Source organism: Bacillus sp. FJAT-27445 (genome assembly GCF_001510665.1).
Classification (GTDB): domain Bacteria; phylum Bacillota; class Bacilli; order Bacillales; family Cytobacillaceae; genus Bacillus_D.
Map to the genome: position 1 here is coordinate 331,859 of NZ_LMTI01000006.1, position 56,237 is coordinate 388,095.

Genomic DNA, 56,237 nt, shown 5'->3' on the forward strand with positions numbered 1-56,237 from the left:
GGATGTCATCATTAAGGATATCAAAATCGTTAAATAAGCCGCTGATGGAAAAGGAAATTGTTTTCCGGGACCCTCGCAAAGACGATATGTTATACTAACTGGTGATATCAGGGGTGAGAGGAAGTTTTAAAATGGATTCCTTCTTAATGGCACTTTTCCTCTATTTTCCGGAGGATAAAAGCGAATATATTCCCGCTGCTATTTCGTTTTTCTTTTTCCTCCTTGGCGCGATCGGCGCAATGTGGCTGATTATCCGCGTATCAAGAAAGGAAGCGAGAAAAGCAAAGGAGCTTGAGGACAGGCTTTTGAATAGGGACGGGCACGAGGGAAACAGCTGACATGCTGTTTCCTTTTTTGGCTTGCTTAGGAAGCTATAAAATAGAACATTGTCGCTAAAAAAGTTATAGATGAACACTAATGGAAAGATATCAAAGTCTGGGGGTTGGCCATGCGGCTGAAAGCGATTATTTTTGATATGGACGGAGTACTCGTAGATACTGTCGGCTTGCATTTTTTCGCAAATAAATGGATGGCCGATTTTTTGGATATACCCTTTACCGTAGAGGATAACAAAGGGTATAAAGGAATTTCGAGAATGGATATTATAGAAGATCTGGTAAAGCGTTCCGGAAAAAAGCTGAACCTTAACGAGAAGAAAGAACTTTCTGAGGCAAAAAACAGGCAATATCAGCGATTGATTAATAACCTCGATAAAGCTGCGGTTTTACCAGGGATTGAGGCATTGCTTTCCGAGTTAAAACGATACGGGATTAAGATGGCAGTTGCCTCTGCTAGCACAAGTGGGCCGATTGTTTTAAAAAAAGCAGGCCTTCTTCAGTATATGGATTTTATTGTCGATCCAGCTTCTCTTGCCAATGGAAAGCCTGACCCAGAAATCTTTTTGAGGGCTGCCGACGGTCTTGGAGTTGCCCCGGAATATTGCGCAGCAATCGAAGACGGCAAAGCAGGGCTTAAGGCGATTAGGCTTGCGGGGATGTTTTCTGTCGCGGTAGGGGAAGAACTGGCTATGGAAGAAGCTGATTGGCATGTAGCATATACCTCGGCGATTACATATAAGGAATTGGCAAAACGGTTTGGGGAGCGTGGGTGATTTGGCGGAAAAAGAAATGGACAAAACGGACTTCCAGTTAAAATGGGTTGATGTCGTAATCACCGAATACAATTCACTCCGGGCCGAAGTGAGCGATTCACTAAAAAACCAGCAGTCGGTCATTAATTACGGTCTGACGGCTATTGGTGTACTGATTGCATTTAGCGCAAACCTTTGGGGTAAAGAAAAAATAATTGAAGGCATTTATGTGTTTTTTATTCCGTTTATCTGTAATTTGATCCTCCTAATCTGGAACGGCGAGGTACGGAGGATGTCCAGGGCGGGCCAATATATAAAACTGCTAGAAGACAAGCTTCAGGAAAAGCTCCGGCCACTGTCGGGATTTTCAGAAAGGGCCCTTAATTGGGAGACGTACCTCAGGTTGCCCAGAAACGGTTCAGCAGGGGTTGGAAAAGCAGCAAATTCGTTGCCAAGTTGGCTACCGCTTTTTGGCGGGGTAAAAACAAACAAAATTAAAAGTAATTATATTGCCATCATCGTCATGTTCGGCATTTTAAGCATTCTTTCGATTCTTCTTGCCTTTGGCCACAGCTTCAGTATGTTCTCTCATTCCGGGCAGTACGCAGGTACGGCTTCAATTGGCGCATGGCTCCGCGACGAGGGTTGGTGGCTTGCCTTTTACTCTATACTGCTTTTAGCAGATATCTTCTTGTGCTTATACCATTACCGATATTTTCAAAGCGTCAAAAAATAACTGTCGGGGAGAAATCAAATTGAACCAACAAGTTGTTGTAAGCATTGATGGCGGGGGAACCTATACGCGGGCTGTAGTTGCAGGAATGGATGGAAAAATTATCGGGTTTTCCAAAAAAACTGGCTCCCATCCAGGAAAGAACCGGCAGCCGGGGAAAAACGTTAGTGATGCCATCACAGAAGCTATTGCTGTTGCCGGATGTAAAATGGATGACGTAGCGTATATGGCTGGCGGCTTTGCGGGAGTGAATGCTCCCGAAGACCAAAGCTGGGCAAATGAATTTTTAGGCCTGCCGGGAATCAATTGCCCGAAGGCAGTCATGAATGATGCGGAGCTTGCCCAATTTGGTGCCTTTTCCGGTGGGAGCGGGATTATTGCCGTGGCGGGGACAGGTTCAATTATTATAGGTAAAACCGAAAATGGGCGAATCGTTAGAAATTATGATTTCAACCATAAATCGGATGCGGGGGCAAGATACTTGTCGTATTCGGTCATATACGGGCTATTGTCAGAAAAAAACGATGGAAGTGATTCCGAATTAACAGAAAGGGTCCTTGCCTACTGGAATGCAGCAAGCATTGCCAAGCTAAGGCTTCTTGCTGCACGCGGATTTGGAACAGACAAGATTGAGGCAATCAAGAGGTTATCGGAGATGGCGAGAATTGTAACCGATGCTGCCGAAAAGGGAAGCAGTCTCGCAATCGAAGCCTGCCGCCATGCTTCCCAATCGCTCGTTACCGGTATCGAACTGGTTTCAGGTATGTTTTCAGCCCGCCAAGTCCCGCTAGCTGTTTTTGGCGGGGTAGCCACCAATCCGTATATAAGAGGTCTCTTAATGGAAATGCTTAATAATCATAGGGGAGTGAAAAACTATGTCTTCCGGGAGCCAGTTCTTTCCCCGCTGTCCGGCGGAATCCTTTATGCATATAACGAACTGGGGATTCCAAATGCAACAGAACTTAAGGAAGTACTGGCTCGAGAAGAGAAAAGGCTTCTTCCCTATTAGGAGATCCATCCTGACCTATTCACCTTCGAGCTTTTGTTCTTTCGACTTTGTTTTGTCTTCGCGGCCGATTTCATTGCCGGATGTGTATTCGTATGATGCTTCAACACCCGAATACTTCGCTTTTTTCCCTTTTGGGATACGATATTGAGACAGATTTCTATATACCATCCATAAGCACCCTTTCATTTTTCTGCAGCTTTCGGTATTTTTTCTGATTCTTAATGTTTACCGAAAATCTGACGCTGATTCAAAAAAGGCAGATATCAAATCATTTTGGCGGGGCCAAAAAAAATATTCGCATGCATGTTAGAAAAGATGAAACAGAACTGGTAAAATAGACGAGGCGAATTATTTTATTTACAATCAAGGAGAGAATTTGAATGAATAAGGTTCTTGTTTTTGGACATAAAAATCCTGATACAGATTCAATTTGTTCTGCAATAGCATATGCGGAGCTGAAGAAAAAGCTTGGATTGGATGCCGAGGCTGTCCGTCTTGGAGAGATTAACGGTGAAACTGCCCACGCATTGCAAACCTTCGGAGTGGAAGCGCCACGCTATGTCGAGAAGGTTGCGAGTGAAGCAGCCGGCGTCATCCTTGTCGATCATAACGAAAGGCAGCAGAGCGCCGATGACATTGGCGAGGTCGGCATTTTGGAGGTTATCGACCACCACCGGATCGCCAATTTCGAAACGAGCGACCCGCTTTACTACCGTGCTGAGCCTGTTGGTTGTACGGCTACAATCCTGAACAAAATCTACAAGGAAAAAGGAATTGAAATTGAAAAAGCCACAGCCGGGCTGATGCTTTCAGCGATTATATCCGATTCACTTCTTTTCAAGTCCCCGACATGCACCCAGGAAGATATCGATGCTGCGGCAGAGCTGGCTGAAATTGCAGGGGTCGATGCGGAGAGCTATGGCCTTGCTATGCTGAAGGCCGGTGCGGACCTAAGTGACAAGTCGATTGCCCAATTGATTTCGCTTGATGCGAAAGAATTCCAAATGGGATCGGCAAAGGTTGAAATCGCTCAGGTTAATGCAGTTGATATAAACGATGTTATGGACAGAAAGGCTGAACTTGAAGATGCCATCACTGCAGTTGTTCATTCCAAAGAACTCGATTTGTTCCTTTTCGTCGTGACCGACATCTTGAAGAATGATTCGGTTGGCCTTGCGATTGGCCGCCATGCCGCCGCTGTGGAACAGGCTTACAATGTTAGCCTGGAGGACAACACCGCCATTTTAAATGGTGTTGTATCTAGGAAAAAGCAAATCGTCCCTGTCCTGACTGAAACATTCCAGAAACTGAATTAATATATGATTGAAGGCCGTTCCGATACCGGAACGGCCTTTGTTTATCCTTTCAGGCGAACGGTTAGCTAAAGGCTTTTTTCAGACGGGAAAGACCGTCTTCCAGTACCTCCCTTGGACAGGCAATATTCATCCGGACAAAACCCTCACCGCCACTCCCATATTTTGAGCCAGGCTCGAGGGCAAGCTTGCCTTTTTCAATAAGCATCCTCTGAATTTCCTCGTCGGAGGAGGATACTTCCCTGCAGTCTAGCCATAAAAGGAAGGTCCCATCTGGTTCCATCAACTTTATTGCAGGAAGGTTTTTCGCCAAATAATCCTTTGTAAATGCAATGTTTTCTTCTATGTACTCCAATAAGGCATTAAGCCATTCGGCCCCATGCCGGTATGCAGCTTCCGTTGTGATTGCGGCAAACGTGTTCAGCGTTTTGAACCCTTGCTTTTTCTGTGCGCCGTTAAATTTTTCGCGGAGCCCCTCATTCGGTATAATTGCCGCAGCTGCCTGAATGCCGCCAAGGTTAAAGGTTTTGCTTGGGGCAATAAAGGTAACCGAACGATTAGCTATATCTCCACTTAGGGTCGCGATTGGCACATGAATACGGCCTTTGAAGATGATATCTGAATGGATTTCATCCGAGATGATTAGACAATCATGCTTGAGGCAAAGCTCTCCAATCCGTTCAAGTTCTGCCTTTGTCCAAACACGGCCGCCCGGATTATGAGGGTTGCAAAGCAGGAACAGTTTGCAGCCTTTTTTTAAAGCGTCCTCAAGGTTGGCAAAATCGATTTCATAGCGTCCTTCTTTTAAAACGAGCGGTGATTCTTCAACCAACCTGCCGTTCGCTTCTATCATTTCAAAAAAAGGATTATAGACAGGAGGCTGGATAAGAACTTTATCCCCGGGTTCCGTGAATGCCTGAATCGAAGCGGCGATTGCGGGAACAACCCCGCTTGCAAAGGCCAGCCAGGAATGGTCGATTGCCCATCCGTGCCGTGAAGAAAGCCAGCTGCTGATCGCTTCGTGGACGGAGGGCTGAACAAAGGTATAGCCGAAAATTCCGTGCTCTACCCGTGCTTGGACGGCATCAATTAATCCTTGAGGAGGACGGAAATCCATATCCGCGATCCACATTGGCAAGACATCATCTGTCCCGTAAATCTCTTTGGTCATCTCCCATTTTATTGACGCGGTGTTTAGCCTGTTGATTTTTTCATTGAAATTCATGATAGACCCCCGACAGCATAATTTTTTTCGTATTAAATATATGGTAAAATAAAGCGGCAGAACGGTCACGATTGGTTCAACTATGCCCCTGACGAACACAGCGGCTAGTTTTATTATTTTTCACCAATCGGCTTTTAAGGCTTACTGGATAAAACGAGTTAATCGAATTGCAGGTGATAGCATGGAAACAGCGGTGATAAACCTTCTTTTGGCGGATGAGCTAAATGAATGGGATCCATTCGGTATCGGCGGCGGATCCTATGACCCAGAAATAGCTGATGCCATCCAGGCCGTATACTTATCCGATGTTGAAGAAGAACTTGCGGTACGGCTGCAGTCCATATATGAATTCTCCTTCGAGCAGATTATTCCTCTCGAAAATTGTCTGAAAGTGGCGAAAAAGCTACTTTTCATAAAAAATGAAAGCTCCTGTTCATTTTAAGTGAATTTTCCCCTCTTTTTATAGGGGTTATGGCATTGCAGAAATCGGAAACTAAGCTACCAAAACAGCGGCAAATCATTCAAATGATTTCCGCTGTTTTTATTTTAACACTGTGTTCGATTAGTGATCATTGCTTCTCTCAATAAACTCCCGCATATGCCGGTATACCTCCTCGGGACGTTCCTCCGGGACGAGGTGGCCGGTGTTCTTTAGTACGATGAGCTCGGAATTTTTCAAATCCCCTTGCAGCCTTTTGCCAACTGCAAGAGGAACGACTTGGTCATGCTCTCCCCAGACGAGCAGGCTCGGGGTGAAAATCTTCCGGAGTGCTTCCGGGGATAGCTCGCCTTCACGGTCGTGGATTAGACGCCCAAGCCCATGAAACATTTGCTTGTCCAAAAATGGCTGCATATACCCCCGCAGCATATCCTCATCGATCAGAGACTGATCATGGACGACAAGCTTTAAATTCTTTTTGACACCGCCCGAACGGACAAGCCACCGCTTGACTGCCAGATGGAAAAACGGCATTCGGCTGCCAATGGATAGCAGCCTTCCAGGAGGCTCCAAGTAGCTCGAACTGCACATCAAAACCGCCTTACTGGCCAATTGGGGTTCCAGTGCAATCATATTGAGGGCATATTGCCCGCCCATTGAGTGCCCCGCCAAAATTGGCTTTTTAATATTCAATTCATTCAAAAGGGCAATTATCGTTGAAGCGATATTTTTATAGGAATACAGAAACTTCGTTGATTTACCGCTTTTGCCAAAAGGGGGAACATCCACGTTTAACACATTGTATTCATTTGCCAGAAGCGGAACGAGCTTCCGGAAACTGAAAGAGGATGACAGGAATCCATGCAAGAGGACGACTGTTTGAGCTGTCTCGTTGCGGGAATGCCATTCATAGTACAGGTCAATTCCATTTATCTCTTTAATCGTAGCTTCTGCTGTATGGTTCATATGACCCTCCCTAGGTGAAATTTGATCTGTATAGAGTATATATCAAATACCATACCCAGTTCCTCGTTCGAATCCTCCATAACATTGAAAAAAGAAGAAAAAACAGCCTCTTGCTCTTTATTAAAAAATAATTCCATGGCCCTTGTGGTATTTTTCAACCCCAGCCACCTCCAATCCTGACATAGGAAATTGTGTTTATTCAAGCGTGTTCTGTGGAATATGGGTATTGGGATATGTATAGAGCCTTTTGATTTAATCCTTTGTTTGTGTTATAATTTTATATTGCGTATAAAAGGGATAAAATTCTACAAAACTTAGGAGTGTTTATATGTCAGAGAAAATTGAAACAGGCAGCGTCCTGACTGGAAAGGTGACGGGAATCCAGCCTTATGGAGCCTTTGTTGCCCTTGACGGGAATACACAGGGACTTGTCCATATTTCGGAAGTTACGCACGGTTACGTTAAGGATATTAATGAATTTTTAAAGGTTGGGGACGAGGTTAATGTGAAAGTCCTGTCCGTTGACGAGGAAGCGGGAAAGGTTAGCCTTTCCATCCGCGCAACCGAAGAAGCACCAGTCCAGCCTGCGAAGCCAAAGAAGCCGCGCCAAAAGCGCCAGGCTGCAGCAATCATGCCTGAAGCTGAACAGCAGCAGGGCTTCAACACCTTAAAGGAAAAACTGCAGGAATGGATTGACCAATCCCAGCAGGAAGAAATAAATAAATAAATGTATGTAAAGGCCTGTTCCCGTATCGGAATAGGCCTTTTTTTCGGATATTGAAGTATTCTTTTACAGACGTGAACAATCCTGTCTTAAGTTATGAGTAGTTCAAAAAAAAGCTTTTCTTATGTACAATATAGATAGCAGTATATAGTAGTCATTATACGGGGGCTCTGCCCTTAAAAAATGGAGGGAATTTAATGGTACATACGACAAAATCCCAGAATGTAATTGAACAAACAGAAAGATATGGCGCACATAACTACCACCCGCTGCCAATTGTCATCTCAAAGGCAGAAGGTGTTTGGGTTGAAGACCCTGAAGGCAATAAATATATGGATATGCTAAGTGCCTATTCGGCTGTCAACCAGGGGCACCGACATCCGAAAATCATCCAGGCGCTGAAGGACCAGGCCGACCGGGTAACACTTACATCCCGAGCTTTCCACAATGACCAGCTTGGCCCGTGGTATGAAAAAATTTGCCAGTTGGCAAATAAGGAAATGGCGCTTCCAATGAATACTGGTGCCGAGGCGGTTGAAACGGCAATCAAGGCTGCAAGGCGCTGGGCTTATTTTAAAAAAGGCGTTGAAAATAATAAGGCTGAAATTATTGGCTGCATAGGCAACTTCCATGGCCGGACGATGACAGCCGTTTCACTGTCATCGGAAGAGGAGTACAAAAAAGGCTTCGGCCCGATGCTTCCTGGGATTAATCTGATTCCGTACGGTGATATTGATGCGTTGAAGGAAGCGATAACACCAAACACCGCGGCCTTCCTGATCGAACCGATCCAGGGAGAAGCAGGGATCATCATTCCGCCTGTAGGATTTTTGAAAAAGGCGTATGAACTCTGTAAGGAAAACAATGTCCTATTCATCGCCGACGAAATCCAGGCAGGGCTGGCACGCTCAGGAAAAATGTTCGCTTGCGAATGGGAAGGCTTTGAGCCGGATATGTATATATTAGGGAAAGCGCTTGGAGGAGGAGTATTCCCGATTTCGTGTGTAGTCGCGAATAAAGATATCCTTGGAGTGTTCAACCCAGGCTCACACGGCTCTACATTCGGGGGCAATCCGATGGCATGTGCTGTTTCCATTGCAGCCCTTGATGTACTCGTTGATGAAAAGCTAGCCGAGCGTTCCCTGGAACTTGGTGAATACTTCATGGGCAAATTGAAGGAAATTTCCAACCCAAGGATTAAAGAAGTTCGCGGTCGGGGTCTGTTTATCGGCATTGAACTGAACGAGCCTGCGCGCAAGTATTGTGAAGAACTGAAGGAAGAAGGACTTCTTTGCAAGGAAACCCATGAAACCGTTATTCGTTTCGCTCCGCCGCTTGTCATTTCAAAGGAAGAGCTTGATTGGGCAATTGAACGAATTAAAAAGGTTATTGATAAAGAATAATTTGATTTACCTAAGGCAGAGTAATGGATTAACATCCTTCCAGTATTTTTTAACAATATAATTCTTTGAAAATAAATCTGCTGTTTAAATTGGCACTAGCCGGTAAGGAGATCCCCCATGCTAGAATCAACGCAAATTGTGATGAAGGAAGCGCTTGGGAAACTGGGCTATAAGGAAGAAGTCTATGAGCTATTAAAAGAACCGTCCAGGCTGCTTGAGGTCCGCATTCCCGTCATGATGGATGACAGGTCTTTTAAAGTGTTCACAGGCTACCGGGCGCAGCACAATGATGCGGCCGGCCCAATCAAGGGGGGCGTCCGTTTCCATCCGGACGTAAATGCAGATATCATCAAAGCACTTTCACTCTGGACAGGGCTTAAATGCGGGATTGCCGACCTGCCTTTTGGTGGCGGCAAAGGCGGGGTTGCCTGTGATCCAAGACGCCTTAGCCTCGGAGAGCTGGAGCGGCTTAGCCGGGGGTATGTCCGTGCGGTCTCGCAAATTGTAGGTCCCGCAAAGGATATTCTAGGGCCGGATGTGTTCACAAACTCGCAAATAATGGCCTGGATGGTGGATGAATACAGTAGGTTGAGCAACTTTGATTCTCCAGGATTTATCTCTGGAAAGCCACTCTCCCTCGGCGGGTCGGAGGGAAGGGAAAAAGCTAGCGCGCTAGGAGTTGCGATTTGCGTTGAAGAGGCGGCTAAAAGGAAACGGCTTCGTTTAAAGGGCTCCCGTGTCATTATCCAAGGGTTTGGAAATGCCGGCAGCTATCTTGCGAAATACCTTCACGATACAGGAGCAATCATTGTGGGCATATCGGACGCTTATGGTGCTCTCTATGACCCGGATGGGCTTCCTGTCGAGTATTTGCTTAACCGGCGTGATAGCTTTGGAACGGTTACATCGCTCTTTGAAGGAACGATTTCGAATGCGGAGTTGCTGGAGCAGGATTGCGACATTCTGGTTCCAGCCGCTGTTTCCGGGCAAATTACCTCGGAAAATGCCCATAATATTCAAGCTTCCATCATCGTCGAGGCTGCCGGTGGGCCAACAACTCTTGGAGCAGAAAAAATACTCGATGGCAGGGATATCCTTGTAGTTCCATACGTCCTTGCCGGCGCGGGCGGAATCATTGTTTCTTATTTTGAATGGGTACAGAATAAACAAGGGCTATATTGGATGCTTGAGGAAATTGAGCATGGCCTGCGTGTAAAAATGACTGGGGCTTTCAATGCCATCTATGAATCAGCAAAAGCCCGGAGAATTAACATGCGCCTTGCCGCTTATATGGCGGGAGCAAAAAAAATGGCTGAAGCCTCTATATGGAGAGGCTGGGTATAGGAAATAGAAAAGTCCCCGCGGATTGCCACGGGGACTTTTCGTATAAGTTTTTTGTAAATAAGAGTCCTACAGGTTTTTGGCTTTCGCCTAAGTTCGTACCTATCTTGTCGGGTTGGTTTGGGCTGCTTCTTCTCTTTCATGGCTTGGGGCAAACAACAGGCCAAGGTTAACCAAGCCCGCAATGCCGACTAGTCCGTAAATGATTCTGGAAACTGCCGAATCCTGCCCTCCAAAGATGGAAGCAACTAAATCAAATTGGAAGAACCCAACAAGGCCCCAGTTTATTGCTCCAATAATCGTAAGGACAAGTGCAATCCTTTGAATTGTGCTCATCATGAACCTCCTTTTATTTGTTATCACTACTAATGTGGACATGATGAGGAATTTTATACATACACGAACCGCTGCCGTTCATACTTTTTGCAATTTATTGAAGGATACTAAATAATAATAATGTGTATAAAGGAGGAAATCACATGGATAATTTTACTTTCTACAATCCGGTTCGCTTGATCTTTGGGAAAGGGCAGCTGGCTGAATTGAAAACCGAAATACCGAAATACGGAAAAAAGGTACTTCTCGTCTATGGCGGAGGAAGCATTAAACGGAATGGCCTTTACGACCAGGTCATTTCGCTGCTAAATGAAATAGACGCTGAAGTGTTCGAGCTTGCGGGAGTCGAGCCTAACCCGCGTGTGTCCACAGCCAGGAAAGGGATCGACATCTGCAAGTCCGAGGGAATCGACCTGCTGCTTGCTGTTGGCGGCGGCTCGGTAATCGACTGCACCAAGCTAATCGCTGCAGGCGCAAAGTATGAAGGCGATGCATGGGACATTGTTCTGAAAAAAGCCGAGGTGAATGATGCCCTCCCATTTGGCACGGTATTGACACTGGCAGCGACTGGTTCGGAAATGAACGCCGGCTCTGTTATCACCAACTGGGAAACAAATGAGAAATACGGCTGGGGCGCTGCGCCTTATTCGATGCCAAAGTTCTCGATTTTGGACCCGGTCAATACTTTCACTGTTCCTAAGGACCAGACAATCTACGGGATTGTGGACATGATGTCCCACACATTCGAACATTATTATCACAAGGCGGGAAATACGCCTTACCAGGACCGCATGTGCGAATCCCTCCTGCAAACCGTAATGGAAACAGCTCCAAAGGCTTTGGCGGACCTTGAAAATTATGAGCACCGTGAAACATTGCTATTTTGCGGTACCATGGCTTTGAATGGCATGCTCAATATGGGCTTCCGCGGCGACTGGGCGACCCACAATATCGAACACGCCGTTTCGGCTGTCTACGATATTCCACACGGAGGGGGCCTTGCTATCCTGTTCCCGAACTGGATGAAGCATAATTTGAAAAAGGACCCTGCCAGGTTCAAGCAAATGGCGGTCCGTGTCTTTGGCGTCGATCCATCCGGCAAAAGCGATGAGGAAGCAGCACTTGAAGGAATTGAGAAGCTTCGTGAATTCTGGACAAGCATCGACGCTCCGGCTCGCCTTGCCGATTACGGCATCGATGACAGCAAAATCGAACTGATGGCCGACAAAGCAATGGCCAACGGCGAATTCGGTGGGTTCGTTACCTTGAACAGGGACGATGTAGTGGCGATCCTCCGCGCATCATTATAAAAAAAACGGCTGTACCCACGGGTGCGGCCGTTTCTGCGAAAATCGACTGAATTGGTCGCGCTTACAAGGCGGCCTGTTCCTTGCTTATCCGATTTCCTTTGGGTAAAGTGGGTATGATACCACTAAAATACGGAGGTTCCCAAATGACACATATCCGTTTTGACTACACAAAAGCACTCGGCTTTTTCGCCGAACATGAACTAACTTACTTAAGGGATGCGGTAAAAGTTGCCCACCACTCCCTCCACGAAAAAACTGGCGCAGGCAGCGACTATCTCGGCTGGATCGACCTGCCTGAAAACTACGACAAAGAAGAATTTTCACGGATTCAAAAAGCAGCGGAAAAAATCAAATCCGATTCCGATGTTCTTATCGTCATTGGAATTGGCGGCTCCTATCTTGGCGCTCGCGCCGCACTCGAATTTCTTGGCAACAGCTTTTACAACGTGATTCCAGCAGAAAAACGCGGTACACCGCAAATCATTTTTGCCGGAAACAATATTTCCTCGACATACATGCATGATGTCATTGGCCTGCTAGATGGCAAGAACTTCTCCATCAACGTCATCTCGAAGTCCGGAACGACAACCGAACCAGCCCTCGCTTTCCGCCTGTTCAGGAAGCTTCTTGTGGAAAAATACGGGGAAGCTGAGGCGCGGAAGCGGATTTACGCCACCACTGACAAGTCACGCGGAGCCCTTAAGACGCTCGCGGACGAGGAAGGCTACGAAACATTCGTTATTCCGGACGATGTCGGCGGCCGCTATTCCGTTTTAACAGCAGTCGGCTTGCTTCCAATCGCTGTGAGCGGGGCCAATATTGATGAAATGATGAAGGGTGCGGCTCAGGCGATGAAGGATTACAGCCATTCCGAGCTTGAGGACAACCCGGCTTATCAATATGCCGCTGTCCGGAACGCGCTTTACAACAAAGGGAAAACGATTGAAATGCTCATTAACTATGAGCCTGGCCTGCAATATTTCTCCGAATGGTGGAAGCAGCTTTTCGGGGAAAGTGAAGGAAAGGACCAGAAAGGAATTTTCCCTGCATCGGCCAATTTCTCGACTGATTTACACTCGCTTGGGCAATATATCCAAGAAGGCCGCCGGGATATGTTTGAAACCATCATCAAAGTGGAAAAATCACGGTATGAGCTCACAATCGAGGAGGAAGCGAATGACCTTGACGGCCTGAACTATTTGGCCGGAAAGACAGTCGATTTCGTTAACAATAAAGCATTTGAAGGAACAATGCTCGCGCACACCGACGGCGGAGTGCCGAACCTGATTGTTTCCATTCCTAAAATGGACGAGTATTCGTTTGGGTATATGGTTTATTTCTTTGAAAAGGCATGTGCGATGAGCGGCTACTTGCTCGGCGTCAACCCGTTCGACCAGCCGGGCGTTGAAGCCTATAAAGTGAATATGTTCGCGCTTCTCGGCAAGCCGGGCTATGAAGAAAAGAAGGCTGAGCTGGAAAAACGGCTAAAATAGTCAACCTGTAGCCGGGAGCTCTTTTAAAAAAATATTAAAGGAAAAGAGGGGCTGCTATGATTCCGATTAAAAGCAATGTTGAAGGGAAGGACTATTCCTTCAAGGTTCTTGAGGATACCTTAAAGCCGCTTGGCTACAGCGTAGGAGGCAACTGGGATTACGACAAGGGCTTCTTTGACTATAAAATCAATGATGACGGCGCATACCACTTTTTCAGGGTGCCATTCCAGGCGGTGGATGGCGAGCTCGACGGTGGGAATCCAAGAGTCAGGATCGGCACGCCCTTCCTTCTTGCCCATGAGTACCAGGATGGAGTCGATAAGGGAGGGAATATCGGCAATGTGTCCGCTTCGGTCAACCAATTCCAGTCACCAGAGGACAAGGACGCCCCAATCGATTCTGAATACCTGAAAATTACGGACGACCTCATCGCAAAGCTTGAGGAGGCCCTTCTTTAAAACCTAATACATTTCAAAAGCGCGGGAGTTTTTAGCTCCCGCGCTTTGTTTGACTTTTATGAACAAATATTATCGTCGTGCCCCTAAGATTCCTTGTGTTCGGACAGTAACCCGACATTTCCGCGGTTATGAGTCCGAAGGTGCCCCATGTTTGTACAGTAACCAGGCATTTCCGCGGTTATGAGTCCGAAGCATCCCCTGGGTTCCTTTTAAGTAATACGGTTCCCAAAATTAACGGATGGCAATAAATTCATCGCCATGTTCGATTTTAAAAGTAAGGGGAGGGTTGATGACCAGTTCCTCTCCTCTCTTAATGCCAATCAAAAGCTTTTCCCTATCCGCCCAGGCCACTTTTACCTCAGCGAATGTCCGTCCCTCCAGATGCTCAGCTACCTGCTCGGATGCAAGCCTGTTTTCCTGGAGTTCTCCAATAATATCAAACAGCAGCCCCGTCCCCCGCGAGTGGATACTGCTAAGCATAAAGATGCTTGTCAATTTGTTTGATTGAAGAACCTGGTCCGCACCAGCCCGTTTCGCATTCACAACCTGCTCGGGGGTGAGGATTTCGATAATGCATTTCACTTCCGGGCAAAGCCCCTTAATAGTCAGCAATGTAAGGATCGAGTTCATGTCCGCCAATAGCTCCTCGTGGCTATGGTCGGAGGTGATCAGCACCATTTCTGCCTTTGGGACATTTCCTTTTAAAATGGTTTCGTCAACGTGGGGCTTGCCTTGAACGAAGTGGACATAGCGAGACTGGGTTGGGTTTTCCTCAAGCGTTTCATCAATGAGGACAATCTCTATCGGGCTGCCGGAATCGTTCAGCTTGCTGATAATTTCTCTAGAGCGTTCATTCCAGCCCACAATGACCATATGCCTGGTGCCCTTATACGCAAGCTTGCCTTCTGACAAAGCGTTCTGCTTTGTTACCGCCGCGGTAGCCAGAGAAACGAAGTAATACGAAACAAGACCGGCCCCAAATAATATCAGGAGAACCGCAGCAAGCCTGCCTAAAAGAGAATGCGGGACGAAATCTCCATAACCTACGGTCGTAGCGGTAATAAACGCCCACCAAATCCCGTCGTAAACAGTTAGGAATGTATCGGGTTCAAGAAAACGGATTCCCACCCCAAATGTAACGAAAAAGAATAGCGTAATAAACAAAACCCGAATTTGGACGGGCAGTCGCAAAAAATGAATATACCAGCGGTTAGGCATGGCAACCTCCTTATCGGCAGGGCTATCGGAATGGCAGCCCGGCTAAAACCCGCCAAATGGGGTCCTAAACGATCCAGGCGATATTTTACAAGTATGGACAAAAACCGCCGTTCCCATAAGGGGTTAGGCGGGCTTTGTAAAAATTCCACAGCAAAAACAATTCACCAACGATATTTTTCGATACCAATTGAGATAAACAGAATGAAATATTAGGAATAATATCCTAAAGCTGGTCAAATACTAGAATGGTCCATTGGGTAAAAAAGCGACCATATCGAGATAAAAGTGAGGGGAAGGGATGGGTGCACAAAAAGAATGGCGTCAGCTTTGCTTTGCATTGGCAGCGCTCGCCGTTTATTTGGCTCCGCTGTTCCTGCTTGGGGAGGATGCCCATATCCGGGTCCATGATAACCTCGATTCCAATATTGCCTGGTACAAGGTTTTGGCAAACAGCGGAGAAATTTTCGGACCTGTGGACACGGCAATACCGCAAATAATGAACGGCACGCTTTCAAGGAATGCGTTTGGTCCTGAGCTTAGCGGGATTGTCTGGCTCCATGCTTTGTTCAAGCCTATGACAGCCTATGCGCTCAGCCAGGCTATCACAAGGATTCTTGCATTCATCGGCATGTATCTTTTGTTAAAAAAATATATCGTCAGCCTGCCGCGTTACCAGTGGATTGCCACAGCCGCCGCCCTGGCATTCGCGCTGACCCCGTTCTGGCCGTCGGGGATGCTCAGTACACTAGGCATGCCTCTTGTGCTCTGGGCTCTTCTTAACATCCACGCCGGCGAAACCCGTACTGTAAATTGGCTTGTCCTGCTGCTAATTCCTTTCTACTCAAGTTTCGTGCTCGGGTTCTTTTTCTTCATCGTAGCTGCAGGCGTCTATTGGCTTGCAGAGGCTATCCGATTGAGAAGATGGAATCTTCGCTTTTTGCTGGCGATTTTTGCGATGGCGGCCATGTTCCTGCTCGTCGAATACAGGCTGGTCTATTCGTTTTTATTTGACGATGACCCGAACAGCCGGGATGAGTATTTCCATGCGCGCCTTTCCTTTTGGGATGCTGTTAGGCTTTCTTTGAAAAACTTTTTCCTTGGGCATACGCACGTGATGACTGTCCATGGACTGTTCATCATCGCCGCCACCGTTATTGCACTGGCGATTATTTTTACAAAAAAAAGCTGGCGGCAGGAGAAGCTATTCCTGCAGCTGACAGTGCTGAACATGGTCCTGTCCATCTGGTATGCCTTCTGGTTCTATAAAGGATGGCTGCCATTGACGGAGAGGTTCCATTTCCTTGATACGTTCAATTTCGCCCGCTTCCATTTTCTGCGGCCGCTGGTCATCTATACCGGATTCGCCATCGCCTTGAAAATCATAGTTGATGCAGGAATTGCTTGGAGGAAGGCGGCAGCGGCATTGGCGGTGGGGCAAATTCTGCTTCTTTTCTTCTTTAATGACGAATTCATTTACCGGAACAAACCGACATTCAGGCAATTTTACGCTGAAAAACAATTCGCGGGAATTGGCCGACACATTGGCCTGCCGAAGGAAAATTACCGGGTCGCAAGCATAGGCATCCACCCAGCTATTGCCCAATACAATGGTTTTTACACGCTGGATTCATACAACAACTTTTACCCGCTTTCCTATAAGCACGAGTTTCGGAAAATCATCGCAAAAGAGCTCGAGAAGAATAGCGTCATCCGTGAGTATTTCGACGAGTGGGGAGGGCGCTGCTACATTTTCACCTCTGAGCTGGGCAAACGTTATATGTTCAAGAAAAGCTCAAAAGCGTCCCTTCATAACCTTGAGCTTGATACAGTCCAATTCAAAAAAATGGGCGGCACGCATATATTCTCCGCAGTGCCGATTATCAATGCCGCCGAAAATGGCTTGCTTCTGGAACGGACATTTGACTCAAAGGAATCGGCATGGACGATTTACCTTTACAAAGCCCTATAACGGGCGCTTGCGCTAAAAGCTCTACCACATCAGGAGGATCAAACTATGAGTGAACCAGTCCTAACAATTGTCGTCCCTTGCTATAACGAAGAGGAAGTACTGCCAATGACTCTTCCCGAGCTGTCAGGCTTGCTGTCGGGGATGATTGATAACAGGCTTGTATCGCCAAAAAGCAGGGTCCTGTTCGTTGATGATGGCAGTAAGGACAGGACATGGGACCTAATTTATAAAGCAAGCCTTGCGAATAGCCTCGTAAAAGGATTGAAACTCGCCAGGAATGCCGGGCACCAAAACGCGCTCCTTGCAGGAATTTTTACAGCAAAGCATGCGTCCGATTGCATCATTTCAATCGATGCCGACCTTCAGGATGACATAACGGCAATCCCGGAATTTGTGGAGAAATACAATGAGGGGCACGAAGTCGTGTACGGTGTTAGGAAAAGCCGCAGCAAAGATACATGGTTCAAAAGATGGACCGCTCAGGGATTTTATACGATGATGGCAAAAATGGGTGTCAGCCTCGTTTACAACCACGCTGATTTCAGGCTTCTTGGCAAGCGCGCCGTCATGGAATTGGAACGGTTCCGTGAAGTGAATATGTTCCTGAGGGGTGTTGTCCCGCTTATCGGCTTTAAATCGGCTGAAGTCTATTACGACAGGAAGGAACGCCAGGCGGGGGAATCTAAATATCCGCTCCGGAAAATGCTCGCTTTTGCATTTGATGGGATTACGTCATTCTCAGTAACGCCAATCCGGCTCGTCCTCACACTTGGAGCTGCGGCCTGCGTCATCAGCCTCATCTCCTGCCTTTATTTCATTTTCTTGAATTTGTTCAGTGAAACGGAAACAGGCTTGCCTTCGCTGATCATTTCAATCTGGCTCATTGGCGGGCTGCAGCTGGTTGCAATTGGCTTAATTGGGGAATATATTGGCAAAATGTATAAAGAAACGAAGCAACGGCCAAAATTCATCATCGACATTGATATGTTCAACCTGCCATTTGCGCTTGGGAACTCTGCCGAACCCGGAATGGAGCGATATCGTCTTGATAGCGGCAAACTCCCAGAAACAAACTAACTCGTTCATACGCTTTGCGCTCGTCGGGGCCGTCAATACGTTTGCCGGCCTGTTAATCATGCTCATTCTCCTAAATGCTTTCGAGGCCTCATACTGGCTTTCAACTTTCGTTGGCAACGTGGTCGGAGCAATTATCAGCTTTTTTCTGAACCGGGCGTTCACCTTCAGGAGTACAGTCCGTTTCTCCGAAGGGGCACCCCGATTTGCAGCAGTCATTCTGATATGTTATTTTGCATCCTACTGGGCCAGTGGACAGCTGATTGATGCTGGAGCAGCGGATTTTTTGCCGGCAATTTACCGGGATGATGCGGCGGTACTGATTGGCAGCGGCTTTTACACAATCAGCAACTATTTCGGGCAAAAAAGATTCGTATTCCGGAATCAGGCAGCCCCGGGACCGGTCGGGGACTGAATTTGCGGGAATATGGCGGTATCACTAGTAAATTATAACCATTTAATTTCATGCAAAATAGCCGGGGCCAGGCCCGCACTAGATTCTTTATTGTTTTTAGTGAAAAATCACTAGTTATTCAGCCCGAAATCCCCTTTAATTACCGACGCCGGGAGAATATTAAATGATCCGCTCCGCCTTCAGCTTATACCTGGCTAAGCCAAAAAACAGTCGTACAAGCCCTTCATCCTGAATACACTTTGTAGACAGGCTTTTTCCAGGCAGGGAGGGTATCGAATGACTGTTTATTTAAGTTATATATTACTCGGATTATCCCTTGCGGCGCCAATTGGCCCAATCAATGCCGCGCAGCTCGACCGGGGAATCCGTTATGGCTTCTGGCACTCATGGCTCACTGGGGTCGGAGCGGCCGCAGCCGATGGGATTTATATGATTATCGTATACATCGGAGTCGTAAAATTCATTGATGCTCCTATAGTTCAAACGTTCCTCTGGCTGTTCGGGGCATTCGTCCTCCTATACAGCGGGATCGAGAGCCTGCTAAATGCGAAAGACCTTACCATCGGTGGCGGCAGAAAAAAGGAGCCGCTCATCAAATCATTCATGTCCGGCTTTTTTATGTCGCTATCAAATCCGCTCACGATTCTGTTCTGGCTAGGAATTTACGGATCCGTCCTCGCCAAAACCGCCGCAACCTCCAGCAGCAGCCAGCTCATCCTGTACAGCCTGGCGATTTTCACCGGCCTGCTAACCTGGGACATATCAATGGCCATGCTCGCAAGCGGCGCAAAACGCCTCCTCACATCGGCGCTTCTGACCGCCATATCCGTCATCTCCGGCCTGTCGCTCATCGGGTTCGGACTCTATTTTGGATGGAAAGGCATTGACGCACTTATTGCTTTATAAATCCCTTTTTTGAAAAAGCCCGGCTTCTGCCGGGCTGGCCCACGCCAGAAACCCCTATCTCCAGGCGTGATTCCTATTACACTTTCCGTCCGGTAGCCCCCACCGATTTATCCGTATTTCCCTGGCCATTATAATCCGATTTGCCGACGCCGCGAATTTGGTCGCGGTCAGTGCCTACATACTCAGCCTGGTGTTTTTCCTGTAGTTTGTGAAACTGTTTCTTATCCGTGTTTACCATTGGTTTATCCCTCCTCTAATTAGCATGCGGTGGGGAATCTACGCTTATCCTGGTTAATTTCCTCCAATGATAATTGCGGTTTGTATAATAAATGGCCCATTACAGACTTTACGAACGGGAAAGCCCACTCCTTCAGGGGTGGGATGGAGTGAGGCCGGCTACGGGGTGCCGTGAACTACAGCTTTTCGGCACCTCAAGTATCCGGAAGCCAGAAATTGCATCATGATTTTTTTCTATCATACAGCGGCTATTTCTTGTATCCCCGCTTCAGCTAAAGTATAATTAATATATAGGAACATACGTTTGTTTTTGGGGGTTTTTCATATGGCCATTTCCCGCTCACCCAGCTTTGTCCTCACCCTGGAGCTTGACAGCCATCCCGGGCTTTTTTCCGTTGCCGACAATGAATTAGAAATCCTCCGTGTCATCTACAACACTGTCCTTGGGAACTATCTGAAGATGGAAAACCAGATGAAAAGGCTGAAGGAATACAAAAGATGGATCCGGCAGTTGCATGGGATCAAAAGAAAATTGGCACTTGATGAAGAGAACCACTTCCTGCAAAATGAGCTGGAAAGTGTCCGGAAAAAGCTCAAGGGCTTAAGGGAACAATACAAGCTGACCGAGTATGCCTCACACGCTTGGGTAAAAGGCATCCGTAAGCATTTTGGGGACAGGGTGAACGCAGCCGTCGTCCAAAAAACCGCTTCCCGCGCCTGGCTTGCCTTCAGGAAGAAACTGTTCGGGAAGGCAAAGAAGGTCGTGTTCCTCCGAAAAGGGGAAATGGCGAGCTTCGAAGGAAAAACCAACACGACAGGATGGCGGTATTTCAATAAGCATATCGTCTATAAGGACATGTCCACCCCTCTGAAGTGGACGGGGCATGACAGCTATGTGTCCGCAATCCTCTCCCATCTCGAAAAGAAAACCCCATTCACCTATACCATCCAGAAAAACGGGGAAACCCAAACCATCACCGATTTTTATCATGTCAAATATGTCCGGATTGTAAGGAAAATCATCCGCGGGAAGGTACGCTTTTTCGCCGACCTGATCATTGCTGGCTACCCAACGTCAAAAGGCAGGAAACTCGGGAAAGGGAGAATAGGGCTTGATATCGGCACTGCGACCCTCGCTGTTTCCTCCTTAAAAAAAGTAGCCCTCTTCAACCTGGCGGAAGAGGTGAAGGGCCTGGCAAGGGAAATCAAATTGGCACAAAGAAGGCTGGATCGTTCAAGGCGCGCGATGAACCCGGGGAACTATCACGAAAACGGCACAGTGAAAAAAGGAAGAAAAGTGTGGCAGTTATCAAACCGCTACAGAAAACAGCGGGCAAGGGTACGGGAACTGAACCGCAGGCAGGCGGCCATCCGGAAACTCTCGCACCGGAGGCTCGCGAACTCCCTGCTTCCGCTCGGGGACGCCTTCTTCATTGAAACCATGAATTTCAAAGCCCTACAAAAAAGGGCGAAGGAAACAAAGGTTTCCGAAAAAACCGGGAAATATGCCAGGAAGAAACGGTTCGGCAAGACGATCGGCCACAGGGCACCCTCCATGTTTGTATGCATGCTGGAACAAAAGGTGAAAAGCCTTGGTGGGAGTTTCAAAAGGGTGAACACCCAGACCTTCAAAGCAAGCCAGTACTGCCATGTCCGGAACGATTTTATTAAAAAGCCACTCGCACAACGATGGCATGTGATCGATGACCGAACAAAGATCCAGAGGGACCTGTATTCCGCCTTTTTGTTGATGAACGCGGACTCTTCCGGCTCAAAAGCAAAACGGAAGGCATGCATGGAGACTTTTCCACGATTCAAAAGCCTTCACGACCAGGAAATCAATACTATCAAAAAAGAGAAAAGGAGGATTCTCAATTCCGGAATCCTCCTGTGATGAAAACCCAATCATAGGCGGTGTGATGCCACCGGGCTTGTGAAAGCCAAAAGATGCGGCCGTAAATGGCGGCGGAGGCTGCTTTGGCCGCGAAAGTCCTGAAAGAAATTGTCCCAGTGTCCTGGCCCTAGATGCCGAGCGTATCAAGATGCGTACTGTGGCTGCCGGCCAGGAAGAAGGCAGTGGATTCAGAACCCCACGGGTATAGCCGTGGGAGTATCAGTTGAAACTATAGAGAGGATTTTACCCGTGCCACGGTGCGGGGATTTTTTAGGAAAGGGGCTTGCATATGTTATCTTCAGCGCAATTGGAGGAGCTGCGGTCGCGGCTGCTTGATGAAAAGGCACACCTAAAGAGCCAGTTGGATCAAAATGATGAATACGGGCTGCAGCGCGGACACGGGCATGAATCAATGGGCGAGCTGTCGAGCTATGACAATCACCCGGCCGATGATGCCACCGAACTGTACGAACGGGAAAAAGATATTGCCCTTAACGAACATTCCAATAACCAGCTCGACAATATAAACAGAGCACTCGAAGCGATGGAACATGGAACATACGGCAAATGCCAGGTGTGCGGAAGGGAGATTCCGTACGAAAGGCTCGAGGCGCTTCCCGATACGACTTATTGCAAGGAGCATAGCCCCGACCAGGTGACGTCCCATACCCGCCCGGTCGAAGAGGGTGTCCTGATGCCGCCATTCGGAAAATTCGATAAGGATGAAGAGGATGAAAGTGTTTCCTACGATGCGGAGGACACGTGGCAGGAGGTAGCTTCCTTCGGGACATCGGAAACGCCCTCCGACTTTGCGTTTACCGATGAAAAGGACCACTACAATGATGATTACATTGAAAGTGAAGATCCGGTTGGCTACGTTGAGGATTACGAAAACTTCGTCGGTGTAGATATGTATGGAAACAATGTAACAATTTATCCGAACGGCCAGCACCGCAAGTATGAGAAGGAGCTGGACGAGGAGGGAATCATGACCCCATTCGGCGACCTGCCGGCATTTGAGCATGACCCGTATGTGGATGATGACCCGAAGGACGGCCTTCAGGACCGCCACAAGTATGAAAAATAAGAACGGGCGATTTTAAGCCCGTTCTTATTGGTGGGGAGCAGAGTTAATTTTAAAAATAAAGACATTTTCAATGAAACAACCCACTCGAAACTGTCTTCATCGCCTTCATGAAGACAGTTTCAACGCAAGAACCAACCCGAAAATGTATTCATCCATCAAAGTAAAAACCAACTCACCTCAAAAAGGCATTCCCGCTAACCGGAGAATGCCAATGTACTTTACCGGGGCAGTTCTTCTGCGCCACCATCCGGACGCTCAATCTTGCCGCCAATTTCACCTTCCATATACACATCACTTACCTGCTCATGCGTTTCAGCCAGGCCAGAGGACACTTCATCCTTCTTTTTATAATCGGAAGGGTCATAAATTCGTTCGGCTATCGATTTTTCACGTTTATCCATGATCATCACCCTTTCCCGTTTATTTTTCTCTGCCTTTTGTGTTTTATCCAGAGGATTTGGGAGAAAAGTATAGGAAAGGAGGCGGAGTCTATGAAGGAAAAAGATCCAATGCTATCACGTAGGGAGCTGGATGAGGCATTCCACAGTCTGCAGGATCAAATAACCCGTATTACAGTTGAAGAGGAAGAGGAAATGGTTAAGCAGGAAATAGAAACCGAAGAGGCAGGGGAATAAGCAGGCAATGAAAAACGCCGTTCCGGACATGCTTTGACCGGAACGGCGCCACATTATTGAATTGGCAGCCAGCCTACTTTCCAAATCCCTTTGTGGTTTTTGACAAGCCTGAATGCCAGCCCAGTTTCTTCAGAAATGGTGATAACAGCTTCATCTTCGCCAATTAGCGCGACCTGCTTTACAGGGCTGCTTATGACTTGTTTATACAACTCTTCCCAGCCAGCCATGTTCTGCCGATCTTCGGAAGCCTGAATATACTCGTTAACAGTTGCAAAAACTGGTTCAACCTCCGGATTATCATTAAATAACGCGTATTGTGTCTCATAATCCCGAATATTCCCGGCATGGAAATAAAATAGGAACAATGAAAACGGATCAAGCGTATGCAGAATCGTTTCGTTATGAGTACTGGCAAATTGGTTGTAAGCATCCATTAATGTGTCAGTCAGCTGCAAATCCCCTTTCTCATCGAGGGGAACAGGAATATTGTTGTAGCTTACTCTTGGCTCATCTGGGAAAATCACACGTTCTAATTTAAGAACATCTGCTTTATTCTTTTCGAAACCTTCGTAGGCGATGTAGCCGCAAACCTCAATCTCGACTCCTTCAACCATTGAACTAGGGGCCATTAAGGCCTAAATAAAACCAGGCAATAAATGTAAATTCATGCTTTTCCAAGTATAAAAAAACAAAGGAATCTGCCTTCATAAAGGAGCGGATTCCTTTGTTTTCCAATTTTTATGCAGATTTTTCAATTGTTTCCCAACTTTAAAGGAATTTACTTCCTTTTCAAACCTGTTTCCCGTCCATTTTTTTGAACACAATCGCGGCTATTTCTATAGCAGCTTTTGTCCATTTCCTTAAGGAGCGCTTGATCCAATTTCAGCTTTTTTCCCGAAACTCGTGAACTTCCTTGCAAACGAAGGTCTCCATAGGGAAAACCCCGGCGGAAATGGCCCCCAAAAATCACCTCAGTCCAAAAATAGATGAGGAAATATTCCTCACTTCCTTATTCTTCCTGATAATAGAGTCAATTACCATAACGTAGGTTTTTGCAATATTTTCCCCTTTTATTTGAAAAATATGGACCTTTTCCCTTATAGAATAAGCCTAAAGACCCAGCGGACCTCTACAATTTTCCCAACTGAAACCGGTGTGATTTCCGTTGCTTCTATCGGAAAATTTAAAATATACTAAAAACACACAGCAGGAGTGCTGCTGATATTAATACTCGAGAGGAGCAAGCAAATGAAGAAAAGAACCAAAATTGGATCGGCTTTCATGAGTTTAGCATTGGGAGTATCTGTTTTTGCCACGGCAGCATTCGGCCAGGCGCCTGGACATGAGGCAAAGGATTCCTACCGGGTTTTAATCAACGGCAGTGGTGCCGAAAAGGCAAAAGTGCAACAAAATTTTGGAACCCGCTGGGAATTTGGGGCTGAGGGCTTTACGACTACCGTCAATGGCAGCCAATACCAGGCCTTGTTGAAAAATAATAACCTGAAGATTGAGCTTGTCGAAGAAGTCCAGCTTGGCAGCGAGGCAACAGCGAAGCCTGGAGCATCCACACAAGCAATTCCTTCCGACCAGACACCTTGGGGCATTGAAGCAATTTATAATGATTCTACTATTAAGACTACGTCCGGCGGAGATGGCATTAAGGTAGCTGTTCTTGATACTGGCGCTCTAACAAGCCATATTGACTTGAGGGACAATGTGGAGCAGTGTAAGGATTTCACACAAAATACATCCCCGCTTGTTAATGGAGTCTGCAACGATAAGAACGGCCACGGCACCCATGTTGCCGGAACAGTACTTGCAAACGGCGGCTATGATGGCCTTGGCATTTACGGCGTGGCTCCCCAGGCTGAGCTATGGGCATATAAAGTACTGAATGACCGCGGGTCGGGCTATTCCGATGACATTGCGGGTGCGATCCGCCATGCGGCAGATGAAGCATCCCGCCTTGGAGTAAAAACAGTTATCTCCATGTCCTTGGGATCGAGTTCAAAAGATTCGTTGATTGCTAGCGCAGTTGATTATGCATATGGAAAAGGCGCACTCGTTGTCGCGGCAGCCGGAAACAGTGGCCCAAGCGCGAACACTATCGGCTATCCTGGTGCACTGGTCAATGCAATTGCCGTTGCTTCACTTGATAATGCATTTGTGAACGGCACCCATAAAGTTTCAGATTTCTCCTCTAGAGGAAATCCGAATACTGACGGTGATTATGTTATCCAGGAACGTGATATTGAAGTTTCAGCTCCTGGCGGTTCCATTTATTCAACCTCCGCTAGCGGCGGCTATACGACAATGAGTGGAACATCCATGGCAACTCCGCACATTTCCGGGCTTGCTGCAAAGATTTGGTCTTCTAACAAATCGCTCAGTAATGTTCAGCTTCGCGCCGACCTGCAAAACCGTGCAAAACTGTATGATATTAAAGGTGGAACAGGTGCTGCAACTGGTGATGACTATGCATCCGGATTCGGTTTCCCACGTGTAAAATAACCCATTAGACCCAGTCCATCCTGCAAAAAAGCGGGATGGTTTTGGGCGTTTAGAACCATATTCATACAAAAAGTTCAATAATTTTGAATTATTGTTTTTTATCCCCTAATTTAGTGATAGAGTAGTAGAAAACGGTTGGTGAGTCTATGGATTTCGGGCCTTTGATCAAGTATTACAGGACGCAAAGGAGGATGACACAAAAGGAGCTAGCCGAGGGGATTTGCTCAATCCCGCATTTAAGCAAGATCGAACACAATTCCAAAGAGGGCAATAAAGAAACAATGGCCCTGCTGCTTGAGAGGCTTGGCATTGAGATTGAAGATGTGGCCTGCAAGGACGAGGAAATTAAAACCCTACTCAATGAGTTCGATAATCAAATGACGTTCCAGATCAAGGCGCAGGCGGATCACGTCTATTCCCGGCTATTAGAGCTTGGCAGCCTGATTCCGTTTTCATCCCACATTTATACATACGAACTGTATAAATATAGATACATGCTATTTAAGGGGAATGATAGCGAAGCTGAAGCCCAGCAGGAATTGCTCAGAAAGCATTTGAAGAACTTTACCCGGCAGGAACGGAACCTGTTCGACTATTTCACAAGCATCCATTTAATGAGACAGGCAAAATACCATGAGGCGGACGCGATTCTTGATAAGCTTGATGCCGAACAGGCCGGCGGAATCAACATCGGTGAATTCCTTTACCACAGGGCGTTTGCCAAAGGGTATACCCTTCAATCTGGCTATGCTATCTATTTTGGAAAAAAAGCGCTCCAGCATTTCATGGAACAGCATAATTTCAGGCGCATTCTTCATACGTTGATGTTGCTTGGAATTAACTATACACATTCAAATATCTATGAAGAAGCTTCAGCATCATTTGAGCATTTGATCCGAAATGCCGAGCTCCTGGATGAGAGTGAGTTGCTCCCATATGTTTATCATAATATGGGTCTTCTACAGAAGAAAAGGAAAAATACGGAACAGGCAATTCATTACTTTGAAAAAAGTCTTTCGTTACAGCGGGATAAAGGATTTAATTATCTGGTTACTCTTAACACTCTTGGTGAAACAAAGTTCGTAGAAGGTGACGCTGCAGGTGCTAAGAGGTGCTTTGTGGAGGTCTTTGAGTTAGCAGACCAGCTTTGCAGCAAAAAGTACCTATTATTAAGCACGTTCTATTTGATGCTTGACGCTAAAGATCCAGATTCATTTAAGTACCTTGAATCTAAAGTAATTCCACTTCTCGAGGAAGGCAAAGAGCATAAAGATGATCTTGCACATTTCTATAAATTGCTTGCAGACTATTTTACAAGGGAAGGGAAATTCGAGCAGGCAGTCCATTATTTAAAGAAAATGACTTGAGGAGGAGTTTTAATGAAAAAAGCTTTTGTAATTCTTTTATCAGTGTTCGCATTTAGCCTGTTTGCGGTTGGTGCTGCGCCATCATCATCATCAGCTGCGAGTTCAACGCCGATCTATCCGCCACTTGGAACACCAATCTATCCACCGCTTGAAACGCCAATCTATCCACCACTATAATTCTGCCATTTCAGGCTGTAATATAGCCTGGAGAACGAAAGCAAAAGAAGGCGCATCCATATTCAGGATGCGCCTTCTTTGCGTCAATCGTCATCTTCAGAAAACATATATTTTTTCGTTTTTGCAGAAATATTCAAGACCAGCGCCAGGGAGAGCAGGGTCCCCAATAGGGAGCTTCCGCCATAGCTTATCAGGGGGAGTGGAATTCCGGTCATCGGAACAAGTCCGATAACCATGCCGATGTTTTCAAAAATATGAAATGTTAAAACCGAGATGACCCCGGTGGCAACCAGGCTTTCATAGGGTCCTTTGTTTCTTAGCGCAATAACAATGATCCGGTAAATCAGGATGAAGTAAAGCGAAATAACGAGGCTCGCCCCAAAGAAACCAAATTCTTCTCCTATGACTGTAAAAATAAAATCCGAGTGGGCTTCTGGCACATTTACCTGGGAAGCATTGAATCCTTTTCCATACATCATGCCTGAACCAATGGCCAATATTGAGTATGCCAGTTGGTAGGAGGTGTTTTGCATGTCCTCGAATGGATCTAACCAGGAATGAATCCGGTTCAGCTGATATTGATCCAGGACGAGCAGCAATAAATCAGGCGCTTCAAGATAAACGTAAACAAGACTAGCCATTAATATGGCTGCTGCTCCGCCCAACACGGCAATGATTCGCCAATTGATTCCCGAAATAAAGGTCATCCCAATAACAATCGCAGCTACCGCCATGGCCGTTCCCGCATCGGGCTGAACCAGGATAAAAGCCAGCGGTAATGCAGCCACACCAACAATTTTGCCAAGCAGAATGAAATCTGTCTTAATGGTCCGGTCAAGGTGTTCTTCATTATGGTTTGAAATCACCCTTGCGAGGAATATAATGAGGAAAAGCTTCATGAATTCCGATGGCTGGAGTGAGCCGAGCTTTGGAATTTCGAACCAGGCCTTTGTGCCTTTTGTTGGCGGGGCAATGGACTCTGGCGAAAAAAACAGGGCAATAAGGAGCAAAACTCCAAAAATGTAGGCATAAGGCGATATTTTCTTGATCTGGTCAAAATCAAAAAAATACACAAAGGCAGAGGCAACCAGTCCAATTACATACCATCGGGCTTGCAGCATTACGAAATTGACGTTATACGGTGAATACTTTTGGGCGCTGTATAGTGCAATGCAGCTTACAATCATGAACAGGAAAATAAGCAGCAAAAGCGTAAAATCGAAATAATTCCGTTGTGATTTATCCATTTACGTGCATCTCCACATCTATTATTTTGCAGGTGGAAAAAAGGGTGCCAAATCCGCAAAACATTCACTCTAGTACTAGTGTACCTTATTTTCCAGTAGCAGGCAGTCTTTCCAGCATGGAAGTTGAAAATAACTGTTTTATAAATCAAAATGACAGATTCTCTCCATTTATAAGTTATAAAAACTAGACGATGCATATCCCAATTTTGTTACCGCAATATTTATCCTATGCAGCCCAATTTATTTAAGGACGAATCTATGGCTCATTGAAGAGGTTTTCTTGTATGATATATAAATAGGCATTCATAAAATACTGGTGTATTTTTAAATAGAGCAAGCTGGCCATGGACATTGCTTTGTTGTTGGACCGGCTGGCGAAAAGGCGGGTTAAATTGATGGCGAAAAAGAAAATCACAGTCATAGGCAGCATTAATATGGACTTGGTCACGAAAGTTTCTCGAATTCCAAAGGTTGGAGAAACGGTGACAGGGGAAGCGTTTTACACCATTCCTGGAGGCAAGGGGGCAAACCAGGCTGTCGCCGCGGCAAGGCTGGGAGCGGATGTCTCGATGATTGGCTGCGTTGGGGATGATGGTTTTGGGCGAGAGCTTATTTCCAAGCTCCAACTTGAGTCCATTGATACCTCAAGGGTTGCGGTTGCCTCAGGAACCTCAACGGGTATTGCTTCCATCACGCTTTCGGGAGGGGATAACAGCATCATCGTCACTCCCGGTGCAAATTATCACGTAACCCCGCAATTCGTTGCTGAACATGAAGCAGCAATTGCGGAGAGCGATATCATTTTACTTCAGCTTGAAATACCTATGGAGACAGTTAGGGTAGCGGCAGCCCTTGCAAAAAAACATCGGGTAAAGGTTATTTTAAACCCGGCTCCTTTCAAGGAGATTCCGCTGGATCTGTTAAAAGACGCGGATTTCTTAACTCCTAATGAACATGAACAACAGCATCTCCTAAACTCATTAGGAGATGGGATGGGAAAAGAATTTATAAAAAAGTGCATCGTCACTCAAGGATCAAAGGGCGTCACCATCAATAAAAATGGACTTGAGGATATTCCGGGCTACCGTGTTGAAGCTGTTGATACGACAGGTGCCGGCGATACATTCAACGGAGCCTTGGCCTTTGCGCTTAGCGAAGGGCTTAAACTTAAGGAAGCATGCCAGTTCGCCAATGCGGCAGCCGCACTTTCCGTCACAAAGCTGGGCGCACAGGGAGGTATGCCAACAAGGACGGAAGTAGAAGACTTCATGAATAAGTCATAGGAAAAATGCCCATTTGGAGTGCCCAATCGCAAAATTTGGAAGAAAAAGGATTGTGACTTTCGCTTGCATCGCTTGCCTTTTATTTCTATTCGTGTTATTCTAAGCAAGAATTATTTTTGTTCGGTAACAAGCGACATCGCCTGGATACGTTTGAGCAAGAATAGTAATACAATTGTGTGGAAAACACACGAGGAGGCAACAAAAATGGAAAACGGTAAAGTTAAATGGTTTAATGCAGAAAAAGGTTTCGGATTCATCGAGCGCGAAGGTGGAGACGACGTATTCGTTCATTTCTCAGCTATCCAAGGCGAAGGCTTCAAGACTCTTGAAGAAGGCCAAGAAGTTTCTTTCGACGTTGAGCAAGGCGCTCGCGGACCACAAGCTGCAAACGTTCGCAAAAACTAATTAGTTTTTGCTCCATAGAAAACAGGTTCCTGTACTGGGACCTGTTTTTATTTTGCATAAATAACACCCTCACCAGCAGTCAAAATCCGGACATCACAGAAATAATTCCGCATTTGGCAAAAATAATTGGAAAGCAGCCAATGCCACAGGAAAATTTCTGTCTTGTAAAAGATTTCCACACCTCCCTCTCTCCGCTTTTTACCATTATTCCAACGTTATCATCCTCCACAAAATCAACTCGATCCCAACAGACAGCAGCTCTGCATTTAGGCCGATATTCATATTAGCGCCGCCTCTTGCCTAAACTAAAGTGACTTTTAGCAAAGGGCGGGAGTAGAATGGACAATCAATGGGCTAAAGATGTGGAAATTTGCCTCGAGTACGGGGACAGGCGAAAGCAGTTCGGCGGGGCAGTTGTACCGCCAACCTTCGGGAATTCGCTGTTCGTGTACGATTCGATGGACAGCCTCACAGAAGCAGTCTTACATGAGCAAGGGAATTATGTGTACACACGGGGTACAAATCCAACCATTGAAACAGCGGAAATGAAGCTGGCTGCATTGGAACGCGGCGAGCAGTGCCGCTGCTTCGCCTCCGGAATGGGAGCAATAACCGCTGCCATTCTGAATTCCGTGAAAAGCGGCGACCATGTCCTCTGCCTTAACAACCTTTATTTTTCAACAAGGGAACTTCTAAAATATCTTGGTAAATTCGGGGTCAGCCATTCGATCTGTTATGAGGCGGGTGCGGCGGCTGTTGAAAAACACATTCGTCCGAATACCCGCTTGATTTTCATCGAAAGCCCTTTTACATGACATTTAGGCTGACCGACTCTAGTGCAATTTCCCAGCTGGCAAAAGCATATGGCATCAGGACAATCATCGACAATACGTGGGCAACCCCGCTTTTTCAAAAGCCGCTTCTGTATGGGGTCGATATTGTCGTCCACTCACTCTCAAAATATCTTGGTGGGCACAGCGACATTGTAGGAGGAGCGGTCATCGCCAAAAAGGAGATCATGGATACACTTTTCACAAAGGAATTGTTACTGATGGGAGGAAACTTTTCCCCTTATGAGGCGACACTGCTGCTACGGGGGCTGAAATCTCTTCCTTTCCGGTTGGAGGCCCATCAGGCAAACGCCTTAAAAGTGGCGGAATTTTTGGACGGGCATCCAAGGGTAAGGAGGGTTCTTTATCCAGGTTTACCGTCCCATCCGGATTATGAGCTTGGGAAAAAAGTTTTTTCCGGGTACAGCGGTGTATTCAGCTTTGTTCTGGATGGCGGCTATCGTGAGGTCAGTCGGGTATTGGATCGCCTAAAGCATATTAAAATCGGAGTATCGTGGGGCTCGTTTGAAAGCCTGGCATTGTCGCCAAATACGGGAAGCAATGAACAGAAGCTGTTAGCTGAGCATATCCATCCAGGAACAATTCGCCTTGCGGTCGGCTTAGGGGACAGCGGTAAGATCATCCAAGATTTGGAGCAGGCCCTTGGCTAAAAATCCTTACCGAACGGGGAAAATTAAATAAATGATTGGACGGATAACCATTTCGTTGCCTTCAGAATACGTTAAATTGATGTTTCAGAAAAAAATGGAGGTAACCGCATATGATCGAAGAGGAACGCAGAACCCTTGCCTGGCATGAAACACTTGAACTGCATGAATTGACGGCATTCCAATCAATCGGATTAATGAAGACGAAAATGGGATTAAAAAGGATTACCGATTCAGAATTGCGGGGCATTTACCAGCGGACAATCCGTGACTTAGAGGAAAATCTTACAGAATTGCTCCAGTTTTATTCTTCCGCGCCAGGTCATGGCGGAAGGGATGAGGACGAAATGAGGGAGGATAACCCATTCTTTGCGGGTGACCTACTCGCAATGTCAAAGACGCTTGTACGCAATTATGGTATTGCCATCACCGAAACGGCGACGCCTCAGTTAAGAAGGACGTTCCTGAACCATATGACAAAAGCGGTCCGGGGCCACGAGCGGATTTATAACTATATGTACAATAAAGGCCTATATCAATCGTATGACCTTGGCAAGCTATTGCAAAATGATATAACCCTCGCACGAAGAGCAATCAGCATGCGTGAAGAGTGAAAAAAATTAAGAATCATAAAAACGGGCCGGGCTATTTAGCCAGGCTTTTTCTCGTGCATGTAACCCACCTCACTTCTCGAATATTCAAGCTGTGAATATCGCTCAGAAGACTATTTTTTGCTAAAGTGGAAGTAGAAGTTCCAACCAGAGGAGGGTGAAGATGGAATATGAAATAAGGCCACTGGGTGACAGGGCGTTGATGATTTATTTTGGTGACGCGATTACGGCAGCCATCCATGAAAAAATCAACGCATTTTTGGCCGCACTCGAAGCCGCCGGCATCGAAGGAATCTCCGAATGCGTGCCGTCCTACACCTCGGTCGCAATCTATTATCTTCCAGAAAAAATCAGCTATAACACCCTCTGCGAAAAAATCAACTTAATTGGCAGAGCGAGTCCGAAGAAAGAAGAATCGTTCATTTACAGAGTCCCAGTCCAATATAACGGCCCCGATTTGCAGTATATAGCCGAAGTAAACCAACTTACAGTCCAGGAGGTTATTCACTTTCATACAAGCTCTAACTACTTAATCCATATGATGGGTTTCATGCCGGGTTTCCCTTATTTGGGCGGCCTTCCGGAAAAACTGGCCACGCCAAGACTGCCAAAACCAAGGGGAAAGGTCCATGCTGGGGCGGTCGGAATTGGCGGCAGCCAGACAGGCATTTATCCGGATGAATCCCCTTCTGGCTGGCGAATCATTGGATTCACGCCTCTCAAGCTCTTTGATCTTAATCGGGCCGAGCCGTTTTTATTTACACCTGGCCATTACATAAAATTTTATTCGGTCGGGCACGAGGAATACATTCATATTAAAGAGCTGGCCGACCAAGGCTTGTTTGCACCAGCACTTGAAAGGCTGAAATGATTTTAGCTCACATAAGGAAAAATAAGGAGGGGAAAACGTGAAAGCAATCGATTTGAATTGCGACATGGGTGAAAGCTTCGGAGCCTACAGGCTGGGGAATGACAGTGAAGTCCTGAAGTTTGTCTCTTCGGCAAACATTGCCTGCGGCTACCATGCCGGCGACCACAATACAATGATGGAAACCGTCAAAGAGGCGAAAAACCGCGAAGTTAACATCGGCGCGCACCCCGGGTTTCCAGACCTTCAGGGATTTGGAAGGCGGGAGATGCTCCTCCGCCCTGATGAAGTATACAATCTTGTACTCTACCAATTAGGGGCAATTTCATCTTTTGTAAAAGTGGCCAATACCCGTTTGATCCACATAAAGCCTCACGGAGCGCTGTACAATATGGCCGCTGCCGACAGGGCCACCGCAGATGCAGTGGCTGCAGCTGCAGCCGATTTTGACAGGAACCTTGTTGTTTTCGGGTTGTCCGGCAGCCAGCTCATAACGGCTGCGCTGGAAAAGGGGCTCCGCGCCGCTAATGAAGTTTTTGCTGATAGGACCTATCGAAGCGATGGCTTGCTGATGCCGAGAAGCGAACGTAATTCAGTTATCTACGATTCAGATCTTGTAATCAAACAGGCGCTCAGGATGGCGAAAGAGGGAAAAGTCACCACGGCAGACGGGACAGAATTGAATGTGGCAGCGGACACAATTTGTATCCATGGCGATAATCCGGAAGCGTTGGAATTTGCAAAAATATTGTCCGCCGCTTTTTCGAAAGAGTCAATTTCCCTCCGGAGAAGCTGGGACGATTTATGATGGCAGCGCCGGTTTTTAAAGTAGTACGGCCCGGATTACAGACAACCGTGCAGGATTTTGGGCGGTATGGCTGGCAGAAATATGGAGTTTCACCGTCTGGCGCAATGGATCCGTTCGCCATCCGGGTTGCGAATATTCTAGTTGGAAATCCCCCTGGCGATGCAGTCCTTGAAGCAGCTTTTCCCGGCCCGGCTCTTGAAATTCTTTCAGATTGCACCATAGCAATTTGCGGAGCGGATTTTTCGCCCGAACTTAACGGTAAACCTGCGCCACTTTGGAAAAGTTTTCAGGCAAGGAAGGGCCAGATCCTCTCATTTGGAAGGCCGGTCAGTGGGACAAGGGCTTACATCGCCGTTTCTGGTGGCTTGGACGTCCCGGTTTTATTGGGGAGCCGTTCCACTTACCTGGCTGGCGGCTTTGGCGGGGTGGATGGGCGCTCGCTAAGGAAAGGCGATGTGCTCTCAGCTGACAATCCGTCAAACGGCATTCCGGGCCGATCGCTGGCAACCAGGCTGATCCCCGAATATCAATCGGAATTAATGGTCCGGATCATAGCCGGCCCCCATGCTGAAGCATTTGAAAAAGAAAGCTTCGAAGCTTTTTTCCAAAAAGAGTATACGGTCACCACGCACTCGAACCGAATGGGCATTACCCTTGAAGGGCCAAAGCTTCGCCATCGGGAGGGGGCGGATATCTTTTCGGATGCCGTCCCGTTTGGAGGAATCCAGGTTCCATCAGGCGGGCAGCCGATTATTCTTATGGCGGAGCGGCAGCCTACCGGCGGGTACACAAGGATAGCAACGGTTATAACGGTTGATTTGCCGCTGCTCGCACAAGCGGCGCCGGGAAGCGTAATCCGTTTTAAACAAGTAGGCGTGGCGGAAGCCCAAAAGGCATATTTTGAATCGCGTGCCATGTTAATAGAGTTGGCGGTGGCTACCGGTGCCTGGAGCCAAGGAATGGCGTTGTAAGGGAAAATCCGACTAAGGGGAGAAACATTTTTGCGGACTAACATTTATCTTGTGCGCCACGCCCATTCAGTGTATACATCAGACGAGTTGGGACGGCCGCTTTCAGAACGTGGGAAACGGGACGCCGAAAGAGTCGCGGATTTCTTAAAAAAGGAAAAAATCGGCCTGGTTCTTTCAAGCCCCTATCGCCGAGCCATCGAAACCGTTAAAGGAATTGCGGATGCGATTGGCAAAGAGGTCATAACGCTTGATGCCTTTAAGGAGCGGATTCTGTCGGAAGAGCCGGTGGATGATTTTTCTTTCGCAATCAGGAAGGTTTGGGAGGACGAGGCTTTTGCCTGGGAAGGTGGCGAATCAAACAAAGAAGCCCAAAAAAGGGGCATCGAGGCTCTTATCCAGGTTCTTGGAACCTACACAGGTGAAACGATTGCGATAGGAACGCACGGCAATATCATGGCCTTAATCATGAACCACTTCAAAAAAGAGTATGGCTTCGCATTCTGGAACGGACTTGATATGCCGGATATTTATAAACTCGTATTTGACGGGCTGGAGCTAATCGAGGTGAGAAGGGTCTGGAGCAGAAGCTGATCATGATGAAAAAAGATATGCAAGCAGTGCCTCCAAACCGGAAATCCCATTCATATTTACACACAATAGTAATTATGTAATCGAACATTGTGAATAACTCCAAATATATTGTATTAATCCAGCTCCAACGCCTAGCCCCTCGAGGTCATAAGCCGGTTCCCTCCGGAGGGCAGGCCCGTCCTGCGGGCCCCGTCTTATGCTGGTCGGGGCTGACCAAGGCGCTTCCGCCTTTTGTTCTGAATGGGATTTAATCGATTTCACGGTATTGGAGAATATGAAAGGGCGCTCCATCCACAAGAAGGTTATCAGCCGCCGGGTTATCCGAATGCGGTACAATAAGAAAGACATCCCCGTCTTTTTGGGCCGAGCTGCGCCGGAGCACTTTGTAGAGCAGATCACCGGCCACCTCCATGCTTGATGCTTCCATCGTTCCGAATGTATCAAGTGCATCTCCATTGGATGCTTTATAAATGGAAAACTTCATGGCTCATCTCCTTCTTTTTGTCCATATTCCCCCTACTAGGGAAACTAAACCGCAAGCCATGGAAGCATTCAGAAGCTGACACAAAAACAACCATCCTTGATAAAACGAAGCAGGGGCAGGAAACCTGCCCCCTAAACCGCATTTAACTTAACGGCAGCCGCAGCCTTTTTTGTAGCCGCCCATTGGCATTCCCGCATAAGCACCTGCTACACCAGTTGGAGCTGCCATTGTTCCTGGTAGGTTAGGCTGATAAGCCCCAGCTACAGCCGGTGATGGTCCCATCATGCCAGGTCCCATCATCCCAGGACCCATCATTCCAGGTCCCATCATTCCAGGTCCCATCATCCCAGGTCCCATCATGCCAGGTCCCATCATACCGGGTCCCATTCCAGGGCCGGGCGCATATGCTCCAGCAACAGTCGGAGCGGGAGGCGGTCCCGGAACTGGTCCAAGGTCCGTAACAGAAGCCTCATTCACAAAGGATTGAGTGTTTGTGAAGTGATGTGTGTGCTCGATATTCGTATGGTGGACATTTGTCGTATGGGTAGGATGGACGTGCGGCTGGATCACGTTCTCAAATGAATTCGTCACACAGCACTGTGTTGGATGGCAAATTGCAGGCAGAACCTGCGTTGGTCGCGGACAGTACATATAAATTCCCCTCTCTAATAGTATTGTTACATTAACAGGTTATGAGGGAAGATGTGCACTTGTACTAAGGCAAGGACCTATTTTTCACAATTAGTCTTCGTCCTTGATATCGGGATCCTCAGGGATTGGCTCGCTTCTCCATTCCTCAATCAGCCTTTTGGCAAGCTCCACGTGGTCAAAATGGTTTTTGAACTGTTCTCGATTAATCATATATTGTTCACCGTCGAATACGGCGCGAATCTGTTTTTGGCCAATCAACGTTTTAATGTATGATTCAGGAAGTGATAAATACTCGGCTGTTTCCTTAATGGTTAAATACATGGCGATTCTCCTTAAAAGTAAGTTTGCTGCGCCTAAAATATTTCGACATTCGTACTTTTTGTTCTGCCTTTTATGCGCAATGAGTTAAAATAGGAAGGGTATATAAGGATAAACTTAACTAAGCGTCCATATAAAGATAGTATACATAAAGATGAGGAGGACTGACATGGGATTAGGACAGGCAAATTTGGGTTACGAACAAAAGCCAGACAATAAAGGGCGGATTTGGACAAAAGATTTCATCCTTATCTGCTTTGCAAATATGTTCATTTTCCTTGGATTCCAAATGACCCTTCCTACAATACCCCTGTTTGTCAAACACCTGGGCGGCAATGACCAGATGATTGGGTTTGTAGTAGGAGCATTTACCCTTTCGGCACTCCTGATCCGCCCTTACGCCGGGCAGGCGCTCGAGTCCAGGGGCAGAAAGTTCGTCTATTTAACAGGGCTGGCGATTTTTGTCCTTTCGGTCGGATCGTTCGGTTTCGCGGGCGGAATGGCGTTTCTGTTTCTGATGAGGTTCATCCAGGGGGTGGGCTGGGGATTTTCCACTACAGCCTCCGGTACGATTGCAACCGATTTGATTCCTGCCGATAGAAGGGGAGAAGGGATGGGTTATTACGGCTTATCGGGTAATATTGCTCTTGCCGCAGGTCCATCCCTTGGACTGATCCTTGCTGGTATAGTGACGTTCCAGCAATTATTTTTGATTTGTGCTGGACTTGGTCTTGTAGCCCTGCTGCTGTCTTCAACCATCCGTTATAAAAAGGCGGAAGCGGTCCAAAGAGCAACGGCGCTTAAATGGGATTTTTACGAAAAAAGCGCCTTGCAGCCTTCAATCCTGCTCTTTTTTATGACCGTAACATTCGGAGGAATCGCAGCTTTTCTTCCCCTCTATACGGCTCAAAAAGAAATTCCCGGCATCCAATGGTACTTTTTAATTTATGCCCTAGCCCTCATGCTGACACGGACATTCGCTGGGCAGCTGTATGACAAAAAAGGGCATAGGGCGGTTTTTATTCCTGGCGCACTTCTTGTTTTTTCAGCGATGCTGCTGCTTTACTGGCTGCCGAATCAGGGAGTTTTGTATTTTGCCGCGGTACTTTATGGTCTAGGCTTTGGAACTGTCCAGCCGGGACTGCAGGCTTGGGCTATGGAGAAGTCTCCCCGAAACCGGAGGGGGATGGCCACTGCAACGTTCTTTTCATTTTTTGATCTTGGCGTTGGGGTAGGATCGCTGTTGTTCGGCCAAATTGGGCATGTTTATGGCTATAGCAGCATTTATCTGGCCTCCGCCATTTCGATATTCGCTTCAATCCTTTATTACTTATTTATTTTAAAAAAGGAAGCCAGGGAGCCGCGAGAAGTTTAAAAAAGCGATGCTTTGATAGAAAAGCAATGACGGCACTCAGCAAGCGGGATGAGGAGTGAGAATAGTGGAATGGGTTCCTGGCGCCAAATCTCTTTTTATTACATTATTTTTGGCCATTATGGGAGGTTCCCTATTCAATTTTCTTGGGCTTCCGGTGCCCTGGCTGCTTGGACCGATGGCTGCTTCGCTCGCAGTCTCCGTTTCAGGGAGGGTTAAACTTACGTGGCCGGTGCAAATCAGGGATGCCGGCCTGATCATTGTCGGCTATTCAATCGGACTTTCTTTTACGAAAGGCGCACTTGGGCAAATTATCGGGCACTTTCCCACTATCATTCTCATGACCTTTTTGTTGATTGGATATTGCGCTGTCATGGCGGTGGCTGTGGCGAAGCTTTCCGGGCTTGATTATAGGACTGCGTTGCTTGGAAGCATTCCAGGCGGACTATCGCAAATGATCGCCCTTTCTGAAGAACTAAAGGGGACGGATAGTTCGGCAGTAACCATTTTCCAGGTAATGCGCCTTCTCATGATTATTTTCATTGTCCCTTTCACTGTTCTATATCCGATGTCAGGAAACACGGTGCAGCAGGCGGCCATCGTGGCTGGCTCAGAGAGTAGCCTCTTTCCGGTAATCCTGATTTTTGCGCCACTTACTGTCGCCTTTGCCATTATCGGCAAAAAAATCGGGCTGCCGACCGCTTATTTGACTGGTCCGATTATTGTTACTGCGGCTCTTACTATTGCTGAAATGAAAGGACCCGAACTTCCCGAATCTATAATGGACGCCTCACAGCTGATGATCGGGACGTATATCGGCCTTATGTTTAAGCCAGGGAGCCTTGCTAGACACCGGAAGCTGCTTTTATTTGCCGTTGGCTCCGGCCTCATGCTATTGGCTGGATCGTCAGCCCTTGCTGTCCTGCTTGAAAACCTCTACGGAATCCCATTTATCACTAGTTACCTCAGCATGGCTCCTGGCGGAATGGATCAGATGAGTATCATTGCCCATGAGTCAGGTGCGGATTTATCAATTGTAGCCGGCTACCAGCTTTTCAGGGTGTTCTTTATCTTTTTCGCGGTGCCATATATAATCAGAGGATTTTTTGCCTTGTTAGGCAGCAGTAAGGCAAATTGACTTGGATTTTAAGGCTCGCTGAATTAATCAGGAAATTTCCCTATACAAAACGCTTAATCTATTTGTATAATGGGATGGACATAAAAATATCTATCAAAACAGGTGCTGATAGTTTCAGATTGTCAGCTTAAAAGGGAAGTTTGGTGAAAAGCCAACGCGGTCCCGCCACTGTAAATGCGAGCTGCCTATACAAAGCCACTGCCCTAAAGCGGGAAGGCATAGGAAGCGATGACCATGAGCCAGGAGACCTGCCTGTTTATAAGCACCAAAAGCCTACGCGGATAGGAGGGTGTTAAGACAGGCCGTTTTTCTCATATGCCTGCTTAACGACAAACCTCCTCCTTCACAGGGGGATTTTTTTATGTAAAAAGAAGTGGGGAGAGAGATAGAATGGCAAGAAGTCAGTATGTGAAGTTAATGTTGGCGTTGATGCTCGTGTTTACCCTGTTTGCGGGTGGCTTTGGGCAGAAGGCTGCGGCGGCGGCCAGTACCGTAACTGTAAAGGTACTTGGGGAAAAAGGAGCCGTTAGTAGCGAAAAACAGGCGGAAATCGGGGAAACTGAAACAGCGTTCGATGCCCTCGTTAAGACTGTCGGCACGGATGCGGTGAATTATGAGCAGTATAGTTTTGGCAAAATGATTACAGAGATAAGCGGACTAGCTGCCAAGGATAACATCTACTGGGGATTTTACATAAACGGCATTTCAGCCATGACGGGCGCTGATTCGTATAAGCCCCAAAATGGCGATGTCCTCACTTTCCGCTATGAATCGGAACCTCCGGCTGGAAAAGTAAATCTTGTGATTGCTGGAAAAGACAATCAGCTAAAAGAATACAAGGATATTTCTTTCATTGATAAGCCCAATGCTTTTCAATTGCTTCAGACAGTTGTTGGCCCAGAAAATCTGGCCTATGTGCAATATGATTTTGGTAAAATGATTTCTTCAATCAATGGGCTTGATACGACTACCAACAGCTTCTGGAGTTTTTATGTAAATGATGAAGCGCAAATGGTCGGTGCGGAGAGTTACACGCTTGAGTCGGAAAAAACTATCGCATTTAAGTATGAGACTTTCACACCTCCTCCTGCAGAAGAGCCGGGAAAAGGCGAGCCTGGCAAGGATTTTGCGGTTTATCCGGCCGACAGCTTTTCTAAGGATTTGAATGAAACGATTGCTTATGTTTTGAAAAATAAGCAGCTTGGCGAATGGGAAGCAATTGCCCTAAAGCAAGCAGGAAAACCAATTCCCGCCGGTTACTTAGAGGGAGTTGCAAAAAGGGTAAAAGATAGAAGTGGAAAGTTCAGGACGATTACAGATTATGAGCGATACACACTTGGTATTCTGGCGGCGGGTGGAAATCCTGAAAATTTCGCCGGCTACAATCTGGTTGAAGGCATTTACAATGGCGATTTTTCCAAACAGGGCCTTAACGGGGCAGCTTATGGCCTAATTGCCCTCGACAGTGCCGACTTTACCATTCCTGCAGATGCAAAATGGACGAAAGAAAACCTTAAGGCCCACCTTATCACGAACCAAAACAGCGATGGGGGTTGGGGACTGGACAAGGAAACAGGCAGCGATCCGGATACGACTTCAATGGTACTGACTGCGTTGGCCCCATATAAAGACGAAGCAGCAGTAAAACCGGTAATTGACAAAGGGATTCAGTATTTGAAGAATCTGTTTGCATCCTCCAAGGTTGACAGCAGCCCGGCGGCAGCACAGGCGGTAATCGCCCTTTCAGCTCTCGGCCTTGATGCCAATAGCGGCATTATTACAACTGATGGCAAAACCTTGCTCGGCTATCTGGCATCGTTTAAGCATTCTGGCGGCGGTTTTGCCTGGAAAGCGGGCGATGGAGCAGATGCAATCTCAACTGGACAGGGCTTCCAGGCTTTGGTTGCCTACCAGCTTTTCAAGGATGGAAAAGGCTCCCTTTACAAATTAACGATTGATCAATCGGCAGGTCCCAATTCTGTTCCGGGGAACGAGGACCCTGGAAACAGCAAAAATGAAGAAGGAAAAGAAGAAGGGCACCGCCTCCCGGATACAGCAACGAACGTCTATAGTCTGCTTGCATTTGGGATGGTACTTGTCGCAGCAGGTGGAATCCTATTGATGACCACAAGAAGAAAACGCTTATAAGAATGAAGGTGGAGAGGAGGAATGGCAATGGGAAGGAAAATCACTCTTAGGCTGCTGCTTGTTTTTTCATTGCTAACCGCCCTTGCACTTGCAGGATGCGGAACAGACCCTGAATCCTCGGCAACGAATCAAAAGCAAGACCATTCTGGAATGGAAATAACTAAAGGCGAAAAGGCTGGCGGGGAAGCTGAACAAAACTCCCCTGCCGGCCATCCTTCCGATAAATCAAACCTCACAAACGGGAATCCGGGCGAGGAAAACAAAGATAATCAAACCGTTTCGGACGGAGCGGCTTCAGGCACTCAATCGAAATCAACTTCTGCGACAGCAGGCCCAGGTACCCAAAAAGATACCACATCCAAAACTTCTACTGCTGGATCTTCTGGACCCGGAACATCCGATAAAGCGGGCAGCGCGGTAGGTGCGGATAAAGGCAGTGCCACAACTGGAACTTCAGCAAGCAATCCGTCCAAACCTTCAGGCGGATCGAGTTCCGCCGGATCGAAAGGCGGCAGTCAAACCGAGGCAAAACCAGCCCCGAAACCAGCTCCAAAGCCTACACCGGCCGCTACTGCATCCATCTTGATAAAAGGGCCGGATGAGGCTGGAATGATACTTGGGGCAACAGCTGTTGAAATCAAGGAAGGCGATACTGTGATTGATTTGCTCCTTAGGGCTGCAGGCAAAAAGGGAATTGATGTCGATTACTCAGGGAGCGGGCCAACCGCCTATGTTGCGGGCATCGACAATTATTACGAATTTGATTTCGGGCCTAGAAGCGGCTGGATTTGCAAGATGAACGGATTAAGCCTTGAAAAAGGTGCCGGAATCGTCAAAGTGTCGAAGGGCGACAGGATCGAGTGGGTCTACAGCGAAGACTTCCTGAAGAAAGAATGAACCGTCTCCATCCGCTTACCGCATTTTGCTACTACGCCGGGGCTCTAACAATGCTGATTCTATTTCGGCATCCTCTTTTCCTGTTTACAGGGTTCGGCCTTATACTGGTAATCAATTATGTTCAAGATCGCTGCAGGGGTCTGCAGCGATGGCTTTTTTTCATTGCGTCAAGCGGTTTGCTGATCTTCTTGGTTAACCCGCTTTTTAATGAAAGGGGTCGGCATGTCCTCTTTGAATGGGGCAATCACCGGATTACACTCGAGGCAGTAACGCTTGGCGGCATGGCGGCCCTTTCAGTCATGGGCATCATTGCTTTGTTTGTATCCTACAATGAAATTATGACCCCAAACAAGCTGTTGTTCTTGTTTGCGAAAGCATTGCCGCAATTCGCCGTCCTTCTTATGCTGACACTTCGATTTATACCTCTGATGCGCATCCGGCTCGAGGAAATCTCGGCAGTCCAGTCCAGCAAGGGAGTAACCTTAGCATCGGGTACATGGAAGGGGCGTGCCAAAAACGGGCTGCTCTATGTCCAGGCTCTGCTTGTCTTTTCGCTTGAGGAAGCTATCCAGACCGCCGACTCCATGAAAGCACGCGGTTACGGAACCGGAAAGAGGTCCGCGTATCATCATTTTAAATTTAGAAACCTCGATTGGCTTTCGTTCGGGTTTCTTTTGCCAGTATTCGTCTACGCACTATTTGGCCGGTTGAATGGCTTGGGTCTGCTGGACGTTTATCCAATTATGGAGAACACTGATCTGTCAATTGCGGAAGCGGGGACCTTGGCAGCAGTCGTTTGTTTCATTGTCTTCCCGGTAATCATTGAACTGAAAGGGGCATTCCGTTGGCGTATATCGAACTGAACAATGTAACGTTTACTTACCCGGATGCCCCGGCACCGGCACTTTCGTCCATTCAACTTTCCATAAGCCGAGGCGAATTCATTGTCCTATTTGGTCCCTCGGGTTCTGGAAAAAGCACATTGCTGCGGCTCCTGAAGGAAGAAATACGCCCCCATGGAACTCTTGAAGGGACGATTGCGACCGGAGAAGCAAGTTTAGCTGAAACCGGGTTTGTTTTTCAGGATCCGGAAAACCAGATAGTTGCTGATGACCCTCTCCATGAAATGGTATTCGGCCTCGAAAACCGCGGCCTATCGACAAACGAGATGAGAAGCAGGGTTGCGGAAATTGTCAGCTATTTTGGAGCGGAACCGATCTTACATAAAAAAATGCACGAGCTTTCGGGTGGCAAAAAGCAGCAAATGAACCTTGCTTCTGTTCTCTTGATGCAGCCGGACATCCTTCTCCTTGATGAGCCAGCTTCCCAGCTAGATCCCGTCAGCACCCGCGAGCTGTTTGATATGCTGAAAAGGCTGAACGAGGAATTCGGGATGACAATCATTCTTGCGGAGCACAGGCTAGATGAAGCCATCACGCTTGCCGACAGGGTCGTTATGCTCGATTGTGGCAGGCTTGTTCATGACGGGAATCCTCGTCAAGTCATGAAAAAATTGTGGCGGACCGAAGCGGGCGAGTTCATTCCGAGCATTCCCTCACTGTTTTTGCAAAATGAAACGGAAGAGCAGATTTTACAGCTGCCCCTGTCTATAAAGGAAGGCCGCAGCATGCTGGGCCTCATAAAGCCTGTTCCGGTTGAAAATCAACTTGATTCGGAACAGGGCCGGCATGAATCCGAAGTACTGGTTTCGGCCAAAAATATCGGCTTCAGGTATGAAAAAAAGAATGGCGCTATTTTGCAGGATCTTGACTTAATGCTCGGAAAAGGTGAACTGTATGCCCTGCTCGGTGGCAACGGATCAGGAAAATCCACCTTGCTGAAACTTCTTTGCGGGGTTTTAAAGCCCGAAGCGGGGACGATTACTTTTGCAGGCAAGCCTTTGAAAAAGTGGAGATCAATGGGTGGCCTTGCTAAACTGATTGCGTATTTGCCGCAAAACCCTAAGCTGTTTTTCCTTCATGACAGTGTTGCGGGTGAAATAGAGGCTACCTGCCGCCAATGGGGTACCGATCCTTCGGAAGCGGCAAGGCTTGCAAATGAGTTTGGCCTGGACGGGCTTTTGGACCGCCATCCGTTTGACTTGAGCGGCGGAGAGCTGCAAAAGGCCGCCTTCCTTTGCCTGCTTTTGAGGAAACCTGAACTATTTCTTCTAGACGAACCTACAAAGGGACTTGATCCCGTTTCGAAAAAAAATCTCGCAGCAATTTTGCAAAAACTAAAAGATAGCGGTGCGGCCATTTTAATAGCCACCCATGACATTGAGTTTGCAGCAAAGTACGCAACACGGTGCGGCATGCTGTTTGAGGGTGAAATTACGTCAGAGGATTACCCAGGCCGTTTTTTTGAAGGGAATTTCTTTTATACAACTATGGCACGGCGGTTGTTCAGGAACATGGGCAAGGATGCGGACTAGCGAGGAAATATTTAGGGATTGGTTTGAAAGGGGGGAGGAGTAGCATGGCTCATTGGAAAAGGGTTGCTGTGATTGTATTGCCAGTAATGATGCTGGCACTCCTTCTCTTTGCAGCGGTAAGAGCGGAAAGCTTCATGTGGGCAAGTGTGGGCTTTGCGGTTTTTGCGTTCATTTACCTGCTCATCCGGTTCGAGCGCAGAAAAATTGAAGCAAGGGAACTCGTGCTCCTCGCCGTTCTAGCGTCAATTGCCGCAGTAGGCAGAATCCCCTTTGCAAGCATCCCCGGTGTTCAGCCAACTACCTTAGTTATCATGATGTCCGGCCTTGTATTTGGCGCGGAAAGCGGCTTTCTGATTGGCGCGGTCGCGGCTCTTGCCTCGAATATGATTCTTGGCCAGGGGCCGTGGACGCCGTGGCAGATGGCCGCCTGGGGCTTGGTGGGCTTAACGGCCGGGATGTTAAGGAAGACCCGCTTCATGCAAAAAAACTGGGGAAGACTCGCATTCGGTTTTGTATGGGGTTTTTTATTTGGGTGGATTATGAACTTTTGGGGGGTTCTTGCGTTTTCCCAGACGGGCGGCGAAGTCACCTTGTCCTCCCTGGCAGCCTATTTCGCAGCCAGCTCGCTGTTCGATTTTATGCATGCGGCTTCAAATGTGTTTTTTCTATTGATGTTCGGTGAAATTTGGCTGAAAAGCCTTGGCAGGTTCAAGCGGAAATATGGGTTGCTGGAGCAGAAGGGTAAGTGAATTTCTCCGTAAAGGAGATGGGCGGACTGCTCGTCACTAAATTTGAAAATTGTTCACATCGCTTTACTAGATTTATAGTGTACAATGGGGGAAAGTAGATTTGTGAATTTCATCACATACAAACATCTGAAGGGATGCGGTCCCATGTCTTCCTCCTATTTAAAACCAGAAGAAATTATGGAAATGACCATTGAAAACGGAATTAAAAAAACAGGTTTTTCCGCAAAAACCTCTATTATACTTGGATTCCAGGCCGGCGCGTTCATCGCGCTTGGCTATTTATTGTCGATAAGGATCACAGCACCGCTCACCGGCGACATTGAGGGCCTTGGAACAATCCTCGGAGCATCCGTCTTTCCAATTGGTCTTATTCTAACCCTCATTGCCGGCGGAGAGCTCCTCACCGGGAATATGATGGCTGTCCCGCTAGCCGGGCTAGCAGGCAGGATTTCCATCAGGGCCATCCTCCAAAATTGGGCTATCATTACACTATCAAACTTCCTCGGCGCTATCTTTGTGGCTTATGCATTCGGACATATCGCGGGGCTCACCTCATCGGGAATATTCCTCGAAAAAACTGTCAGCATTGCCGGGCACAAGCTTGAGGCGACATTCCTTCAGGGATTTGTATCAGGAATCGGCTGCAATTGGCTTGTAGCCGCTGCGGTTTGGCTTTCCTACGGTGCAAAAGACATAATTGGAAAAATTGCGGGTATTTGGTTCCCGACAATGGCGTTTGTGGCCATTGGCTTCCAGCACGTTGTAGCCAATATGTTTGTCATTCCAGCCGCAATTTTCGAGGGCCATTATACCTGGAGCCAGTACATCGCCAATTTTGTTCCAGTCTTTTTAGGAAATGCTACTGGCGGGGCCGTTTTCATTGCCATGGCATACTGGTTAGCCTACAGGAGAAAGGGACATACGCCGAAAGCCACGGCAAACTCCTCGGTCATCCTGCTTAAAAGAAAAGGGTAAATAAAAATGGCCGCCAGCTTATGCTGGCGGCTTTTCACTTTTATTTTTTCAATTTTATCCTTACTTTTCGAGGTCGCCTTTTTCTTCTTGGGAATTTGATTTCCTTTTCCTTGATAAAACGGACGATGATAAATGCCATATAGGTGGCGAGTGCGATCCAGAAGAAGATTGGGACGCTTTCCATGTTTGCTTTTACGACTCGGTACGTCATATAGAAAATAAAAACAGTGATGATGACTCCGTACCTTGGGAGAGGGATTTTTTTAAAGCTTGGAATTTTGATCTTGCTTGCCATCAGATAACATAAAAGCAAATAAATGACCAAAAACAAAGGGACGGGAATACTTATGTGAAATAAAACTAAAAATGCAACCAATCCGCCCGCAAATGTAATTGGAATCCCCTGGAAATGATTCGATGAAACATCCGGCTGGGTAAGATTGAACCGTGCAAGCCTGTATGCGCCGAATAAAGGAAAGATCCCTGCAAGCACCACTCCTGTCATCCCCAAACCAGCAAAGTACGTATGGACCGACAAATAAGCTGGGACCACGCCAAAAGAAACAATGTCTGCCAGTGAATCCAGTTCCTTTCCGAATTCATTGGACACACCAAGAATCCTAGCCACCCTTCCATCCAGCGCATCCAGCATCATCGCAATGAAAACCAGGATTGTTGCATTTTTGATATCCCCATTCATCATATAGCCAATCGATAAAAATCCGCAAAACAAGTTCCCGAATGTCAAAGCATTCGGATAATATCTTTTCGGCATCATTGTCACCCTTTAATTGAAGAATACTTCTATTTTAACATTTTGTTCATAATTTGCCTCAACATTAATGATTTTCCCAAATATCGCCCACTCTAAGCCTGGCTATTTCCATAAGAGTGGTTTGGTAATGTTCAGTTCATACTAATACGGGTGATGAAGATGTTGTGTGAGTCAAACGATGAGTTGAATGAGCTGGTGGAGGAGGCGCGTCCTTTTACGAAACAGGGAAAGGTTGCGGATTATATTCCTGCGCTTGGGAAAGCAAATATGGCGGATTTGTCGATAGCAATCCACTATCCGAATGGTGATTGTGTTTCAGCGGGTGAGGTTGAACGGAAGTTTACGCTGCAGAGTATTACGAAGGTGATCAGCTTGGCAATGGTGTTGATGGACCGTGGCTATGATTATGTATTTGAACGGGTCGGGATGGAGCCGACGGGTGATCCGTTTAATTCGATTGCCAAATTGGAGACAATGGGCGTGGCAAAGCCATTGAATCCGATGATCAATGCGGGTGCACTCGTAGTGACCCATATGATAAAAGGCAGCTCGGTTGAGGAGAGGCTACAGCGGCTGTTGGCCTTCATTCAGGAGCTGGCGGACAATCAAAAGGTGGGGTTTAATGAAGAAGTATCTCGGTCCGAGTTTGAAACCGCCCATTTAAACCGTGCCTTGTGTTACTTTTTGAAGCAGCATGGTGTGATTAAGGAGGATGTCGACCCGCTAATCGATTTGTATTCGAAGCAGTGCGCGATTGAGATGGATTGCCGGGATTTAGCCGATATTGGCCTTATGTTTGCCATGAACGGCGTGCATCCGTTGACGGGTAAACGTGTCATGCCTGATGATGTCGCCAGGATTTGCAAAACGTTCATGGTGACGTGCGGCATGTACAATGCATCCGGTGAGTTTGCCATAAAAATTGGCATTCCGGCAAAAAGCGGAGTTTCAGGCGGAATTATGGGGTCGGTGCCAGGCAAAGTTGGCATCGGCATTTTCGGGCCGGCACTCGACGAAAAGGGAAACAGCATCGGAGGCATCAAGCTCCTGGAACTGTTGGCGAAAAACTATTCGTTGAGTATGTTTTAAAAATGCGAACAGTGCCTGGCACGCCCCGAATTTTCTTGATACACAGATTGTTTCACAGAGGAATTGGCAATCGCTTTACATGGGCTTTTGGAGTCCTGCTTCGTGCACATCATATACTATTCATAATAATGCTCCATCCTTTAACCGTTTGGTGAAAGCTGCCAGGCGGTTTTTTTGGGGGGAAATTGAACAGTCCTTTATTAAAAGAGAGTGGTTTCCATAATCTCGATTAGCTGGTGCAGGCTATTAAATTTAAACGTTTTTTTTGCCAAAGGTGGGGTAGAAGGGGAGTGAGGTACCAACTTAATGTGAGGAGGATGATGAATGGTAAAAGAGAACCGTGATCCTGAAGTGAATAAAAAACAGGAACAGCTGGAGCAGTTCAAGGTTGATGATAGTGGGAAGAAGCTGACAACCAATCAAGGTGTGAAGGTGTCGGAGGATGAATTTTCCCTGAAAGCCGGCGTGCGCGGGCCGACGTTGATGGAAGATTTTCATTTTCGGGAAAAGATGACGCATTTTGACCATGAGCGGATTCCTGAAAGGGTTGTGCATGCCCGCGGGTTTGCGGCTCATGGTGAGTTTCAGGTTTACCAGTCGATGAAGGAGTACACGATGGCGAAGTTCTTGCAAGACCCATCGAAGACGACGCCTGTATTTGTCCGCTTCTCAACAGTTCAGGGTTCGAAGGGCTCGGCGGAGACAGTCCGCGATGCGCGTGGATTTGCGACGAAGTTTTATACAGAGGAAGGGAACTATGACCTGGTCGGGAATAACATCCCGGTATTCTTCATCCAGGATGCGATCAAGTTTCCAGACCTTGTCCATTCATTCAAGCCGGAGCCGCATAACGAAATGCCACAGGGTGCGACTGCCCATGATACGTTTTATGATTTTGTAGCAAACAACCAGGAAACGGCACATATGGTCCTTTGGGCTAAATCAGATCGAGCCATTCCAAGGAGTTTCCGAATGATGGAGGGCTTTGGAGTACATACGTTTCGGTTCGTGAACGAGCAGGGCAGGTCCCATTTTGTAAAATTCCACTGGAAACCAGTGCTTGGCGTCCATTCGCTTGTGTGGGACGAGGCCCAGAAGATTGCCGGCAAGGACCCGGACTTCCATCGCCGCGATTTATACGAATCGATAGAAGGTGGCAATTTTCCGGAGTATGAGCTCGGCGTCCAACTGATTCCAGAGGAAGAAGAGTTCCGGTTTGATTTTGATATTCTCGATCCAACGAAATTGTGGCCTGAGGAGGAGGTTCCGGTCAAGATTATCGGAAAGATGACCTTGAACCGGAATGTAGACAACGTGTTTGCAGAGACTGAGCAGGTCGCGTTCCATCCTGGACATGTTGTGCCTGGGATTGATTTCACGAATGATCCGCTGCTGCAGGGCCGTTTGTTCTCATATACGGATACGCAGCTATTGCGCCTTGGCGGGCCGAATTTCCATAAGCTGCCAATCAACCGGCCTGTCTGCCCGTTCCACAATAACCAGCGAGATGGCTTTGGCCGCCAGACGATCAACCGGGGCCAGGTGAGTTACCATCAAAATTCCCTTGCGCAAAATACGCCTGCCCCAGCGGCTGCTGATGAAGGCGGTTATGTGCATTATCAGGAGAAGGTGGATGGGCATAAAATCCGTGCTCGCAGTGACAGCTTCAGGGACCATTTCTCCCAGGCATCGATGTTCTGGAACAGCATGAGCCCGCCTGAGAAGCAGCACATCATTGACGCGTTGACTTTTGAGCTCGGCAAGGTGAAATCACCGGATGTACGCCAGCAGGTTGTTGATATGTTCGCCAATGTCAGCATGGAATTGGTGACCCCGGTGGCCGAAGGGATTGGGGCCAAGGTTCCGGAGCCGAGGGAGCCTGCATCGCTGAAGGCTTCCCCAGCGCTCAGCATGGCGAACACAGTGAAAACAGCGAAGACACGAAAGGTTGGCGTGCTCGTGGCAGACGGGTTCAGCGGCAATGAAGTTAAAACAATTCTGGATGCTCTAAAGAAAGAAGGAGCAGTCCCGGAATTCATTAGCGAAACGCTAGGATCCGTACGGGGAACTGACAATTTCGATCTGCCAGTCCACCACTCGTTCCTGACTGCTGATTCGGTTCTTTTTGATGCAATCTATGTTGTCGGAGGGGCAGAGAACACCCCGAAATTCAAGAAGACTGCCCTCTATTTCCTCCAGGAAGCATTCGAGCATTACAAACCGATTGGTGCAACTCACGCTGGGGCCGAGATAGCGCAACAAGCCGGTATCATCGGTGCGCCGGGTGTTGTAGTTGGCGGCGAGCCGGCCGAATTTGCTGGACAATTTGTCCAGGCCATTGCCACCCACCGCCATTGGGACAGGCAGGTGCAGTAATCTCTCAAGGCTCTTAGCGTAAAATTATAGTGTCATATTCATTCAGAATCCGCTCGGCACTAAATGCCGGCGGATTTCTTGTTTCAACTGGTCTTTGCACTGGTGTTCTTTTTTGGGTTGCTGGGAATCCCAAAAGGCTAACCTTCTATGGGAGGGCCTTTTGATTGCCATGTTGCCGGGAATGTCACCATTTTAAAAAAACGTCAATTTCCTGTAGCTGAATGGGTAAAAATTCTTCTTTTAGGGTAATAGGAAATCACATAGTAATGAGGAGGCTGAGAGTAAATATGAACGATTTATTCAGCAGAGGCATTTTGCTGGGCTTGGGCGCGGCAATCGCAGGGAAGGAAAAGCTTGAGGATACGATTATGAAAATGGTCGAACAAGGGACTATGACCAAAAACGAAGCCGATTCGCTTTTCAATGAATTTGTCAGAAAAGGGGCGCAAAAGAGCGAAAGCTGGAATCAGGACATCCGTACTTCTATTACAAGCCAGCTGAAAGAGCTAGGCTTTGTAACAAAGGATGAGGTGGATACCCTCCAGGCCCAAATAGTCCTTTTACAAAAGGAGCTTGCCGGACTTCGCAGCAAGGATAACGAGTCCGAAAAAAAGCTTGATAGAGGGAGCGGGCTGAGTTCCTCAGGATCAGGAATTGGCGATACTCTTCCTGGCAGCGGTATTCAAGGTGTTCCGGAGGGCGTGGATTTGACAGGCGCTGAGGAGCAAACTGGATTTAGTGGAAATTTGACTGATACATCCAGCCAAAAAACTCCTCCTGGTACAGACCGTACTCATGACTGACAGTTGGTGATGGAATGTTGACAGATAAGCTGCGTCGTTTAAACAGATACAAAGAGATATTATCCCTGCTGGGGAAATACGGTTTCGGTTACCTAATTGAAGAGGTCGGCCTTAGCCAGCTTCTGTCATTAAGGGAACGCATCAAGGCTGATTTTGAAAAGGAAAACACCCAGGAGCTGGGCGTCCGGCTCCGGGGGCTCTTGGAAGAGCTAGGTCCAACATTCATAAAGCTGGGGCAGCTTTTGAGCATAAGGAGCGACCTTCTGCCAGACGACATTATAAAAGAGCTCGAGACGCTCCAGGACAATGTTCCGTCCGTGCCGATTAATGAAATAAAAGAAAAGCTCACACGGGAACTTGGCAAACCGCCTGAGGAAATTTTCTATTCTTTTAATGAGGATTATGTTGCCGCCGCCTCAATCGGACAGGTTCATGAAGCTGTTTTGTGGACAGGGGAAAAAGTCATGGTCAAGGTCCAGCGGCCCGGAATAAGGAAAAACGTTCATACCGATCTTGAAATCCTCATGGACCTATCAAGGCTGCTTGAACAGAACTATGAATGGGCGGAGCAATACAAAGCAGCCGAAATCACGGAAGAACTTAGCAATTCAATCAGAAAAGAGCTTGATTATATCGAGGAGGCACGCAATACGGAAACGATTGCGCTCCAATTTGAGAAAAATGAAAAAATTAAGATTCCGGAAATATTCTGGGATTATACGACTTCCCACATCCTGACGATGGAAAAGATAAACGGGATTAAAATAACCGATGTAAACATAAAGGTGAGCGATGAGGAGAAGCGGCATGAACTGGCAGACTTGCTTGTCCAGGCGTTTGTCACACAAATTCTGCGGGAAGGATTTTTCCACGGCGATCCGCATCCGGGAAACATGCTTTATATCGAGAAAACAGGTCAGCTCGCTTTCATTGACTTCGGCCAGGTTGGCAGGCTTTCCGGCCGAATGAGATATGACACGGCATCAATGATGATCGGGCTGATGCGCGAGGATACAGATATGATTGTCAAGGCGCTGTATCGGTTGTCCGATGTTCCTTCCGATGTGGATGAAAAGGAATTTTACGATGATGTCGACCGAATCAGTAAAACAGTTAGCCGTGTTCCGCTCGGGGAAATGGACCTCGGGATGACGGTAAAGGATTTGCTGGCAACCGCCCAGGCTCATCAGATTATCGTACCAACCGAGTTGACAATGCTCGGGAAGACGTTGATCACCGTTGAAGGGATTATCTCGGGAATTGACCCGAAATTGAACTTGATCCAGTTAGCCAGGCCGTACGCAGAGGAATTGGTCATAGAGCGGTATAACCCAATTAATATAGGAAAACGTCTTTTTAAGGACGTGGAGGATATATCGGAAACAATTACGAAGCTGCCAGGCCGGGTCGATGAAGTCCTCGAACAGGCTGCGGATGGCGAACTAAAACTGAAAATCAGCCTATCGCAAATTGATTCCATTTTCAACAAGATCGACCGGATTTCCAACAAGGTTTCCTTCAGCCTGACATTGTTGGCCTTCAGCATTGTCGTTCTTGGACTTATTATTGGCGCGACTTTTGGGACGGATACATTCCTTACAAGCATCCATGCGTTAGAAATTGGTTTCACGGTCGCATTCCTAATGTTCCTATGGATTATTTATTCAATTCTACGATCAGGCAGATTTTAATCTTCCTATGAAGACTCCGGTTTATACATCCACCGGGTCTTTTTTACAATCGAACATTGTGGATAACTCCGAAAAAGGTTATATTAATCCAGCTACAGCGCCTAGCCCCTCGAGGTCATAAGCCGGTTCCCTCCGGAGGGCAGGCCCGTCCTCGGAAATCCTCAATTATGCTGCCGCATAATTTCGTGCGATGTAAGTTCGCTGAAGCCTTCCTTTGTGCTCGCATTTCCTTCGTGCGTGGGCGAATTCAGGGATGCCCTTCAGTGTCCTGCGGGCCCCGTCTTATGCTGGTCGGGGCTGACCACTAAGGAAAGCTCCCTAGAATAATCATCGCAGGGACAAGCGGTTTGTGCTTGTCACGAAGGCGCTTGCGCCTTTTGTTTTTAACACCAAAAAACCGGCTCCACTGGGAACCGGCCAAAATGTTATAAAGGAAAAGCCGCATTTGCCGTAGGTAATATAAGAAAGTTTTAAACCACCACTCCTCAAAGTGGGTGTTCTCAGAAGCGTTCCTGCTTGTCCTCCTTGCCGTGTAGGCGAAGGCATGTCATTCCGGCTTCGATCAAAAACTCCCTATTACAGCTTAAAGGTTAAAACTTTATTATGAGTACGAACAACGCAGCTTTGATAATAGTATCATACAATGTTTGGATAAAATATTCAATGTAAATATAAGCCAATTGAATTTAGACAGCCGCTTTTTTTAAGCTTGTCCTAAATTGTTCAATTATTTGCGAAGCAATCGCCTTGTAACCGAGTGAATTCGGATGGACCCCGTCTGGCGCGAGATTTTGTAGGTTCTGGCCATTGATAACCTTCGACGTTTCAATTACCAGGGCGGCCGGAATATTTTTGGCTGTCCTGTAAATATTGACGTTCCATTTAGGCAGAAGCTTATCAGCAATCCCATAATAGGCTGTGTCAGGATTAAGAGGATTGTATAATTCCAAGAACACAATCGTTGCGGCAGGATTGATTTCCGTTATCCTGGCGGAAATATCGGCCAGGTTTTGCGTAAAGGTTTGCTGGAGGGAATCGAATGCCTTGAAGGCGGATTGGAAGTCTTGTTCCTTTGCTGCCCTCAACACATCATTCCCGCCGATATTAACCGTAATGATATCGGCTTTTTTTATTTCTTCATCAAACTTCCTCGCGTCCATTAACTGCTTCAACTCACTGCTCGTCATGCCGCTGATTCCTTCATTCTGAAAATTAACTTCTTTATTCGTAAGCTTGCCTAGCTCTTTTGAAAATTCGCAGACAAAGTTCTGATTCTTGCTGGCGCCAACACCGCGAATGATGGAATCTCCAAGGGCAAGGTGATACAGAGAATTCTTTGGAACGCCTGAATAATAATCTATATACGTCGGGGAGATCTCCTGGCTCGATGCTTCCAGGGACTGTTTTTTCATTTGGCTGATTTGGTACTGAGGATAGTAGAGCCAACCGGCAATACTTCCTGTAATGATGACGGCAGCTAAGAGGATGTACTTGATTATCGTAGATGCTCCCCTTCCATTTTTCACTTGTCCATGTTCAGGTTTAGCCCAATAAGAAATATTGCCTTGATTATACCAAAATATGTATGAGAAATAATTAGGGAATCACTGGTAAAGAGAGGGAGTGAAGTCCTTAATACTTTGAGTCAAAAAAGCCACGTATTCCTTAAAATTCAGTCAAGGGGAATCCTGCCATAACCCTTGTTTTTCCATTTCCATCGATCAATTCAACTGCAAGTTTACCGGCTCATTGGAAAAGATTTGCTGTATTTTGTGAAAAAAGTAGCAATTTTTGTCGAAAGGAAGCCCCCTTATTTGCTAAGATAGATAAATTGTATCTAGAATTCAGCGGGATTCTATGCCACAATAACAGTGTAAGGAGGGGGAATTTTGAATAAAAAGATAGTTGCAATCCTCGTTTCCGTGCTTGTTTTTGCAATAACGGCCGGCGGTTACGCGGTTTATGGAGCAAATAAAGATAAAAAAGTTGAAGAATCGGTGAAAGAGGCAAAGGCTTCAGCGAATGAATTATATAAGGCAATGAAAAAGAACATCAGCGCTGGCGAGGAAACTGGCGATTTTAAAAAAATTGATGGTGACAAATTATTGAACGTTGAGGCAAAGGCAGCGATTGCCAAGGCCGATCTCGAGCAGGCGTCCGGGGAAGCTAAAAAGAAACTCGGGAATGTCCTGAAAGAAACAGTTGAGCCGAAAATCAAGGAAGTACATGAGTACAATAAGGGCGCTTCCATTGCAGAATCACTTTATGGACGTATCTATGAAGCTGAAAAGCTTGCAGCGGAAAACCCGCTCGCACCCGAACTTCTCGCTGGATTGCCACAGCTGAAGGAAGACGCCATGGAGGAGAATGATAAGTTCAAAAGCTTGAAGCCTCCATATAACAAACTGTTCGCAGACAGGTTCATCCAGAAAATTGAAAAGCTTGAAGGCATTATCAACATGTTTACGAGTGCCGAACAAACCGTGCAAACGGTAATTGATTTATCGGCTGATGAAAAAACAGCCAAGGATGTCTTTGAAAAGAAAGTCGATGAAGCAAAGAAAATGATTGAAGAGCTTGAGAACGAAACAGCCAAAGAGGAACTGTCCGAACAGCTTGAGCAGGCGATAGCCGCATTCTATTCAGCGCAGGCGGAACGGGATGAGAGAGCCAGGGAGAAAGAGGCGGAAGAAGCAAAAACCTTTACCACAGGCGATGGAACAGT

General features: G+C 47.0%; 59 protein-coding genes, 1 other RNA gene and 1 riboswitch (2 of these 61 running past the window's edge). Of the genes, 45 read left to right on the forward strand and 15 right to left on the reverse strand.

Annotation, left to right across the window (positions count from 1 at the left end):
• The 5 genes from AR337_RS19050 to AR337_RS19070 all read left to right on the forward strand — a co-directional run.
• Positions 1-37, forward strand: partial view of a peptidylprolyl isomerase gene (locus AR337_RS19050; RefSeq protein WP_059173613.1) — the 3' end only. Its footprint begins 710 nt before the window's first position; only the last 37 of its 747 coding nucleotides appear in the window; its start codon lies off the left edge, out of view; its stop codon occupies positions 35-37.
• Positions 38-131: 94 nt separating this feature from the next.
• Positions 132-338 (forward strand): hypothetical protein, encoded by a 207-nt coding sequence (locus AR337_RS19055; RefSeq protein WP_059173614.1) that lies wholly within the window; start codon positions 132-134, stop codon positions 336-338.
• 110 nt (positions 339-448) lie between these two features.
• Positions 449-1,111 (forward strand): beta-phosphoglucomutase, encoded by a 663-nt coding sequence (pgmB, locus tag AR337_RS19060; protein ID WP_059173615.1) that lies wholly within the window; start codon positions 449-451, stop codon positions 1,109-1,111.
• Position 1,112: 1 nt separating this feature from the next.
• On the forward strand, positions 1,113-1,826 hold the full coding sequence (locus AR337_RS19065; protein WP_059173616.1) for a hypothetical protein: 714 nt from the start codon (positions 1,113-1,115) through the stop codon (positions 1,824-1,826).
• A 19-nt stretch (positions 1,827-1,845) separates the two neighbouring features.
• On the forward strand, positions 1,846-2,832 hold the full coding sequence (locus AR337_RS19070) for a BadF/BadG/BcrA/BcrD ATPase family protein (RefSeq protein ID WP_059173617.1): 987 nt from the start codon (positions 1,846-1,848) through the stop codon (positions 2,830-2,832).
• A 15-nt stretch (positions 2,833-2,847) separates the two neighbouring features.
• Here AR337_RS19070 and AR337_RS23345 read toward each other — a convergent pair whose 3' ends face one another.
• Positions 2,848-3,000 carry a hypothetical protein gene (locus tag AR337_RS23345; RefSeq protein ID WP_156424460.1) on the reverse strand — a complete coding sequence of 51 codons (153 nt, stop codon included), beginning with the start codon at positions 2,998-3,000 and terminating at the stop codon, positions 2,848-2,850.
• Between the two features lie 212 nt (positions 3,001-3,212).
• On the opposite strand from AR337_RS23345, the gene AR337_RS19075 reads away from it, so the two are divergent.
• Positions 3,213-4,148, forward strand: a complete 936-nt coding sequence (locus AR337_RS19075; protein ID WP_059173618.1) for a manganese-dependent inorganic pyrophosphatase — start codon at positions 3,213-3,215, stop codon at positions 4,146-4,148.
• Positions 4,149-4,209: 61 nt separating this feature from the next.
• On the opposite strand, the gene AR337_RS19080 is transcribed toward AR337_RS19075, so the two are convergent.
• Complete coding sequence (locus AR337_RS19080) at positions 4,210-5,370, reverse strand: MalY/PatB family protein (RefSeq protein WP_059173619.1); 1,161 nt, start codon at positions 5,368-5,370, stop codon at positions 4,210-4,212.
• 181 nt (positions 5,371-5,551) lie between these two features.
• On the opposite strand from AR337_RS19080, the gene AR337_RS19085 reads away from it, so the two are divergent.
• Positions 5,552-5,812: a DUF1871 family protein gene (locus tag AR337_RS19085; RefSeq protein ID WP_059173620.1), complete on the forward strand. Its 261-nt coding sequence runs from the start codon at positions 5,552-5,554 to the stop codon at positions 5,810-5,812.
• Positions 5,813-5,932: 120 nt separating this feature from the next.
• On the opposite strand, the gene AR337_RS19090 is transcribed toward AR337_RS19085, so the two are convergent.
• Positions 5,933-6,775, reverse strand: coding sequence for an alpha/beta fold hydrolase (locus tag AR337_RS19090; RefSeq protein ID WP_059173621.1), 843 nt, complete (start codon positions 6,773-6,775; stop codon positions 5,933-5,935).
• A 328-nt stretch (positions 6,776-7,103) separates the two neighbouring features.
• Here AR337_RS19090 and yugI point away from each other — a divergent pair, with 328 nt between their 5' ends.
• The 3 genes from yugI to AR337_RS19105 all read left to right on the forward strand — a co-directional run bounded on the left by yugI (position 7,104) and on the right by AR337_RS19105 (position 10,246).
• Positions 7,104-7,502 carry a S1 domain-containing post-transcriptional regulator GSP13 gene (gene yugI, locus AR337_RS19095; protein ID WP_059173622.1) on the forward strand — a complete coding sequence of 133 codons (399 nt, stop codon included), beginning with the start codon at positions 7,104-7,106 and terminating at the stop codon, positions 7,500-7,502.
• Between the two features lie 194 nt (positions 7,503-7,696).
• Positions 7,697-8,902, forward strand: coding sequence for an ornithine--oxo-acid transaminase (locus AR337_RS19100; protein WP_059173623.1), 1,206 nt, complete (start codon positions 7,697-7,699; stop codon positions 8,900-8,902).
• Positions 8,903-9,019: 117 nt separating this feature from the next.
• Positions 9,020-10,246, forward strand: a complete 1,227-nt coding sequence (locus AR337_RS19105) for a Glu/Leu/Phe/Val dehydrogenase (protein WP_059173624.1) — start codon at positions 9,020-9,022, stop codon at positions 10,244-10,246.
• A 99-nt stretch (positions 10,247-10,345) separates the two neighbouring features.
• Here the strand turns inward: AR337_RS19105 and AR337_RS19110 are convergent, their stop codons facing one another.
• The gene (locus AR337_RS19110; protein ID WP_059173625.1) at positions 10,346-10,579 is read right to left on the reverse strand and encodes a DUF378 domain-containing protein; all 234 of its coding nucleotides are present in this window, start codon (positions 10,577-10,579) and stop codon (positions 10,346-10,348) included.
• A 143-nt stretch (positions 10,580-10,722) separates the two neighbouring features.
• Here AR337_RS19110 and AR337_RS19115 point away from each other — a divergent pair, with 143 nt between their 5' ends.
• The 3 genes from AR337_RS19115 to AR337_RS19125 all read left to right on the forward strand — a co-directional run bounded on the left by AR337_RS19115 (position 10,723) and on the right by AR337_RS19125 (position 13,840).
• The gene (locus tag AR337_RS19115) at positions 10,723-11,889 is read left to right on the forward strand and encodes an iron-containing alcohol dehydrogenase (protein ID WP_059173626.1); all 1,167 of its coding nucleotides are present in this window, start codon (positions 10,723-10,725) and stop codon (positions 11,887-11,889) included.
• A gap of 143 nt (positions 11,890-12,032) precedes the next feature.
• A complete protein-coding gene (locus AR337_RS19120; RefSeq protein WP_059173627.1) occupies positions 12,033-13,382 on the forward strand; it encodes a glucose-6-phosphate isomerase in 1,350 nt (449 codons plus the stop codon).
• A gap of 56 nt (positions 13,383-13,438) precedes the next feature.
• On the forward strand, positions 13,439-13,840 hold the full coding sequence (locus tag AR337_RS19125; protein WP_059173628.1) for a YugN-like family protein: 402 nt from the start codon (positions 13,439-13,441) through the stop codon (positions 13,838-13,840).
• 231 nt (positions 13,841-14,071) lie between these two features.
• On the opposite strand, the gene AR337_RS19130 is transcribed toward AR337_RS19125, so the two are convergent.
• Entirely contained in the window at positions 14,072-15,058 is a 987-nt protein-coding gene (locus AR337_RS19130; protein ID WP_059173629.1) for a TrkA family potassium uptake protein, read from the reverse strand.
• A 298-nt stretch (positions 15,059-15,356) separates the two neighbouring features.
• Here AR337_RS19130 and AR337_RS19135 point away from each other — a divergent pair, with 298 nt between their 5' ends.
• The 4 genes from AR337_RS19135 (at position 15,357) to AR337_RS19150 (ending at position 19,422) form a co-directional block, all read left to right on the forward strand.
• Complete coding sequence (locus AR337_RS19135) at positions 15,357-17,027, forward strand: DUF6044 family protein (RefSeq protein ID WP_059173630.1); 1,671 nt, start codon at positions 15,357-15,359, stop codon at positions 17,025-17,027.
• A 45-nt stretch (positions 17,028-17,072) separates the two neighbouring features.
• Positions 17,073-18,104: a glycosyltransferase family 2 protein gene (locus AR337_RS19140; RefSeq protein ID WP_059173631.1), complete on the forward strand. Its 1,032-nt coding sequence runs from the start codon at positions 17,073-17,075 to the stop codon at positions 18,102-18,104.
• A complete protein-coding gene (locus AR337_RS19145; RefSeq protein WP_082687064.1) occupies positions 18,073-18,516 on the forward strand; it encodes a GtrA family protein in 444 nt (147 codons plus the stop codon). The genes AR337_RS19140 and AR337_RS19145 overlap by 32 nt, the downstream gene beginning before the upstream one ends.
• 276 nt (positions 18,517-18,792) lie before the next feature.
• Positions 18,793-19,422, forward strand: coding sequence for a LysE family translocator (locus AR337_RS19150; RefSeq protein ID WP_059173632.1), 630 nt, complete (start codon positions 18,793-18,795; stop codon positions 19,420-19,422).
• Between the two features lie 76 nt (positions 19,423-19,498).
• On the opposite strand, the gene AR337_RS23350 is transcribed toward AR337_RS19150, so the two are convergent.
• Positions 19,499-19,660 (reverse strand): hypothetical protein, encoded by a 162-nt coding sequence (locus tag AR337_RS23350; protein WP_156424461.1) that lies wholly within the window; start codon positions 19,658-19,660, stop codon positions 19,499-19,501.
• Positions 19,661-19,984: 324 nt separating this feature from the next.
• Between AR337_RS23350 and AR337_RS19155 the strand changes: the two genes are divergently transcribed.
• The gene (locus AR337_RS19155) at positions 19,985-21,553 is read left to right on the forward strand and encodes a hypothetical protein (RefSeq protein WP_059173633.1); all 1,569 of its coding nucleotides are present in this window, start codon (positions 19,985-19,987) and stop codon (positions 21,551-21,553) included.
• A 289-nt stretch (positions 21,554-21,842) separates the two neighbouring features.
• Positions 21,843-22,640 (forward strand): TraR/DksA C4-type zinc finger protein, encoded by a 798-nt coding sequence (locus AR337_RS19160; RefSeq protein ID WP_059173634.1) that lies wholly within the window; start codon positions 21,843-21,845, stop codon positions 22,638-22,640.
• A gap of 218 nt (positions 22,641-22,858) precedes the next feature.
• On the opposite strand, the gene AR337_RS19165 is transcribed toward AR337_RS19160, so the two are convergent.
• Positions 22,859-23,041, reverse strand: coding sequence for a YozQ family protein (locus AR337_RS19165; protein WP_082687065.1), 183 nt, complete (start codon positions 23,039-23,041; stop codon positions 22,859-22,861).
• Between the two features lie 90 nt (positions 23,042-23,131).
• On the opposite strand from AR337_RS19165, the gene AR337_RS23355 reads away from it, so the two are divergent.
• The gene (locus AR337_RS23355) at positions 23,132-23,275 is read left to right on the forward strand and encodes a hypothetical protein (RefSeq protein WP_156424462.1); all 144 of its coding nucleotides are present in this window, start codon (positions 23,132-23,134) and stop codon (positions 23,273-23,275) included.
• Between the two features lie 53 nt (positions 23,276-23,328).
• Here the strand turns inward: AR337_RS23355 and AR337_RS19170 are convergent, their stop codons facing one another.
• On the reverse strand, positions 23,329-23,889 hold the full coding sequence (locus AR337_RS19170; RefSeq protein WP_059173636.1) for a hypothetical protein: 561 nt from the start codon (positions 23,887-23,889) through the stop codon (positions 23,329-23,331).
• A 634-nt stretch (positions 23,890-24,523) separates the two neighbouring features.
• On the opposite strand from AR337_RS19170, the gene AR337_RS19180 reads away from it, so the two are divergent.
• The 3 genes from AR337_RS19180 (at position 24,524) to AR337_RS23360 (ending at position 27,330) form a co-directional block, all read left to right on the forward strand.
• Positions 24,524-25,786, forward strand: coding sequence for a S8 family serine peptidase (locus AR337_RS19180; RefSeq protein ID WP_059173638.1), 1,263 nt, complete (start codon positions 24,524-24,526; stop codon positions 25,784-25,786).
• Between the two features lie 146 nt (positions 25,787-25,932).
• Positions 25,933-27,153: a helix-turn-helix domain-containing protein gene (locus AR337_RS19185; RefSeq protein WP_082687066.1), complete on the forward strand. Its 1,221-nt coding sequence runs from the start codon at positions 25,933-25,935 to the stop codon at positions 27,151-27,153.
• Between the two features lie 12 nt (positions 27,154-27,165).
• Entirely contained in the window at positions 27,166-27,330 is a 165-nt protein-coding gene (locus tag AR337_RS23360; protein WP_156424463.1) for a hypothetical protein, read from the forward strand.
• Positions 27,331-27,413: 83 nt separating this feature from the next.
• Here AR337_RS23360 and AR337_RS19190 read toward each other — a convergent pair whose 3' ends face one another.
• The gene (locus tag AR337_RS19190; protein WP_059173640.1) at positions 27,414-28,577 is read right to left on the reverse strand and encodes an FtsW/RodA/SpoVE family cell cycle protein; all 1,164 of its coding nucleotides are present in this window, start codon (positions 28,575-28,577) and stop codon (positions 27,414-27,416) included.
• A gap of 395 nt (positions 28,578-28,972) precedes the next feature.
• Between AR337_RS19190 and rbsK the strand changes: the two genes are divergently transcribed.
• The 9 genes from rbsK (at position 28,973) to AR337_RS19230 (ending at position 35,612) form a co-directional block, all read left to right on the forward strand.
• Positions 28,973-29,860 carry a ribokinase gene (gene rbsK, locus AR337_RS19195; RefSeq protein ID WP_059173710.1) on the forward strand — a complete coding sequence of 296 codons (888 nt, stop codon included), beginning with the start codon at positions 28,973-28,975 and terminating at the stop codon, positions 29,858-29,860.
• A gap of 204 nt (positions 29,861-30,064) precedes the next feature.
• Positions 30,065-30,265 (forward strand): cold-shock protein, encoded by a 201-nt coding sequence (locus AR337_RS19200; protein WP_059173641.1) that lies wholly within the window; start codon positions 30,065-30,067, stop codon positions 30,263-30,265.
• 338 nt (positions 30,266-30,603) lie between these two features.
• Complete coding sequence (locus AR337_RS23870) at positions 30,604-31,080, forward strand: PLP-dependent transferase (protein WP_253701947.1); 477 nt, start codon at positions 30,604-30,606, stop codon at positions 31,078-31,080.
• Positions 31,077-31,766 carry a PLP-dependent aspartate aminotransferase family protein gene (locus tag AR337_RS23875; RefSeq protein WP_253701953.1) on the forward strand — a complete coding sequence of 230 codons (690 nt, stop codon included), beginning with the start codon at positions 31,077-31,079 and terminating at the stop codon, positions 31,764-31,766. Before AR337_RS23870 ends, AR337_RS23875 begins: the two co-directional genes overlap by 4 nt.
• 110 nt (positions 31,767-31,876) lie before the next feature.
• Entirely contained in the window at positions 31,877-32,377 is a 501-nt protein-coding gene (locus AR337_RS19210) for a spore coat protein (RefSeq protein WP_059173642.1), read from the forward strand.
• Positions 32,378-32,537: 160 nt separating this feature from the next.
• On the forward strand, positions 32,538-33,245 hold the full coding sequence (gene pxpB / locus AR337_RS19215) for a 5-oxoprolinase subunit PxpB (protein WP_059173643.1): 708 nt from the start codon (positions 32,538-32,540) through the stop codon (positions 33,243-33,245).
• Between the two features lie 37 nt (positions 33,246-33,282).
• A complete protein-coding gene (locus AR337_RS19220) occupies positions 33,283-34,050 on the forward strand; it encodes a 5-oxoprolinase subunit PxpA (RefSeq protein WP_156424464.1) in 768 nt (255 codons plus the stop codon).
• The gene (locus tag AR337_RS19225; protein WP_059173712.1) at positions 34,050-35,021 is read left to right on the forward strand and encodes a biotin-dependent carboxyltransferase family protein; all 972 of its coding nucleotides are present in this window, start codon (positions 34,050-34,052) and stop codon (positions 35,019-35,021) included. Before AR337_RS19220 ends, AR337_RS19225 begins: the two co-directional genes overlap by 1 nt.
• 30 nt (positions 35,022-35,051) lie before the next feature.
• Positions 35,052-35,612 carry a histidine phosphatase family protein gene (locus tag AR337_RS19230; RefSeq protein WP_059173644.1) on the forward strand — a complete coding sequence of 187 codons (561 nt, stop codon included), beginning with the start codon at positions 35,052-35,054 and terminating at the stop codon, positions 35,610-35,612.
• A gap of 247 nt (positions 35,613-35,859) precedes the next feature.
• Here AR337_RS19230 and AR337_RS19235 read toward each other — a convergent pair whose 3' ends face one another.
• The 3 genes from AR337_RS19235 to AR337_RS19245 all read right to left on the reverse strand — a co-directional run bounded on the left by AR337_RS19235 (position 35,860) and on the right by AR337_RS19245 (position 37,068).
• The gene (locus tag AR337_RS19235) at positions 35,860-36,096 is read right to left on the reverse strand and encodes a hypothetical protein (protein WP_059173645.1); all 237 of its coding nucleotides are present in this window, start codon (positions 36,094-36,096) and stop codon (positions 35,860-35,862) included.
• Between the two features lie 147 nt (positions 36,097-36,243).
• Complete coding sequence (locus AR337_RS19240) at positions 36,244-36,747, reverse strand: CotD family spore coat protein (RefSeq protein ID WP_082687067.1); 504 nt, start codon at positions 36,745-36,747, stop codon at positions 36,244-36,246.
• A gap of 90 nt (positions 36,748-36,837) precedes the next feature.
• Positions 36,838-37,068, reverse strand: a complete 231-nt coding sequence (locus AR337_RS19245; protein ID WP_059173646.1) for an excisionase family DNA-binding protein — start codon at positions 37,066-37,068, stop codon at positions 36,838-36,840.
• Positions 37,069-37,234: 166 nt separating this feature from the next.
• Here AR337_RS19245 and AR337_RS19250 point away from each other — a divergent pair, with 166 nt between their 5' ends.
• From AR337_RS19250 to AR337_RS19285, 8 genes are all read left to right on the forward strand, one after another.
• Complete coding sequence (locus tag AR337_RS19250) at positions 37,235-38,440, forward strand: MFS transporter (RefSeq protein ID WP_059173647.1); 1,206 nt, start codon at positions 37,235-37,237, stop codon at positions 38,438-38,440.
• Positions 38,441-38,504: 64 nt separating this feature from the next.
• The gene (locus tag AR337_RS19255; RefSeq protein WP_253701957.1) at positions 38,505-39,575 is read left to right on the forward strand and encodes an AbrB family transcriptional regulator; all 1,071 of its coding nucleotides are present in this window, start codon (positions 38,505-38,507) and stop codon (positions 39,573-39,575) included.
• An 83-nt stretch (positions 39,576-39,658) separates the two neighbouring features.
• Positions 39,659-39,846: riboswitch (cobalamin riboswitch) on the forward strand.
• A 119-nt stretch (positions 39,847-39,965) separates the two neighbouring features.
• A complete protein-coding gene (locus AR337_RS19260) occupies positions 39,966-41,723 on the forward strand; it encodes a DUF4430 domain-containing protein (RefSeq protein WP_059173648.1) in 1,758 nt (585 codons plus the stop codon).
• Between the two features lie 27 nt (positions 41,724-41,750).
• Entirely contained in the window at positions 41,751-42,620 is an 870-nt protein-coding gene (locus AR337_RS19265; RefSeq protein WP_059173649.1) for a DUF4430 domain-containing protein, read from the forward strand.
• 50 nt (positions 42,621-42,670) lie between these two features.
• Positions 42,671-43,483 carry an energy-coupling factor transporter transmembrane component T gene (locus tag AR337_RS19270; protein WP_253701962.1) on the forward strand — a complete coding sequence of 271 codons (813 nt, stop codon included), beginning with the start codon at positions 42,671-42,673 and terminating at the stop codon, positions 43,481-43,483.
• On the forward strand, positions 43,465-45,054 hold the full coding sequence (locus AR337_RS19275; RefSeq protein WP_059173651.1) for an ABC transporter ATP-binding protein: 1,590 nt from the start codon (positions 43,465-43,467) through the stop codon (positions 45,052-45,054). Before AR337_RS19270 ends, AR337_RS19275 begins: the two co-directional genes overlap by 19 nt.
• A 44-nt stretch (positions 45,055-45,098) precedes the next feature.
• Positions 45,099-45,803, forward strand: a complete 705-nt coding sequence (locus AR337_RS19280; protein ID WP_082687069.1) for an ECF transporter S component — start codon at positions 45,099-45,101, stop codon at positions 45,801-45,803.
• A gap of 144 nt (positions 45,804-45,947) precedes the next feature.
• Positions 45,948-46,778 (forward strand): formate/nitrite transporter family protein, encoded by an 831-nt coding sequence (locus AR337_RS19285; RefSeq protein WP_059173652.1) that lies wholly within the window; start codon positions 45,948-45,950, stop codon positions 46,776-46,778.
• Positions 46,779-46,818: 40 nt separating this feature from the next.
• Here the strand turns inward: AR337_RS19285 and pssA are convergent, their stop codons facing one another.
• On the reverse strand, positions 46,819-47,553 hold the full coding sequence (gene pssA / locus AR337_RS19290; protein WP_172797571.1) for a CDP-diacylglycerol--serine O-phosphatidyltransferase: 735 nt from the start codon (positions 47,551-47,553) through the stop codon (positions 46,819-46,821).
• A 159-nt stretch (positions 47,554-47,712) separates the two neighbouring features.
• Between pssA and glsA the strand changes: the two genes are divergently transcribed.
• The 4 genes from glsA (at position 47,713) to AR337_RS19310 (ending at position 53,512) form a co-directional block, all read left to right on the forward strand.
• Positions 47,713-48,642: a glutaminase A gene (glsA, locus tag AR337_RS19295; RefSeq protein ID WP_059173654.1), complete on the forward strand. Its 930-nt coding sequence runs from the start codon at positions 47,713-47,715 to the stop codon at positions 48,640-48,642.
• 324 nt (positions 48,643-48,966) lie between these two features.
• Positions 48,967-51,018, forward strand: a complete 2,052-nt coding sequence (locus AR337_RS19300; RefSeq protein ID WP_059173655.1) for a catalase — start codon at positions 48,967-48,969, stop codon at positions 51,016-51,018.
• A 287-nt stretch (positions 51,019-51,305) separates the two neighbouring features.
• A complete protein-coding gene (locus AR337_RS19305; RefSeq protein WP_059173656.1) occupies positions 51,306-51,821 on the forward strand; it encodes a phasin family protein in 516 nt (171 codons plus the stop codon).
• Between the two features lie 17 nt (positions 51,822-51,838).
• Positions 51,839-53,512 carry an AarF/ABC1/UbiB kinase family protein gene (locus tag AR337_RS19310; protein WP_059173657.1) on the forward strand — a complete coding sequence of 558 codons (1,674 nt, stop codon included), beginning with the start codon at positions 51,839-51,841 and terminating at the stop codon, positions 53,510-53,512.
• Between the two features lie 432 nt (positions 53,513-53,944).
• Here the strand turns inward: AR337_RS19310 and ssrS are convergent.
• Positions 53,945-54,140, reverse strand: a non-coding RNA gene (ssrS, locus tag AR337_RS19315) — 6S RNA.
• A 58-nt stretch (positions 54,141-54,198) separates the two neighbouring features.
• The gene (locus tag AR337_RS19320) at positions 54,199-55,038 is read right to left on the reverse strand and encodes a GDSL-type esterase/lipase family protein (RefSeq protein WP_059173658.1); all 840 of its coding nucleotides are present in this window, start codon (positions 55,036-55,038) and stop codon (positions 54,199-54,201) included.
• Between the two features lie 363 nt (positions 55,039-55,401).
• Between AR337_RS19320 and AR337_RS19325 the strand changes: the two genes are divergently transcribed.
• Positions 55,402-56,237: the 5' portion of a hypothetical protein gene (locus tag AR337_RS19325; protein ID WP_059173659.1), read on the forward strand. It continues 322 nt past the right edge of the window; 836 of the gene's 1,158 nt are visible here — the first part of the coding sequence; the start codon lies at positions 55,402-55,404; the stop codon falls past the right edge of the window.

Excerpts from the sequence above, each read along its gene's own strand:
- AR337_RS19090 (WP_059173621.1), bottom strand. The coding sequence starts at position 6,775 with ATGAACCATACAGCAGAAGCTACGATTAAAGAGATAAATGGAATTGAC.
- pxpB (WP_059173643.1), top strand. The coding sequence starts at position 32,538 with ATGGAATATGAAATAAGGCCACTGGGTGACAGGGCGTTGATGATTTAT.
- AR337_RS19235 (WP_059173645.1), bottom strand. The coding sequence starts at position 36,096 with ATGAAGTTTTCCATTTATAAAGCATCCAATGGAGATGCACTTGATACA.
- AR337_RS19170 (WP_059173636.1), bottom strand. The coding sequence starts at position 23,889 with ATGGTTGAAGGAGTCGAGATTGAGGTTTGCGGCTACATCGCCTACGAA.
- AR337_RS19210 (WP_059173642.1), top strand. The coding sequence starts at position 31,877 with ATGATCGAAGAGGAACGCAGAACCCTTGCCTGGCATGAAACACTTGAA.
- AR337_RS19160 (WP_059173634.1), top strand. The coding sequence starts at position 21,843 with ATGTTATCTTCAGCGCAATTGGAGGAGCTGCGGTCGCGGCTGCTTGAT.
- AR337_RS19130 (WP_059173629.1), bottom strand. The coding sequence starts at position 15,058 with ATGCCTAACCGCTGGTATATTCATTTTTTGCGACTGCCCGTCCAAATT.
- AR337_RS19300 (WP_059173655.1), top strand. The coding sequence starts at position 48,967 with ATGGTAAAAGAGAACCGTGATCCTGAAGTGAATAAAAAACAGGAACAG.
- AR337_RS23345 (WP_156424460.1), bottom strand. The coding sequence starts at position 3,000 with ATGGTATATAGAAATCTGTCTCAATATCGTATCCCAAAAGGGAAAAAA.
- AR337_RS19240 (WP_082687067.1), bottom strand. The coding sequence starts at position 36,747 with ATGTACTGTCCGCGACCAACGCAGGTTCTGCCTGCAATTTGCCATCCA.
- AR337_RS19270 (WP_253701962.1), top strand. The coding sequence starts at position 42,671 with ATGCTGATTCTATTTCGGCATCCTCTTTTCCTGTTTACAGGGTTCGGC.
- rbsK (WP_059173710.1), top strand. The coding sequence starts at position 28,973 with ATGGCGAAAAAGAAAATCACAGTCATAGGCAGCATTAATATGGACTTG.
- AR337_RS19165 (WP_082687065.1), bottom strand. The coding sequence starts at position 23,041 with ATGGATAAACGTGAAAAATCGATAGCCGAACGAATTTATGACCCTTCC.
- AR337_RS19110 (WP_059173625.1), bottom strand. The coding sequence starts at position 10,579 with ATGAGCACAATTCAAAGGATTGCACTTGTCCTTACGATTATTGGAGCA.
- AR337_RS19190 (WP_059173640.1), bottom strand. The coding sequence starts at position 28,577 with ATGGATAAATCACAACGGAATTATTTCGATTTTACGCTTTTGCTGCTT.
- AR337_RS19250 (WP_059173647.1), top strand. The coding sequence starts at position 37,235 with ATGGGATTAGGACAGGCAAATTTGGGTTACGAACAAAAGCCAGACAAT.
- AR337_RS19225 (WP_059173712.1), top strand. The coding sequence starts at position 34,050 with ATGGCAGCGCCGGTTTTTAAAGTAGTACGGCCCGGATTACAGACAACC.
- AR337_RS19180 (WP_059173638.1), top strand. The coding sequence starts at position 24,524 with ATGAAGAAAAGAACCAAAATTGGATCGGCTTTCATGAGTTTAGCATTG.
- pgmB (WP_059173615.1), top strand. The coding sequence starts at position 449 with ATGCGGCTGAAAGCGATTATTTTTGATATGGACGGAGTACTCGTAGAT.
- AR337_RS19245 (WP_059173646.1), bottom strand. The coding sequence starts at position 37,068 with ATGTATTTAACCATTAAGGAAACAGCCGAGTATTTATCACTTCCTGAA.
- AR337_RS19135 (WP_059173630.1), top strand. The coding sequence starts at position 15,357 with ATGGGTGCACAAAAAGAATGGCGTCAGCTTTGCTTTGCATTGGCAGCG.
- AR337_RS19260 (WP_059173648.1), top strand. The coding sequence starts at position 39,966 with ATGGCAAGAAGTCAGTATGTGAAGTTAATGTTGGCGTTGATGCTCGTG.
- AR337_RS19285 (WP_059173652.1), top strand. The coding sequence starts at position 45,948 with ATGTCTTCCTCCTATTTAAAACCAGAAGAAATTATGGAAATGACCATT.
- AR337_RS19200 (WP_059173641.1), top strand. The coding sequence starts at position 30,065 with ATGGAAAACGGTAAAGTTAAATGGTTTAATGCAGAAAAAGGTTTCGGA.
- AR337_RS19150 (WP_059173632.1), top strand. The coding sequence starts at position 18,793 with ATGACTGTTTATTTAAGTTATATATTACTCGGATTATCCCTTGCGGCG.
- AR337_RS19105 (WP_059173624.1), top strand. The coding sequence starts at position 9,020 with ATGCTAGAATCAACGCAAATTGTGATGAAGGAAGCGCTTGGGAAACTG.
- AR337_RS19120 (WP_059173627.1), top strand. The coding sequence starts at position 12,033 with ATGACACATATCCGTTTTGACTACACAAAAGCACTCGGCTTTTTCGCC.
- AR337_RS19140 (WP_059173631.1), top strand. The coding sequence starts at position 17,073 with ATGAGTGAACCAGTCCTAACAATTGTCGTCCCTTGCTATAACGAAGAG.
- AR337_RS23360 (WP_156424463.1), top strand. The coding sequence starts at position 27,166 with ATGAAAAAAGCTTTTGTAATTCTTTTATCAGTGTTCGCATTTAGCCTG.
- AR337_RS19305 (WP_059173656.1), top strand. The coding sequence starts at position 51,306 with ATGAACGATTTATTCAGCAGAGGCATTTTGCTGGGCTTGGGCGCGGCA.
- AR337_RS19265 (WP_059173649.1), top strand. The coding sequence starts at position 41,751 with ATGGGAAGGAAAATCACTCTTAGGCTGCTGCTTGTTTTTTCATTGCTA.
- AR337_RS23870 (WP_253701947.1), top strand. The coding sequence starts at position 30,604 with ATGGACAATCAATGGGCTAAAGATGTGGAAATTTGCCTCGAGTACGGG.
- AR337_RS19155 (WP_059173633.1), top strand. The coding sequence starts at position 19,985 with ATGGCCATTTCCCGCTCACCCAGCTTTGTCCTCACCCTGGAGCTTGAC.
- AR337_RS23875 (WP_253701953.1), top strand. The coding sequence starts at position 31,077 with ATGACATTTAGGCTGACCGACTCTAGTGCAATTTCCCAGCTGGCAAAA.
- yugI (WP_059173622.1), top strand. The coding sequence starts at position 7,104 with ATGTCAGAGAAAATTGAAACAGGCAGCGTCCTGACTGGAAAGGTGACG.
- AR337_RS19115 (WP_059173626.1), top strand. The coding sequence starts at position 10,723 with ATGGATAATTTTACTTTCTACAATCCGGTTCGCTTGATCTTTGGGAAA.
- AR337_RS19185 (WP_082687066.1), top strand. The coding sequence starts at position 25,933 with ATGGATTTCGGGCCTTTGATCAAGTATTACAGGACGCAAAGGAGGATG.
- glsA (WP_059173654.1), top strand. The coding sequence starts at position 47,713 with ATGTTGTGTGAGTCAAACGATGAGTTGAATGAGCTGGTGGAGGAGGCG.
- pssA (WP_172797571.1), bottom strand. The coding sequence starts at position 47,553 with ATGCCGAAAAGATATTATCCGAATGCTTTGACATTCGGGAACTTGTTT.
- AR337_RS19125 (WP_059173628.1), top strand. The coding sequence starts at position 13,439 with ATGATTCCGATTAAAAGCAATGTTGAAGGGAAGGACTATTCCTTCAAG.
- AR337_RS19280 (WP_082687069.1), top strand. The coding sequence starts at position 45,099 with ATGGCTCATTGGAAAAGGGTTGCTGTGATTGTATTGCCAGTAATGATG.
- AR337_RS19075 (WP_059173618.1), top strand. The coding sequence starts at position 3,213 with ATGAATAAGGTTCTTGTTTTTGGACATAAAAATCCTGATACAGATTCA.
- AR337_RS23355 (WP_156424462.1), top strand. The coding sequence starts at position 23,132 with ATGAAGGAAAAAGATCCAATGCTATCACGTAGGGAGCTGGATGAGGCA.
- AR337_RS23350 (WP_156424461.1), bottom strand. The coding sequence starts at position 19,660 with ATGGTAAACACGGATAAGAAACAGTTTCACAAACTACAGGAAAAACAC.
- AR337_RS19100 (WP_059173623.1), top strand. The coding sequence starts at position 7,697 with ATGGTACATACGACAAAATCCCAGAATGTAATTGAACAAACAGAAAGA.
- AR337_RS19055 (WP_059173614.1), top strand. The coding sequence starts at position 132 with ATGGATTCCTTCTTAATGGCACTTTTCCTCTATTTTCCGGAGGATAAA.
- AR337_RS19085 (WP_059173620.1), top strand. The coding sequence starts at position 5,552 with ATGGAAACAGCGGTGATAAACCTTCTTTTGGCGGATGAGCTAAATGAA.
- AR337_RS19080 (WP_059173619.1), bottom strand. The coding sequence starts at position 5,370 with ATGAATTTCAATGAAAAAATCAACAGGCTAAACACCGCGTCAATAAAA.